A 49,212-nucleotide genomic window follows, 5' to 3' on the forward strand; every position below is an offset into this window, starting at 1 on the left:
TTTCCGGGCCTTCTCCTGATCGTCTCTCTCATCATCATGAATATACGCCAGAACGGCAAATCAGCCTCGACACTCAAGGAGAATCAATCGCTCGGCATCGACTATTATTGGCCAGTATGCCTAAACATGAGTATAATAGCCTACTCGGTCGGCGGGTTCTTCCTGGGAGGGATCAACTACCCGCATATCTACATACTCTCGGCCTTGACTCTCGGCACGAGCCATCTCATAAATGCGAGGCTGGCATCGATGGAGTCCCCTCGATCCGTTATCAAGCCAGGGCGAGCCGGAATAAGGCCTTTCAAGGGCAGACAACCACGCAGGGAACCATCTTATCGCCGTGCCTGAGCTGAAATTTCACCCTGTCCGTCTCATCACTTGACGCCGCGAACGACATGAGCCTGAAAACGAAGATAATGAAAAAGGAAAACCTGTTCTACGCTTTTTTGAACGGGTCATATTATTTTATGAAGGGAGCGCGCATCCCGCTGCCTCTTTTCCTTTATAGGGCCATGTATGTCGCTTTGAGGACGTGCTCTGCCGCGTTCTGGTGGCTTGCAAAGGCTTTCTGGCTTGAGCCGGTTTTCCGCTCGCAATGCACGGAATGCGGCAGGAATCTCCAGATGGGGCGCTTTCTGCCCTATCTTCTCGGCAGCGGCATCATCCGGCTCGGCGACAGTAACCGCCTGAACGGGAAGATTAACATTTATTTCTCAAACAAGTATTTTGAAAAGCCCGAACTCAAAATCGGCAGCAATTGCTCGCTGGGGCATCTGCTGAACCTGAACATAGCCCAAAGCGTCACCATAGGCGATAACGTCAGGATCGGCAGCCTTGTCTCAATTACCGATTCGGACGGACACCCCGTCGACAAGGTCGCCCGCCGCACTCAGCCTTTTCCAAAAGAGGCGATAAGGCCTGTCACCATCGGAGATGACGTGTGGATCGGACGCTCGGTTACCATACTGAAAGGCGTGCGGATAGGCGATGGGGCGATAATCGGCGCAGGTTCGGTCGTTACCAGGGATATCCCGCCGGATTGCATCGCGGGCGGCAACCCTGCCAGGGAGATCAGGAGGATCAATCAATAGGCAGGCTGCATCGGGAGCTCGAATGGATAAACTGAAGAAAGAAAAAGGCAAGAGCGTAAAGACCTTCCTGTCAGGCAGGGAGATCCATGACCAATGGAAAGAGCACTTCAGAAATCGCGAAAACGAGCGCTTCTACGAGCTCGTCTTTGACCGGATCGCGGAAATCTTCCCTGAAGGGAAAGAGGTCCTGGATGCCGGCTGCGGCTCGTGCGCTCACACCGTCCGCCTGGCCAGGCGCGGCTTTTCGGTATGCGCGGTTGATTTTTCCAACGCGGCCCTCAAGATGGCGAGGAGGCACCTTGAGGGCATCGATGCAGGCCGGAATATCAAGCTCCGCCAGGAGGACCTGCTTTCGATGTCGTTCGAAGACGGCAGATTCGACTCGGCATTATGCTGGGGTGTGCTGATGCACATACCCGAGGTAGAAAAGGCAATTGCCGAGCTTTCGCGTGTGGTTAAAAAAGGCGGGCTCATCGTAATAAGCGAGGGCAACATGCATTCCCTGCAATCATTAGCCCTCAGGGGGCTTAAAAAACTCGTCAAAAAAGAACGCTGCGAAATCAGCAGGCAGAAAAGCGGTGTGGAACACTGGAGTTCAGGAGAGAAGGGGCAGATGCTTACGAGGCATGCCGATACCGAATGGCTCGTTTCGGAATTTAAAAGGAACGGATGCGTTTTGGAGGGCCGCTTCGCAGGCCAGTTTACAGAGCTCTACAACAGGTTCAAATCTAGGCCCGCGAGGCGGCTTATCCACGGCTTCAACAACGTGTGGTTCCGCCGGATCAAGACCCCTGGCCCGGCCTTCGGGAACATCTTCGTCTTCAGAAAGGACAAATAGGCTTCTCTCGCGTGAGGGAAGCAATTCCGCCGAGACTGATCCCTGAATAAATCGGCGGCATGGCAGTAGCGTGCAAAATCCGAAGCGTAAAATAAATCTCCTTATAGTCAATTCGTCACTTCATTACGGCGGCTCCGAGACGGTAATCGCGAACCTTTGCAGGCACCTTGACAGGGGGCTCTTCAACGTTTCCGCAAGCTTCCTGAAATTCAAGGGGAAGGTCGGAGAGGAGCTCGAGGACGCCGGATACGAGGTCATAGGCCCGGCGACCCAGAAGAGGTCCATTTCAAGGTACATGACCTTCTTTGACCTCCTTAGGACCATCCGCAGGAAGAATATCGACATAGTCCACAGCCACTGCACTCATTCCCTGATGGATTCCTCGATATGCAGGTCTTTATGCCAGGGCATAAAGACCGCGCATACTTTTCATTTCGGAAATTATCCGTTCTATAATAAAAGGTATATGCTTTTTGAAAAGCTCTTCAGCCGCGCATCAGACTCCCTGGTTGCGGTCGCAGACTTCCAGAAGGAGCGGCTGAAAGAGGCATACGGCCTTTCGGATGCGCGCATCAGGACCATATGGAACGGAGTTGCGCCGGTCCACCCCGACCGGATAGAGCTCCCCTTCCCTCCAGGCAGCCTTATAATCGGAAGCATAGGGAACCTTATTGAGCAAAAGGGTTATATCGAGCTCCTTCATGTCGCGCTGAACCTTAAGAAAGCCGGGGCAAAGGCGAAATTCGTCGTGATTGGCGGCGGGCCGAAGCACGAATCCCTCATTGCCAGAAGAGACCAGCTCGAACTCGGGGACACAGTCCACTTTCAGGGCTATCTTGAGAACGCCGCCTCGCGGGCGCTCCCGGCGTTCGATATATTTTTTATGCCTTCCAGGTGGGAGGCGATGCCTGTAGCGCTCCTCGAGGCGATGTGCGCCGGGAAGCCAATCGTAGCTACAGATGTAAGCGATAACCCGAGGATCGTCGAGCACGGCCGCACGGGCTTGCTGGTGAAAAAAGGCGACCCCCTGGGAATGCAACGCGCGCTTGAGACGCTCATAGGAAATCCGGAACTCCGGCTGAAGATGGGCACGGAGGCCAAAAAGGATTACGAGCGCCGGTTCACCGTCTCCAGGATGATACGCTCTTACGAGGAGCTGTATCTCTCGCTGATGGATTCTCAAAACATGGCTCGCGCGAGGAGTTGAACATGCCAGAGCCAGTTCGCACCGCAATCAGCTTCATAATCCCGGCCTTGAACGAGGAGAAAAATATCGGGAGGACTATCGACTCTATCGAGGCCTGTCTCAGTGCCGGCGGGGCGCTCAATACCATATCGGGCTACGAAATAGTCGTGGTCGACAACGGATCTACTGACCGGACCCGCGAGATATGCGCTGCGAAAGGGGTCAAATTCCTTTCCCATCCCGGGCTCACGGTCGGAGCGCTCAGGAATATGGGCGCGGAGACGGCATCCGGCGGGGTGCTGGTCTTTATCGATGCCGACGTGTCCCTGACACCACGCTGGTCATCACGACTTCCGGCCCTGATCGCGCTTTTGGACGAAAAACCGCTTACCATCACCGGTTTGCGAGCCAAGTCGGACGATTCGGTCTCTTATTCTATAAAGCAGTGGTTTTCAATCGGGAAAAACGCGGCCCAGGAGAACTATATAAATAGCGGCCATATGGTCGTCAGAAAGGACGTATTCACGTCGCTGGGGGGGTTCAATCGGGCCCTCGTCTCTGGCGAGGATTCCGAGCTTTGCCAGAGGGCCTCGGATTCGGGAATTTCGATAACCCCTCTAGACGGCCTTGATGCAATCCATAACGAGGCGCCGGCAGGCCTGCTTGAGTTCTTCAAAAGGGAGCGCTGGCATGGGTACGGAGATTACCAGAGCTTCAGCAGTTTCAGAAGATCCAAGCCGGCGATGACGGCGGCCCTGAACGTGCTCGCGTTTTTTTTCCTCTCGACAATTTCCCTCTTCTACATGGAACCGGCTGCGGTCTTTTTCTATCTTTTCATACTAATCGGCCTCTCCGCAATATCAGGGCTTCACAGGAACAAATTCCGAGTGGACTATAAATTCCCGGTCTTCATATACATGTACATGATCTACATAACCGCGCGAAGCTTTTCGCTATTTGATTTCGTCCTCGGGCTGAACCCAAGGCGATGGAGATGACCGAGCGGACCGGAGATGGCTAAGCACATCCTGCATCTGATAGACACCAGCACGCTCTCCGGCCCGGGGAAGACCATTTACAACTCATGCCGGTTTGAGGACGGGTCCAGGTATGTCAAATCCGTCGCCGTTTTCAGGAACAGCGCGGAAAATGATTACGTCTCTTTTTTGAGGAAATCTGGGATAAATACGATAGAGCTGGCCGAAAACAGGGCGAACCTCCCGAAGGTCTTGACCTATGCACCCGTTGCGCTTGAGTTAAGGAGAATCATCAGGCGAAATAAAGTCGACCTCCTCCACGCCCACGGCTACAAGGCCGACATATTGGGTTTCATGGCAAGCCGTTTGAGCGGCGTAAAAGCAGTGACGACCCTCCACGGCTACATTGAGAACACCAGGAGCGCCGCCGTTTACAACCGTCTTTCCGTGAAGGCGGCGAAAAGAATGGACGCCGTTATAGCCGTATCCTGGGCCATGCGGGACCGGCTGCTTAAAAAAGGCGTGCCTGGCTCAAAGATAAGCGTGATCCATAACGCGATAGTCTCGGGAGATTATCCCAGGCTTCCCAAATCGGAAAAGATCATAGAGGAAAAGGGCATTGCGGGAACGTTCCCTGTCATAGGCTCCATAGGCCGCATAAGCCCGGAGAAAGGCCAGCGCGTCCTCTGCGAGGCGTTCAGGAAGATAATCACCGTTTTTCCGAACGCCCGCCTGCTCCTCATAGGCGACGGTCCTGATGCCGAGCGCCTGAGGAGCGAATTCACGGACCTGAACGGCAGGCTCGTTATCACCGGCCATGTCAGGAATATAAAGGAATACATTAGCGTACTGGACCTGCATGTGCTTGCAAGCTATACCGAGGGGCTCCCGAACGTGATACTTGAGACCTCGTGCATGGGCAAGGCGAATGTGGCCACCGACGTAGGCGGGACCTCCGAATGCCTCATCGACGGCGAAACTGGCATCCTTGTCAGGCCGGGAGACAGCAGCGCGCTCTCGGAGGCGGTCATCAGGGTACTCAAGGACCCTCACATGCGCTCGGAATTCGAAAAGAACGCCTTTGAGTTCATCCGAAAGGAATTTGATTTCACAAGGCGAGTGGAAAAGATGCATTCTCTTTACGACCGGGTCTTCTCGGCGGCGTCATGATTGAGCTTGCCGCGGCACGGCGGCCCGGAAACGGTTCAGTTGCCTGAGAGTATCAGTCGAAGGTTGACGGGGCTTGACGGGCGTTTTTCCCCGACATAGCTTGTGCTCATGACGATGTCGTCGTAATACATCGCCTGTTCCTGGGGGGCGCCTGAGTTGAGGTAATGCGAAAGCATTATGAAGTTTATCCCGAATGCCGCATTGGTGCCGAAATCCCCTTCCCTCGGAACCCTGTAGAGGACCTGGTCGTAATAGGATATTTTCTGGCCGTCTATCCACATCTCGAAGACTCCAGTGGACTGCGACCCGCCGTTCAAGCTGATATGAATTTCTATGGTGTACCACCTTCCGGCCTCTATCGTATAGCGGTTGTACGCGGAGTACCCCGAGATATTGGGGGAGAGGGGAAACCACTGCCCGGTTTCCGCCTTCTTATTATTGCCTTCTACGTTGAAATACCCGGAACTACCCGAGTTCCCTGCGTGCAGGGTGATATAATTGGCCACCCAGGGATTACAACAGACGTTCTCATGCCTCGTGTCGTCCTGAGTCCCTATTATGACTATCTTGTTGTTCCCCGCGCTGAAGTCGTACCCGGGGCTGTACCTGAGCTTGAATTGTATATAGATATCCTGATAGCTGCTGTTGTCGGAATCAAGGGACTCGGGGCTGTCGCCGAAGAGCATGGTCGCGTACGACCCGTTCTGCCCGGCCTCGAACCTGTGCATGAGCGCATAGCTGCCGCTTGCTTTCTCGACGCCCTGGATGGAGTAGCTCGGGTTCCCGTAGATGCTGCCGTAGCTGCTCCCTGAAAAGCCGGGCACGCTTTCTCCCGACTCGAAGCCCTCGAAATGAAATGCCGCGCCGTTAGCGTGCGTGCAGAAGGCAAGGATGATTAGACAGGTTAAAAGCGCGGACGTTTTCATTGCACTCTTCTGATGTTACTGGGCGGGGAAGGCACACCAATAGGGCCGATGTAGTGGTCTGCTATCACGATCTCGTCGAACTGCATGTACATGTCATTCTGGGCCGTTCCGTTCCTGTACCCGAATGTGATATAGCTTATCTCCGCGTTCCCCGCGTTGAACGGATTGAGGTCAAGCACCAGGGTTCCGTTATGCCAAACCTGCACCCTGCCGTTCGACGGAGACGAGAGGTTCCTGTAGCTCCTCAGCTCTATGCAGTGCCATCTATCGTCATTTCGTATATCCACGCCCGTGTCATGCCATTGGTCGAGAGTGTAGATGAGGGCTTTCATCCGGGCGACGCTCTCGCTCACTGAATTCAAATTGAGGAACATCCTCCCCCCGGCGTTGTAGTCCTCCGCATCAACCTCGAGTATCAGGGACTTGTAATAGGGATTATCCGACGGCGGCGCGAATTTCCAAGAGGGCTCGAATTTGACATAGTACCTGATGTAAATGTTATTTTGGGACGGCATCGTCGACAGGTCGACATTGAACCCGCAATACTGCTGTGACGAGCCCTGCGGTATCATGCACCGGAAGGCGTAATTACCGCCCCCCGAAAGATTCGAGTCTACAATGGAGTTCCTCGACGGATTATGCTCGTAGTCGACCTGCGAAGTGTCGCCGGTTTCGAAATCGATCACGTACTCGAATGCCGCCGTTTCATCCGGCCATGCCGATGCTAAAAATAGTAACAGTGCAGAGAAGATGAGGGCTTTGATCTTCAAACTCGTGCCTCCTTGGGCCGGTTCGGCTCTTCCGCCGAATGGATTTCAATACGCCCGGCGGCCTCTATTCGGCCGCGATGACCAATTCATCGGAAAAATTGCTCTCAAGTCCGTCCGTATCGTACACCGTAACTGCGACATATATATCGCAGTCCGAGGGGACATCCTCGATAGTCAGGCTGGTCGCCCCCCCTACGTCGATGATGGTATCGTAATTTCCGGATTCCGCGCCGTAATGGACCCTGTATCCGCCTATTTCCCCGCTGCTCAAGGCTGTCCCGTTTTGACGGGTATCCGGCGGGTCCCAGGCGACTTCAACGGACCTGAACGGCTCTTCTCCGCTGGCGGCCGACCCGCCGCTTCCGCCGCCCCCGCACCCCCAAATAAGGAGGAGCAGAAACAGGAGCGGACAGGCTTTTTTTATGAATTGAACGGTCCTCATGCAGTCACCTTTTACCCTCTTATAGCATTTTTGCGTTGCTTATTCAGTAATTTTTGTCACCTGGGATTATCCCTGAGGTTCGATTGAAAACATGACAACCCTGCCGTTCGCATTAAATGTCCTTAGCGCAGCCATGTGCGCCGGGCTGGGCCTCTTCACCCTTTTAAGGAACCCGCGCCACCTGGTCAACATAGGGTTCGCTTCGGGAATGGCCTGCCTGGCCGTCATAGAGGCCGGGAGCGCTCTCGCGCTCCTAGCCCCGGGGCGGGGCTGGCATACCGGCATGCGGCTTAACCTCACGGGGCAGGCCATGCTCCCGGCAGCCTGGATGCTTTTTTCATTGGTATTCGCCAGGGCCAACCACAGGGAAATCCTCTCGAAATGGATATCGGCTCTTATTCTGTTTACTTTAGTATCAGCAGCCTTTGCCTATCTTGCAGGCTCTCCAAGTTTCATAGAGTATATCCCGCCTGAGCCCGACCGCGCACCCGCCCTTTTCTCCGCTCCATTGTACGCGCTAGGGCCCGTCGGCAAGTACTTCTACATATTCGTGCTCCTCGGCCTTGTGCTTAATCTCGTGCACCTTGAGAACACCCTCAAGTCCTCGTCCGGACAGAAGAGATGGCAGATAAAATACATAATATTCGGCGTCGGAGGGGTGCTGGCCTATTACGTGTTCCTTTCTAGCCAGGCGCTCCTTTTTTCGGCCATAAACGCGGAAATGCTGGTCCTGGCCTCGGTCATCACCATCATAACCGTTTCCATGACCGCGGTCTTCATAGTGAGGCACAGGCTTCTCGAGGTCGACATATTCGTATCGAGGTACGTGGTATACGGCTCATTCACCGTCCTCCTCGCAGGCCTGTACCTCATAGGCATTGGGGTCGTAATAAGGGGTATACGCCACCTGGATATTCCGCTCGGCTTTTTCTTCACCGCGCTCTTCGTCTTCGTGTCACTCCTCTTCCTTGCGCTTCTCCTTTTCACTTCCTTTTTGAGGAGGAAGGTCCAGCTCTTCATAAACAGGCACTTCTACAGCCACAAGTACGAGTTCCGGGATAAGTGGATGGAGACGATAGAAAAAATGAGCTCTAAAAGGAGCATCGGCGAGATAACGTCCACTCTTATCGAACTCATATCGGAGACGACCGGCGCCCGGGGCGTGCGTATCTGGCTTCTCGACCCGGTCAGCGGAAGATATGTGAATACCGCGTCAGGCCAGGATAAGGGCCCGGGGCAGATCGGGAATGACCACCCCCTCTCAATGCGCATAAAAACCGATAAAGACCCCTTCTTTTTATCCGAAATACCTGATATGAGCGCGAGCCTCCCTGCCTGGCCCGACGCGGTCCTCTGCGCGCCGCTTGTGGCGGATGATGACCCCGTTGGATTCGCCCTCCTGGGGAGCGATATCTCCGGTGAAAAATACAGGCAGGACGATTTCGACATATTGAAGGCCATGACCACGCAGGCGGCCGTCCAGATAAAGAACATGCGGCTAGACCAGGACGTCATGAGCCTGAAGGCGATGGAGGGGTTCAGCAAGGCGTCGGCCTTCATAATGCATGACCTTAAAAACCTTACGAATACCCTTTCCCTGGTCAGCCAGAACGCCAGGCACAACATGAACGATCCTTCATTCCAGAAGGACGCGATAAACACCATAGACGCCACGGTCGGCAGGATGAAAACCGTCATAGAAAGGCTTTCAGCCTCCAACGAAGGACTGGTCATAAGGCCGAGGGATACGGATCTGCGGACGATCGTAAACGGCGCACTGGGGAAGCTCGCCTTCACGGAGAAGAAGGATGTCAGGGTGAGCATCAGCCTGGAGAAAGCGCCGATTGTGACGATTGACCCGGAAGTAATGGAAATGGTATTCCTGAACCTCCTTACGAACGCGTTTGACTCGATAGACGGCAGAGGCGAGGTCTCGGTGAATTCCGAGCCCGTAAAGGGCGGCGTCCTCGTAACGGTCTCTGATACAGGGAGCGGCATGCGGCCGGAGTTCGTAAGGGAATCGCTCTTCAGGCCGTTCATGACAACGAAAAGGAACGGGTTCGGAATAGGCCTGTACCAGTGCAAGAACATAATCGAGGCCCACGGCGGTACTGTCGACGTTGAGAGCTCGCCCGGAGCGGGTACCGCATTCAGGATACTCTTCCCGGGCGGAACTGAAGCGCGGACGCCGGCCTGAGGCTTTTTATTGAAATGGGAAATCCGAGATTACTGATAATTGACGACGACGAGCACATCCGGACCCAGATGAAATGGGCCCTTGTGCAGGACTACGATGTCTGCCTTGCAAGGGACGGCGAGCAGGCGATGGAGGCCCTCCAGGGAGGGGCATTCCCGCTCATACTGCTGGACCTGGGCCTTCCCCCGGACCCCGAAGGCACTTCCGAGGGGCTACGCCTTCTTGGAAGCATACTGGGCCATGACCCGGCTTCGAAGGTCATAGTGCTCACCGGCAACCCCGACCGTTCGGCCGCGCTCTCGGCAGTGTCCCTGGGCGCTCACGATTTCTTCACAAAGCCCATAGACCTCGAAGAGCTTAAGCACACTCTCAGGCGGGCCCATTACGTACACACCCTCGAGGCCGAGTACAAGGCACTCCAGATGCAGCCCGAGACCCATGTTTTCGGCGAGCTCACCGGAACGAGCGGCAGGATGCATGAGATTTTCTCGACCATAAGGAAGGTGGCCGGCAAGGACGTCCCCGTGCTCATAACCGGAGAGAGCGGCACTGGAAAGGAGCTCATAGCGCGCGCACTACATAGCCACAGCTCGCGTTCCGGCATGCCTCTGGTGGCAATAAACTGCGGCGCCATACCCGAGAACCTCATGGAAAGCGAGCTTTTCGGCCATGAAAAGGGCTCCTTTACCGGCGCGCACGCGAAAAAGGCCGGCAGGATAGAACTCGCCCAGGGCGGAACGCTCTTCCTGGACGAAATAGGAGAATTGCCGCTCCAGCTCCAGGTAAAGCTCCTCCGGTTCCTGCAGGACCACCGCATAGAGAAGGTCGGCGGCGGCGAACCCCTGCAAGTGGACTTGCGGGTCATAGCAGCCACTAACAGGGACCTTACCTCCCTTATAAAGGAGGGCCGGTACAGGGAAGACCTCTACTACAGGCTGGCGGTCGTGTCCATCGAGGTCCCGCCGCTCAGGGAACGCGGCGAGGACATAGTGCTCCTTGCCAGGACTTTCCTGAAGAAGTACTCGGAACCGTCCCAGGCTGAGCCGAAGCTTCTCAGCAGGGACGCCCTCGACGCCATCCTTGCGTATGACTGGCCCGGGAACGTGAGGGAGATGGAAAACAGGGTGCGGAGGGCCCTTGCGCTCTCCGAAGGTCCGGTCGTGACTTCATCGGACCTCGGGTTTGCGGCAAAGAAACAGCCGCAGACCCTCGACCTGAGGAAGGCCAGGGAAAACCTCGATGTAAGACTCATATGCACCGCCATATCCATGCACAACGGCAATATAAGCAAGGCCGCGGAGGAGCTGGGCTTGAGCAGACCCACCCTTCACCAGCTTGTAAAAAAATACAACATCACTACAAAGCTTGAAAGGAGCAATTGATGTCGCGAAATTTCACGAATCTCGCAGGCTTGATAAAGGAACGGAAGGCCCGCATAGGAATAATCGGGCTCGGCTATGTGGGGCTCCCCATAGTGCTCCGCTTCTGCGATGTGGGGTACAGGGTCACAGGGTTCGACGTCGACCCTGAAAAGGTCCGCCTCTTAAGAAAAGGCAAGTCTTATATAAAACACATCCCTTCGGGCCTCATATCGAGGCTGGTGAAGGGCAGAAATCCCGCCTTCGGGGCTACGTGCGACATGTCGGAGCTTGCCAGGATGGATGCGGTCATTATATGCGTGCCCACCCCGCTCTCGGACAAGCGCGAGCCCGACCTCTCTTATGTCGAGTCCACGGGCGCCGAGATAGCGAAATATCTCAGGCCGGGCCAGCTCGTCTCTCTCGAATCGACCACCTATCCGGGGACGACCAGCGAGCTCCTCCTTCCCATGCTCGAGGCGGGCGGGCTAAGAGCAGGCAAGGATTTTTTCCTCGTCTTCTCCCCCGAAAGGGAAGACCCCGGCCGGGTGGACTTCACCATAAAGACCACCCCGAAGATCGTCGGCGGGATAACCGCGAAATGCTCCGAGCTCGGCTCTGCCCTGTATTCCAGGATAGTCGATAGAGTTGTGCCCGTCTCCTCCACCCAGGTCGCGGAGATGACCAAGCTCCTCGAGAACATCTACAGGAGCGTCAATATAGCTATGGTGAACGAATTGAAGATGCTCTGTCACAGGATGGGCATCAATATCTGGGAGGTCATCGAGGCGTCCAAGACGAAGCCCTTCGGCTTCCAGGCTTTTTACCCCGGCCCGGGCCTGGGCGGGCACTGCATACCCATAGACCCGTTCTATCTCACCTGGAAGGCCAGGGAGTATGACTTCTCGACCCGGTTCATAGAGCTTGCCGGGGAGATTAACTCCAATATGCCCTATTATGTAGTCACCAGGGTCATGGAGGCGCTTAACGAGCGTGGCAAGAGCCTCAAGGGCGCGAAACTCCTGGTCCTCGGCATCGCATATAAAAAGGATGTGGACGATCTGAGGGAGTCGCCGTCTTTAGAGCTCATCAGGATATTAAAGGAGAAAGGGGCGGAGGTCGGCTATAACGACCCCTACCTCCCCTTGGCAGTCAGCCACCGAAGGCATTTTAAAATGCGTTCTACCCCGCTTACGGAGGCGAATATCGGCAAGTACGACTGCGTGCTCATCGCGACCGACCATTCGTGCTACGATTACAGGTGGATAGCGAAAAATAGCAGGCTCGTGGTAGACACCAGGAACGCTACAGCCGGCCTTAAGAGGCGGAATATCGTAAAGGCCTGAGGCCTGGAAAGGGACTGCGATGCTCAGGTTCATGGTAACTGGCGGTGCGGGCTTCATAGGCTCGAACCTATCGGAGATGCTCCTCGTGAAGGGCCACTCCGTAACCGTTTTCGACAATCTCGCGACCGGCAGGGAGGAAAACCTATCCGGCATAATCAGCCGGATAGATTTCATACGGGGGGACATACGCGACAAGGAGGCGCTTGAGGCCGCCATGAAGGGGATGGATTACGTAATCCATCTTGCGGCCCTCGGCTCAGTGCCCCGGTCGATAGAGGACCCGGCCACCACTCACGAGGTGAACGCCACGGGGACGCTCAACGTCCTTAACGCCGCGAGGTCGGCGGAGGTCAAACGGGTCGTATGCGCCTCTTCCTCCTCTGTTTACGGCGACACCGCCGTGCTCCCGAAAGAGGAACAGATGACCCCCTCGCCTCTTTCGCCATATGCCGTCTCGAAGATAACCGGGGAGTACTACTGCAAGGCCTTCCACAGGGTGTACGGGCTCGAGACCGTGTCCCTGAGGTATTTTAACGTGTACGGCAGGAGGCAGGACCCGAATTCGCAGTACGCCGCCGTTATACCGAGGTTTGTTGACGCAATGCTCCGCGGGAAGAGCCCGGTAATCTACGGCGACGGCGAGCAATCAAGGGACTTCACATTCGTGGACGACTGCAACCAGGCCAACATAAAAGCCTGCTTCGCCAGTGGCTGCGAGGGCATGCATTTCAACGTGGGTTACGGGAGCAAGGTGAGCATAAACGACCTCTTCGGGAAGATACGCGACTCTCTCGGCTCAAAGGTCGAGCCCGCTTACGCTCCGCCCAGGAAGGGAGACGTAAGGGACTCCCTTGCCGCTATTTCAAGAGCAAAAGAGCTTCTCGGATATGAGCCGGAAAACGGCATAGACGAAGGCATCAGGAAGACGGTCCGGTGGTACCTTGAGAGCTACGGAAAGCTTGCGGGTTGAGAAACGAATCTGCCCACGTCCTGCGTGCCGGAGTGGAAATCCCGGCGCAAGGCGATGGGGTCAGCTCTTTCTCCTCCTGAGGCGGCCGTGCAGATAGGCCCCGACAAGCCCGCTCCCGAGGAGTATAAGGGTGCCTGGCTCCGGGACCTTCCTGGATTCAGCGTCATAGGAGAATTTGGCGAACATGGTAATGTCCACGTCATCGCCGGTTTTTTTCACCTTGCTGTTATAAAAGTCGAAATGTATGACATACTCAGGGTCCAGGAGCCTTGTATCGATCGAGAACGCCGCGTAGTACATCTGGCCGTCCTGGTAAGTCTTGAACCCGTTCATTGCCCTGTACATCGTGTCGTATACCTGGGTCATGTCATTTTCATTGAAATAGAACCCGTACTCGTAGAAGTAGGTCGGAAAGACCTCATGCTGCTCCAGGTCTCCGATATCCCAATCGTTTGTCTCAGCCAGTTTCAGATACGTCTCGTCAACGGGCGGGGTCCCGTACGACATGTCCGAAGTGACATTGATGGGGGCTCCGTTTATCGTGAACGAGCCCAGGCTCGCGCCCTCATCGGAATACTCGAGTGACGGCAGGACAGCTATCGAAAGGTAAAACAAATCCGAGATATCATTATATCTGCTCGGATTGAGAAATGCATATAATGTGAAAACATCGTCGTTCGCTACGATAGTCTTTGTGCTGTAATCGTAGCTGCCTCCCTCTATATCGAGCTGAAGGGCCGGAAGCGCATGGCTTATTGAGGGAGCAAGGCCCAGGAAAGAGGCGGCAACGGCTGTGGACAGAACATATTTAAGCTTGCTTAGCATGATGCGGCTCCATTTCATGATGCTTTTATCTTTGAGGTTATAGATAGCAACAGCTGTGCCAAAGCATTTTTTGCTGAAAAAAGACAGCATTATCAAGCCATTACAATGACCAAGCCGTCCCGCTTAGGATAGTTTGTAAAGCAACCTGACAAATGGAAGCACTATCCGGAAATCCTTACAAAGACAAATTGCTTTTGAATTCAACTATTTATGCGTACCGCCCGAAAAGACTGTAAGGATTTTTTACAGTACTCACACAACCCAAAAGATCAATCCCCTAGGAGAGTCTGCATGCTATCCTCGATTAGATCCATGCTTCTGTTCCTTTTGGCATTTTTTGTGCTCTCCTGCGGGGCAAGCGCCGAGAAAAAATTCGAAAGCCATATGCGCAAGGGCAAAGCGCACATGGAGACGGCCAAATACAGGGAAGCCGTCCTTGAATTCAAGAACGCCACAAAGGCAGACCCTGAGAGCGCGGAGGCCCGCTATCTCCTCGGCACGGCCCTCATGTCCTCCGGCGGGGTCCCGAACATGCAGCTCGCGTACAGGGAGTTCAGCGCGGCAGTAGACCTGGATCCCGGGTTAATTGACGCGCAGTTAAAAGTTGGGGAGTTCATGCTGCTTTCGAGGGATTTCGAGGGCGCCAAGGAAAAGGCCAGGCTTGTGCTCGGAGCGGAACCTGAAAGGTTCGAGGCGAAGATGCTCCTTTCCGGCGCGCTGGCGGCAAGCGGCGACCATTCCTCGGCGCTTGCCATACTCGACGGACTGATAGCGGCAAGGCCGGATGATATGAAGCCCTACATGGCCGCGGCATCCATCCACCTGTCGAGGAAAGACTCGAGGAGGGCCGAGGCGGTACTCAGAAAAGCAGTCGAGGCCAAAGCCGGTTCCCTGGAGGCCCGCATCGCACTCGCAGACCTTTACCTCGGCCAGGGAAAGAATGACGAAGCCCGGGCCGAATTGGAAAAAAATATCGAGCTCAACAAGGAGAGCCAGGACGCGCTTCTGGCCCTCGGCTCATTTTACTTTGCCACGGGCATGACGGAGGAGGCTGAAAGCACCTTCATTTCCGCAATAGATCTCAAGCCCGGGAGCCCGAAAGGCTATATCGCGCTTTCGGATTTCCTGGCCGCTTCGGGAAGGGATACTGGAGAGGCGGCCAAGATCCTGGAAAGAGGCATACAAAAGAGCGGTGACATGGCCCTGAGAAAAAGGCTTTCGGCCCTGAGGATAGATACGGGCGACCTGAAAGAGGCAGAGGAGGAGATCGAAACCATCCTTAAAAAGAGCCCGAAGGACCCCGAAGGACTGTATCTCAGGGGCAAGCTCCTTCTTGCCAGGAGGGACTACCAGGGCGCAATAGGCGACCTCAAGGCCTCCTTGAAGGCAAACCCACTTTCCCCTCAGGCCCATTTCGCGCTGGGACTCGCGTATCAGGCGGATGGGAACGCGCAAATGGCGAAATCCGAGTTCCTCGAGGCATTAAGGATCTCACCCGGGTTTTCCGCCGCGAGGCTTGCGCTCGCCGCAGCCTATCTGAGCTCAGACGAACTTCGCCTTGCCGCCGAGGAGGCTAAAAAGGTCTTGTTAAAGAGCCCTGGCCATCCCGGGGCGAACCTTTTAATGGGAGACGTATCGCTCAAGGAGAATAAGTACAGGGAGGCAGTGGAGTTTTTCAGGAAAACCATTAAATCTGCCCCGACGGACGCGAGGGGTTATGTCCGCCTCGGCACAGCGCTTGAGCTCCTGGGCGAGCACAGGGCAGCACTTGACGCTTTCGAGCGCGCGTATGCAATCGACCCGAGGCTCCTCAATGTCCTGTCGATGATAGCCTCCATACATATCTCAAATAAGGATGCGGACGGGGCCATCGCAAGGGTGGGCTCGGAGATTGAAAAATCCAAGGACAACCCCCATTTGCACCATCTGCTTGGCCGTCTTTACATGTTAACGAAGGACTTCGGCAAGGCTGAAGCCCGATTCAAGAGAACGCTCCAGCTCAAAAACGACCTTACAGCCGTTTACCTGGATTTGGGGAGCCTCTACGCGCTCAGGGGCTCGCTGGATGAGGCTGTCAGACAGTACGAAGAGGCCGTAAGGCTCGACCCGGACCTCGTCTCCGGGCATATGGTGCTGGCTGTGCTCCATGAAAAGGAAGGGAGGAAAAAAGAGGCGGTCGAGAGCTATAAGCGCGCCCTCGAAATAAAACCTCAATTCGTCCCGGCAGCGAACAACCTTGCATGGCTTTACGCAGAGGGAGCGGGCAATATCGACGTCGCCCTTTCGCTCGCGGAAATGGCGAAATCGCTATCTCCGGAAGACCCGAACATATCAGACACGCTGGGCTGGATATATTACAAAAAAGGGGTATACCTCAAGGCCATTTCGCTTCTCAAGGAGAGCGTGGAAAAACAGCCGGATAATCCCGTAATCAGATATCACCTCGGCATGGCATACTACAATAAGGGGGACGCGGGGCTTGCCAAAACGGAATTGAAAAAAGCCCTGAGCCTTAAGGGCGACTTCCAGGGTTCGAAAGAGGCAAGAGAGGTGCTTGGAAAGCTCAAATGACGAATAAGTTTCCCCAAGGTTCCGGCCTGAGTTGAAGAGAGCTTTTAGAGTCAGGAGAGTGAAGATTTTTAGTTTAACTGTACTAGACCAATAAAAAAACCGGCCAGTCAGCGGCCGGTTTTTTTTATTTCAGCAGATTAGAACAAAGGAGAGCTTGGCTGGTCCAAAAGCAGCGCACCATCTTTATATAAATCTCAGCCCGGCCCTTGCAGGGCCTCCTCCGACACGGGTTTTCCAGACGATTATTGCGCTTGCCTCCAGATCAAAATCCTCGACCACGACCCTGAAGGTCTTTCCCTCCGGGATATCGCCGGTTGCGAGGACGCCTATCCCGCGTTCGCAGATATCAACGACCTTCGCCCTTATGCTTTCCCTATCCGCGGTGAGGACGCAGTCCTTGCCTACCCTTGCCCTTACATCCTTCCGCTTTTCCCGCCCTTCCGTTTTGCCTTCAAAGCCGCAGTAAGGACATCTTACGATAGTGGTCGTATATAAGGCCGTGTAGAAGGCGTTCCTGCACCTGGGACAATCGTGTAATTCCATTATTACCCAAGGCCGAATTTGAATTTGCCGCGTGGAGCCTTTAGCTCCTCTTCCTCCTCAGGCGGCTGTGGGCATAGAAGCCTACCATGCCGCTTCCGAGGAGTATTAACGTGCCGGGCTCAGGCACCTTCTTTGATTCCGCGTCATGCGAGAACGGCGCGAACATCGAGATATCGATGTCGCCTCCTCTTTTAACTTTCGTGTTGTAAAGGTCGAAATGGAGTACATAGTCGGCGGCAAGCTGGGTGGTGTCGATTGAGAACGAAATGTAATACATGAGGCCGTTCTCAGTTTCTACGGTCCCGGTGGTCGCCCGGTCCTGGGTATTGTACCTGGCGGTAGTAAGGTTCTCGTCGAATTGGAACTCGTGCTCGTAGAAGTAGGTCGGGTAGACGTCATGGGGCCCCAGGTCGTTTCCGTCGAGAGTATTATAGTACTCCTCGACAGGCGGGGTCCCGTAATACATATCCGAAGTGACATCATAGCTTACCCCGTTAAGGGTAAAAGACCCCAGGTCCAGGCCTTCCGAGTCATACCCGAGAGAGGGCAGGACAGCGACCGAGAGATAGAACGAATCGCTTAAGAGATTAGAGTCGTTCGTTCTCAGGAACGCGTAAAGCGTAAACGGGTCGGAGTTGGCCACTATCGTCTGGGTAGTGGAATCATAACTGCCCCCCTCTATATCGAGCTGCAGGGCAGGAACCGCATGGCTTGTGCTCGGCTTGAATCCCAGCACCAGAACGGCAGCCACGGCCAGCATGGAATATTTTATCTTGGCAAGCATGAATCTCCCCCTTTTAAACATGCCATTATTGCCTTGATATTAAGCAACAGCCGTGCCAAGCCGTTCTTTTTATCTAAAAACAAACTGATTTTGAGCAGTTACAAAAAACCCGGCGCTTTCACATGACAGGGCTGTAAAGTAAGCTGACAGAAAGCGCAGGGGCATGGAAGGTCCTTTGCAAAATATTCTTCACTAATTTCAAAGCGTTACGGCTCAAGCGCCGCCGCGGCTGTAAAGAAAACTTACACCGGCTCCCATGAGTTCGCTTGCCTATATATTACTCCGAATGGACTGACCGGTTATAAAACCTTTCTCAGCGAGATGCCTCAAAATCAAATCTACTCCCTCTTCGGTCGTCAACCGGTCCGTCCGAATATGGATTTCAGGGTTGTGGGGCGCCTCATACGGGTCGTCAATGCCCGTGAACTGCTTTATCTCGCCCTTGCGCGCTTTTGCGTACAGCCCCTTTACGTCCCTTCCCTCGCAGACTTCTACGGGGCAATCAACAAAGACCTCGATAAACGCGCCAGCCCCGCCGGCATGCTCTATCATCTTTCTGACCTCATTTCTTACTTCCCTGTAGGGCGAGATAGCCGAGACCAGGTTCGGGACCTTATGTTTCGTAAGCAGATGCGCTACCCATCCTATTCTCCTGATGTTCGTGTCTCTGTCTTCCTTGGTAAAGCCGAGCCCCTTTGAAAGGTGCGTCCTTACGACATCGCCGTCAAGTATCTCTATATTGGTAATGCCGAATTCCTGAAGCTTGCGGTGAAGGAGGTTCGAGAGCGTAGTCTTGCCTGCGCCAGAAAGCCCTGTGAACCATATTGTGTACCCCCGCTGCATAACCCCTCCTCGCTTCGATTTTATTAAGAACATGATAAGCTTTATTGCATAGCCAGTCCAGCTCTGTATTTCGCCTCCCTCGAGACGGTTAAACGCCCAACTTCTTTCTGACATGCGAAAGCTTCATATCGACGTCATAAAGGTCCGGGGCATCGAATCTCGTCTTCATCGAGAACTCCCTCGTTACGATAAGCGCGCCTCCCCTCTCGAGGTGGTGCAAAAGGTTCACCAGATGGTTCAGGTCCACCCTTTCGAGTTTGACCTCGACCCCAGTTTCGGTGTAGCCGAGTATTTCTTTCTCTCCGGCCTGCCTTATGGAGACTATCGAGGACCTCGCACCGACCGCTTCAGCGGCGCGCTCTATAACGGCTATGGCCGACTGGTCTCCTTTTGCATGCGCCTTTCTCAAGGCTTCCTCTATCCCGGCCTTCCTTTGGACATATGCGGCCTCGAGCGCCCGGAAGCTCGAAAGCTCCTCTTTTTTAAAGGCCGCCTGCCTCTTTACGGCCGAATACCTCTCGATGGAGGCAAGCGCGCCGGCCATTGCGGCCACGAGGACCAGTGCCGCTAGCGCGAGAGCAGGCCTTTGCCTGATTTTTTGGACAATGTTCGCTGGCCCGGTCACTCGGCACCCTCCTTCAGAGAGAGTGTGAAGACGGCCCCTCCGCCGGGCTTTGCCTTGAGGTCCGCAAGGAGCACCTCCCTGAATGCGCTGCTCCTTGAGAGCGCGTCCTTAAGCCCGTTCGCTGCCTCGAACGAGGCCGCCTCCCCCTTTGCGCTTATCCTCTCCTCCCCAATATAGAGCTCATTTATAACTATCCCTGCCTCCTTCGGCGTAAAGGTAGCGAGCTTCCTCATTACCTCGGCGGGCTTTATACCTCCGAGGACGCGGGCCTCTTCATCGAGGAGCTTCATCTTGACTTCCATCTGGTATAGCTCGTCAGCGGCGCCGCCCTCTCCGGGGAAAAGGCCCAGATAAGCCGACCTGAGGGCGCTCCTATAGGAAGCGCGCTCGCCAGATGCGGCAAGGTATCGCATATAGAGGTCCGATATCCCCAAAAGAGAAAGGAGCGCGCACAGAAAAAGGGTGAGCTTGAGCTTTTTCCTTGCGGCGCTCTTCTCCTTAGTGTATTCCAATTCCCCTCTCCTGAAATCCAAAAAAGACCCCGGAAGCCGCCTTCCCCTGAGAGTGAGCGAAAGGGCGTAGATCGCCGCCATCTCCTCCATGCCTTCGGGCAGTTTCCCTTCCAGTATTTCGATATCCGCCATGACAGGAGCGAGCGCGCCGGGGCTGAGCCCTATCGAATAGGCCCTGTCTATCGTAACCCCCCCGGAGCTCAATAGCTCGATATTGAGCCTCAGGGAATCAGCCCCGTTGTATGCGTTAAAGAAAACGAGCCTGCCACCTTCCGAGACCGAAAAGAGCTCAGGGGTCACAAGGGCGGCGTATCCTCCATTTTTCGAGAGCGTCTCAATGAGGGCCGGGGCAGCGAAGGCAGCGGGACCGGCCCAGCGCGGGTCCAGGCCAAGCCCATTAAGCTCGGAAAGGCAATCTCTCAGAAGTCTCTTTTCCATACCGACGGCAATGGCCCTGCCGCCTCCGAGCGGCAGGTTGTCGAATACGAAATCCTCCGCATCTGAAGGCAGGCAGCCCGCAAGCTCGAAAGGGAGTATCCCGTTTATCTTTTCGCGGTCCTCGAACGGGACCTCTACTACCCTTATGCTAAGAAGCGCCGGGGAAAAGCTCAGGAATAGCCCATCTTTCAAGGCTCCGCCCCCGGGGCCTCCCTGAAGTGTCGACACAAGGCGCGAGAGCGCATCCCTTCTGCCGCCCGCCTGTGTAAAATGTTCGGTAGCGCAGGCTGCTTTATCGCCAGGGGCATTGAAGACGCAGCCCCTTACGGCTCCGGGCGCGATTTCGATTATCGCTAACTGGTCTTTCATCTATGGCCCTCTCAGGATTTGAAAAAGTCCTTCCTAGACTTTTTCAACCACGGCTTGGCCGGAAGGAATCCGCCCAAGCCTCACAAGTTGCTCGACTTTTCAAGTCTTCGCAATTTGGCAATCCATCCGTGGATTGCTTAGCAGGGTGTTTTTCAACACCCTGCTAGAGCCTTCTCCAATAGAGGACACCCTTCCCTACCTCGAAAACCGCCTCTATCTCCCGCGAGACCTCGCCAGATGTAGCCCTCGAATGGACGCTGAATATCCGGCTCTCCACCCTTATACTATCCATGAGGCCGTAGCCTGCCGTCTCGAAACCCGGCACCTTCATTATCTCGGACCTGTCCTTAAAGGGCCTCTCCATCCTGCGCTTTATGAGATTAGAGGCGAGCTCTTCGGTCATTTCTTCCGAAAGGGCCAGGAGCACCTCTCTTGGGGCGGTATTCACGTTAACGAGCCCGTCCGTGTTATAGGGCGAGACAACGGGCTTTAGCATTGCAAGCACCTGGGGCGAAAAGCCCTTTATCAGCAGGAGCTCTCCTATTGAGCCAGGATACTCGTTCCTCGCCTCATAAGGCGCTTTGAGCCTCAAATAATGCTCCGGGCCCTCGGCCCCGTATGCCCTTGGCTGGTCGTCGCCGTCAATCCAGTCCGCCAGGGAGTCCTCAAGGCCCTCGCGGCCCTTTATACCCAACCCTTCAAGTAGTCTTGAGAAGACCGGGTGCGTCCTGCCGTTTTCTACTCCGTTAGCGTAAACTGTCCTCAACGATGCCTTGCCAAGCTCGTCATGGACCCTTATGACTACCGACGACTCCCCTTCTGATGACGTGAAAAGGAGCCCATCCTTATCAATCGCGATATTCGGCCCGGACTTGAGCATCTCTTTAAGGGCCTGCTCCGCGAGCTCGACCCCCTTGCCGGCCAGGAGCGCGGCTCTCTGTCCCTCCGCGAAATTGGAGGCCCTGGAGGCGGAGACGTGCACCCGGTAGACGAACTCGGTCACGATAGCCACAAGGACCGCCAGGATAACGAGCGTGGCTATAAGGACAAAGCCGCTCTCCCCCGGTCTCGATCGTACGCTCAAGGCGGCGTTCCTCTCCTTCGAGGGCGGCCTCATCTTATCATGGTCCTGGAAAGCGCTGTAAATTCCCTTCCGTCCCTCAAGACCACCCTGGCCCTTACGGCAAGGGGGAGCTTTTTTTCAAGGGTCGCCTCCCATGCGTTTGCCCACGTAGCGCCGTTATTGTAGCTCAGCTCGAACGCCTCTATGCCGGAGAGCGCCTCCGAACTGAACCTTTCACCGATTAGTGGGTTCCATGTCTCTCTGTAAAGGGTAAGCCCCCCGTCTTCATGCTTCGCGAAGTAACCTATCCCCATGAGGTCTGTGGAAGGAGCACCCTCCCTTTGGGGCACCGCTGAATACGATGTAAACTCCAGGGCCGGAGCCCCGCCCCTTATCTTTCCGGAGAATACCGTATTGGGCTCTTCCGGGCTGAAGTACGCGGAGTTGACCTCGCCCGAAAGCCTCTCAAGGAATATCCCCGCCTCCAAATCCCTCTCGATCGAGGCGCCGGTCCTTTCGCCCGCGCCAAGTACGCTCATGAGGACGCCGTAAAGGGAGAGGAGCGCAACAGAGCCGATCGTAAGCGCAACGAGCACCTCTATGAACGTAAACCCGCTATTCCTGATAAAAGGTATGGAGCGTAAGGCTTTTGGACGCATCCCAGCTTATCCTTACATCCAGCCGCTTAAGTCCCGGCAGCTCGGTGTCCGACGGCTGCATCTCCCAGCTGAAAGTCTTGAAGTCGCCTTCAAATGATCCGCTCATGGTACCCGGCGGCCCATAGAGCGAGACCTCCTCTGCCTTGAACCTGCCGAGTACGGAAGCGGCTACAAGGTCGCTTGTCTCGGAAGATACCTTAAGGTGGTAATTGAAGGCGGCAACGAGCGTCACAACCGCCCCTGCCAGGATGGCAAGGCTTATCATGACCTCAAGGAGGGTAAACCCTTTTTCCCTCTTTTCAGGCATATCCCTCGACCACCTCGGCCTTTCCTGAGTATGGGTTGAACTTCACGGTGAACCAGTCCTTCCCGGCCTCCAGGTGTACGGAAAACTCTTCTGCCGCCCCGAGCGGCGTAAAGACGACCGACACGGTCCCGCTTTCTATTTTTCCGAGCCCTTGCACGACGATATCGCGGAGCATTACCCCGCCACTCATCTTGAGGCCTCTTATATCCATGTCCCCTGAAAATTCCTTGCCGTCAGGGGAGCGCTCGACCATCACCGAGCCGTTTTCGATATTGAATGAGACCTTGTAATAAAGGCGCTTTGTAGCGGCAGATTCATTCGCATACCTCAAAAAGGTCGAGAGCTTGCCTGCCTGGGACTTGAGGGCCGCGCGCTCAAACCCCGTAAGCCTGGGTAGCGTTATCACGAGCGCCAGCCCGATTACGGCAATGAGGACGACCAGCTCCATTATGGTGAAGCCGCCGGAGCCTTGCATGCGGCCCGGCGGTCGGGACCCTGTACTCAAAAGAGAAAACCGCGCCTTTACGAGTAAACTTCGGCTTTCCTGCGGGTATCTTTGGGTGGGCATTGGTAACGGGGCCTCCCGGCCTTGCAAACCGGAGTACAAGGACTTACATGGACCTGGACCGGACCGGCCCGAACGCAGCTTGCATATCGACCCTGAATAACAGAAAATTCCCGGTTTTTCAAGTAAAAATCTGATATTTGCCTTGAAAACCGGCTCTCCTTTCGATAATATCCCTGAAGGGTCCCGCCTTCCTCGTCTTGCCCCGGCGGACGGCCCCTTTTCGCGGCAGTCTTTTTCTCTTTCCATAAAACGAAAAATTACTTAAATATCAGCTGAGACCGGGCCGAAATGAAATTTATGGACTTAAAGACTGTGAACCTGGTCAACGCGGCGCTGGCATTGGCCATAATACCGGTCGCCGCCCTTGTCGCAAGGGATTGGGTCGTGCTCCGAAGCACGGCCCCCGTTACGCCGAATGATGGCGCAAGGCCTGTCCCTGCCAGGACCGTAACGGACATCATGGCCTATGCCCCGGTCGTCGAAAGCGCTATCTTCCCTTCGAGGGACAAAAGGTTCAGGGCCGTTCCAATCGAGGAAGAAAGCGCCTCCGCGAACGGCGGCTCTGCCGAGTTCGCGGGCATGGTCCTTGGCGGCACCTTTACAGGAGAGGACAGTTTCGCGGTCTTCAGAAAAAGCGGTTCGGCCCAGGAAGAGGTCGTAAGGCCGGGAGAAAAGGTATTCGGGACAGCCACGCTGCTTAAGGTGCTCCGGGACTCGGCCATTGTCTCTACAGGCTCCGGCGATGTCACATTACGGATAGAGGAGGGAAGGCCCGGCGTTGCATCGAATCCGGCGCCGGCCCAGGCAGCCACCCCGGGTTCGCAAGGGGGTTATCTCGCGGCTTCGAGAAAGGTCGGGGAGGGGCAGTGGGTAGTAGACCAGAAGGCGGTTATGAGCGCCCTTGACAACATAGGCCAGGTGCTTTCGGATGCGAGACTAACGCCGGTCGTAAAGGAAGGCAAGGTCCAGGGCTTTCGGGTAACCGAGATAAAGCCGAAAGGCGTATTCAAGGCGCTCGGACTCAGTAACGGCGACATACTCGGCAGGGTCAACGGGCAGGAGGTCACGACCCCCGAGAAGGCGGTCCAGGTGCTTACGGCCCTCAAGGGTGAGTCCAATATCGAGCTCGATATCGTGCGCGGCGGAAGACCCATGAGCCTGCGTTATGAAATAAGATAGCGGATAAAGATGCTCAAGCCGTTCAAAAACGCTCTCCTCATATCCTCTCTTCTCCTTTTCACGCTTGTCCCGGCCGGGTCAACGGCGCTGGCGGCCGCCCCGAAGGGAGCGGCCGCCGAGAAGATAACCATAAACTTCGTCGACGTCGAGGTCTCGTCGCTCATAAGGATAATGAGCGAGATAACCCGGAAAAACTTCATCTACGACGCCGAGGGCGGGGCAAAGGGCAGGGTCACGATAGTGGCCCCGGCGAAACTCACGAGCGACGAGGCCATGGACCTATTCGTCTCGGCGCTGGAGCTGAAGGGGCTTGCAGTGATTCCCTCCGGAGACTCGTACAAGATAGTCCCATCCTCCCTTGCAAAGCAGAGCGGAATGAGGGTATCGGACGGGGCGGGCCCTGCCAGGGGCGACCAGTATATCGTCCGGCTCATAACGCTCGAATACGTCTCCATTCAGGAAGCCCTTTCGGCGGTCCAGCCGCTTATCTCAAGATACGGACAGGTATCGAGCTTCGGCTCGAAAAACGCGCTCCTGGTGGTGGACACGGCCGCGAACGTCGATAAGATACTGAACATCCTCAAGTCGGTGGACAGGCCCGCAGGCCCCCCGGAACCGGAGCTAGTATACTTGAGGCACGCGCAGGCCGAAGTCCTCGTCCAGATACTCAGACAGGAGGAGCTCCGGAGGACCGGCCTTAAGAGGGGGCCGGACGGGCAGAGTGACAGCGGCATTTCTCTCGATGCAAGGCTTAACGCCATAATACTCTCCAACTCTCTCAACGAGCGGGAGTATTACAGGGGTTTCATATCCCTCCTGGACGTGGCCCCTCCGGAGGCCTCGAGCCGCCTGCACGTCTACTATCTCGAAAACGCGAATGCTACCGACCTCGGCAAGGTGCTCTCCTCGCTACTCGACCCGGGCCGCAGCCCGGCGGCTGAGAAGGGGGCGCCGCCGACGCAGATGCCTTTCGGCATAACCGGAAGGATATCCATAACCCCGTTTGACGGGACGAACTCGCTCATAATCATGGCCTCGCCATCCGACTACCAGAACCTCGTGCAGGTCATAGAGAAGCTCGACAGGAGGCCCAAGCAGGTCTTTGTCGAGGCCATGATAACAGAGGTTAGCATCGACAAGGCCGTGGAACTCGGGAACAGGTGGCGGGCGACCGGGAAGCATAACGGCGACCCGGTCGTGATAGGCGGCTTCGGGACCGTCGACCAGTCCTCGATCCAGTCGGTCGTGAGCGGGCTTGCCGGTCTTTCGGTGGGAGGGCTCGGGAACTTCATAACCGTCCCGGTCACAAGGCCCGACGGGACAAGCTTCAATCTCACGGCCCCGGGGTTCGCGGCCCTTTTCTCTCTGTCCTCCTTCAGGGATGTCGTTAACGTCCTATCGACGCCTCATCTTTTGACGAGCGACAATTCCGAGGCCGAGATCATGGTCGGCGAAAACGTGCCGTTCCTGAGTAAGCTCGAGCGTGAGACAGGCACGACCGGGCAGCCCCTTATTCAATCAATCGAGCGGAAGGACGTCGGCATAAAGCTACGGATAAAGCCCAAGATAAGCGAGGGGAACTTCGTAAAGCTCGACATATACCAGGAGATATCCGCCATTTCACCCACGACCGTCGCGGGCGCTTCCGACCTCATCACCACGAAACGCTCGGCCCAGACAAGCGTAGTCGCGAAGAACAACCAGACCGTCGTCATAGGCGGGCTTATACAATCGAGAAAGACCAACAGCACCGTTAAGGTGCCGCTCCTCGGCGACATACCGCTCCTCGGATGGCTATTCAAGTTCAAGAGGGACCAGGACCAGAAGACCAACCTCCTCGTATTCATAACCCCGTATATCGTGAACGACTTTCAGGGGCTCGAAGAGCTGCGGATGAGGAAGGAATCGGAATTCGACCAGAACAGCCGCCCGGCCAAGCCTCAGGGCGGCGCTGCACCCTGAGGCCTTATGGCTGAGATGACCGGAAAGAATCTGCCCCGGATAGACCGCATTACCGACGAGGACATGGACGCTTCCATCCTCAGTCGCTTCTCCCTCCCCTTCCTTAAAAAAAACCTTATCCTGCCTCTGAGGAGAAAGGACGGGCTTGTGCCCGTGGCGGTCTCGAGCCTTGAGGCGGCATTCGCACTTAACGAGATAGAAAGGACCGCCGGGGGGCCGGTTACGCCGGTTATCGCGGATAAACAGGAGATACTCGACGCGATAAACAGGTCCTTTGACAGGCTCTCAGGCTCGGCAAAGGACGTCATCGACGGGCTGGGCTCCGAGAGTCTCGACAACCTCTCCAGCAACTGGGAAGAGCCGAAGGACCTCATCGACCTGGGGGATGAGGCGCCTGTAATAAAGCTCTTGAACTCCCTCCTCTTCGAGGCGGTACGGGACAGGGCGAGCGACATCCACATCGAGCCGTATGAAAAGGAGGTCGAGGTCCGCTTCAGGGTCGATGGTGTCCTTCATCCGGTCCTCTCCCCGCCCAAGGCCCTCCAGGAGGCGCTCGTAAGCCGCGTTAAGATAATGGCCGGGCTCGACATCGCGGAGAAGCGGCTTCCGCAGGACGGCAAGATCCGTCTCCTCGTAGCAGGCAAGGACATCTATGTAAGGGTCTCGATTATACCCACCTCGCACGGCGAAAGGGCTGTATTGAGGCTCCTCGACAGCAAGGCGGAGGTCATCGCATTCCCGAGGCTCGGCCTTGACGAAAGCCAGGCCCGCACGCTCGAATCCCTTCTTTCCAAAAATAGCGGCATAATACTCGTAACCGGCCCGACCGGGTCCGGCAAGACCACTACGCTCTACTCGGCCCTCTCGCGCATAAACTCGACCGAAAGGAACATAATAACCATCGAGGACCCGGTCGAGTACCAGTTGAAGGGCGTGGGGCAGATGCACGTGAACCCTAAAATAGGACTCACCTTCGCGAGCGGGCTCCGCTCCATCCTCAGGCAGGACCCGGACGTCATAATGGTAGGCGAGATACGTGACAGGGAGACCGCGGAGATCGCCATACAGGCCTCCCTTACCGGGCACCTCGTACTCTCGACCCTCCACACCAACGATACCGCAAGCTCGATAACGAGGCTCGTGGACATGGGGATAGAGCCTTACCTTGTGTCCTCGTCCATAACCGGGATACTTGCGCAGAGGCTCGTGCGGGTGCTGTGCCCGGACTGCAGGAAAGAGGCCCCGCCGGGCGGCGAAGCCTCCCTTTTCAAGGAGCCGCCCGGAAGGCTCTGGACGGCCGCGGGCTGCGGTAAGTGCCTTGGCACCGGTTTCAGGGGCAGGGTCGGCATATTCGAGTTCCTCGTGCCCGGCCCGGAACTACGCCCGCTGATACTCAAAAATCAGGACGCTGGCACCATAAAAAAAGCGGCCCTCGCCGGCGGCATGAGGACCATGCTCGAGGACGGACTGGAAAAGGCCCGCAAGGGTATTACTAGCGTTAAAGAGGTCTTGCGAGTCATACAGGACGAAAACTGAATGCTTTTCGGGGAGCCTGATTGGCCACATACAGGTACAGGGCATATGACAATAGAGGGAAGCTTGCATCTGGGAAAATGGAGGCTTCCGGCAGGAACGATGCTCTCCAGCGCCTGAAAGGGTTGGGGCTCCACCCTGTCGAGGTAAAGGAGGCAGAGGCCGCCGGGAAGGGCCGGAAGGTACCTACAGGGGACCTGGCCCTCGCCACGCGACAGCTGTCGACCCTTTTAGCCTCAGGCACGAGCTTAACGGAGGCGCTCTCGGTACTTACGGGAAATATGGATAACGAGCGCCTCAAAACGGTCTTCGGGGATATCAGGGAAGCCGTTACCGGAGGCAGCTCCCTTTCAGGCGCACTCCTAAGGCATCCCCATATCTTCAGCCCGTTTTACAGGGGCCTGGTGGCTTCGGGCGAGGCGAGCGGCTCACTAGAGAGGGTGCTCCCCAGGCTTGCCGCGGAGCTCGAATCAAGGGCAAGGCTCATAACCGAAATGCGGGCCGCCCTCGCCTACCCTCTTCTTATGCTCCTCGTGGGCGCGGGCGTGCTCGCGTTCCTGTTTGTCTTTGTCATACCCAAGATAACCCGCATATTCGAGGACACCGGCGGAAGCCTCCCGTTCATCACGGTCCTTCTTATCCGTACCGCGGAACTCATTTCAGGCTACTGGCCTGTATTCATTGCGTTCGGAGTAGCGGCTTACTTTGGGGTCCGTAGAACCTCAAAATCCGGGCGGGGAAGGGAGCGTATCGAGAACCTGGCGCTCGACCTGCCCTTTGCAGGGAAGCTCATCGCGCTTTTCTACCTCTCAGCTTTTACGAGGACTCTCGGGAGCCTTCTCGCGGGCGGCATACAGCTCCTTAAGGCCCTTGAGATAACGAAAGAGGTCGTGGGCCATACCGCTTTCAGGAAGGCTATCGACGAGGCGGCTTCCGACTGCGCAGGAGGCATGGCGCTCTCAACGAGCCTGGCCAAATGCGGTCGCATCCCTCCGCTTGTGATCCATATGATAAAGGTGGGGGAAAAGAGCGGAAGCCTCGATGATATGCTCCTGCGTGCCGCCGAGGGCTACGAAGCCGAGCTGCAGGCCGGGATAAAAAAGACAATGAGCCTCATCGAGCCGGCGCTCATCCTGGCGATGGGGGCCGTGGTGGGGTTCATAGTCCTCACTATACTTCTCCCCATATTCGAGCTCAACCAGGTAATAAGGTAGGGGCGTTCCGGCATTTCAGCCGCAGTACTTAATCCCGCGCTTCATGAGATACTTCTGGTGATATTCCTCCGCGGGATAAAAGGCCTTTGCCGGGGTAATCTCCGTGGCTATGGGCCTCCTGTAGAGCCCGGACCTTTCAAGCTCTTCCTTTGATGCCCTGGCGAGCCTTTCCTGCTCGTTGTCTGCATAGAAGATAGCTGACCTGTACTGGCTCCCGATATCCGGCCCCTGCCTGTTCCTTGTCGTAGGGTCGTGTATGTCCCAGAAAACCTTGAGAAGCTCCTTGTAGCTCACTATCCCTGGATCGAATGTGACCTCCACGGCCTCTGCGTGGCCCGTTGTATCCGTGCAGACCTCTTTATAAGTGGGGTCTTCAGTTTTTCCGCCGGTATAGCCGACCCTGGTTGAGACAACGCCTTTTACGCTCCTGAAGGTCTCCTCGACACCCCAGAAGCAACCGGCTGCGAAAATCGCCATTTCAGTACCCTTTCTTTCCTTTTCCATAAAGCCTCCTTGCTTTCTCCATTATATCATAAACGTACTATCCAAAAGGCCGTTGCCAGAGGTCGACGGAACGGGGGCAGTCGCCGCATTGAAGCCAAAGCTCTCCCAAACCCCGACAATAAATGCCTGGAAATGTTCTGGTCCTTGTTTTTCTGCTTCCTTGCAGGGATTGAATCGTGATGGGCAAAAACTGGCGGAGAGGGGGGGATTCGGCCTTCGCTCGTCGGCTTCCTGCCTCCTTACTCAGGCCCCGCGCGCTCACTTCCGGGCGCATCCTTGCGCCCTTTTCCTCGCTCCGCTCGGCGCTCGCGCGCCTTCGAATCCTGTCAACGAAAGGGCACAAAACTGGCGGAGAGGGGGGGATTCGAACCCCCGGTAGGGTTTTATCCCTACAACTGCTTAGCAGGCAGCTGCCTTCAGCCTCTCGGCCACCTCTCCTTTTGCGGGGAAAACCTTTTCTAGCGGATTAAAACGGGATTTATTTGTATCACGGCTTCGTGCTATAATCAAGACGCTTTTGCCCGGGCCTCAGGCCCATCAAGATATTATAGGGGAAATCGATATGGACGAACAGGTAAAAATTTGCCCTGAATGCGGGGCGGAATTTTTCGCGTACGTGACCGAATGCAACAGGTGCGAATCCGAGCTGATAAGCCCTGAAGAACTGCGGGGGGCCGCCCCCCAAAAGTCGCCTGCCATCGGCGAGGGCCTCGCCTGCGTGGAAGAGGGCACTTACGAGCGGGCCAACGAGGTCGCCTGGCTGCTTCGAAGCGCGGGTTTCGACGTGCAGGTCCTCCGGACCCCGGGCGGCTCGTCCTGCAAGGGTAGCTTCGGCGTATTCGTGGACAGGGGGGCGGCTCCCGAGGCCGTAAGAAAGATACAGGAGCTCTGGAAAAAGGCGCACCCCGAGGTCGCGGCAGCCGAAGAACGGATAAAAAAAGGGATGTGCCCGGCCTGCGGCGCTCTTCTCATGGGCTCTTCCGAGGAATGCCCCGACTGCGGCCTTTTCCTCGGGGAGCGCGAGGACGAGTGCGACGACCACGGCGGGTGCGGGAGCTGTAAATAGGGAGGCCGATAGAAGGGCCGCTGAAATTGTAATTTCCAGCCAGGCCCGGCCGTGCTATAGTCGTTTCCGTAATTTCCTTGATTTACCTGGAGTCATTTTGAGAGGGCATTTCGTTGGGTCTGTTGAATTAGATCGCACCAGCAACCCGCCTGAGCACCGACACTCCGGCAAATTTCGTCTCAATGCTTGTCAACTCCCTCCCGCATGACGCGGGTCGGAACCGGTTTCGGCACTCCATTAACAAGGGGGGCAAAATGGATATAAAGCCGCCTTCAAGCCATCCTCCGGCCCGGGTCGAGGCCGGAGCCGAGCCGCGCTCTCCGAGGCTCAGCCTCGGAGAGGCCCTGATAGTCGAAATATCGAAGCTCGAGATACGACTTAAAAGCGTCCTTGTCGGCTTCGAGGTCGGCAGTTTCCTACTGATAAAACTCTCCCCGAACGACCTCATGGGCATGTTCAGGAGCGAGACCGTGGTAAGAAACCCGGTGACGGTCAAGTTCCAGGTCAAGGACACCGTATACAGCTTCAATACGGAGATCCTGAATATCGTCTCAAACCCCTCCAAGCTAATGTTCCTCGCCTTCCCGAGCAAGATAGAGGAGCTCAAGGTCCGCCCCGAGCTCAGGCGCCAGTGCGCCCTGCCGGCGATGATAATGCTCAATAACGAGATAATAGACATGCTGATAGTAGACCTGAGCGCCAAGGGGTGCCAGTGCTCCATAAGCACATCAGGCAGGAACGGGGAAACGCTCCGGAAACTTATGCACATCAACGCGGTAATCGAGATACTCGTGAACTTCCCTGAGACGAGCGAGAGGCTTATGCTTTCCGGTCGGGTCAGGAATATAGGGAGCGACAGGGACAAGCTCAATATCGGGGTAATGTTCGAAGGCCTTATTCCGGAGGCAGGCGCCAGGATAGAGAGTTTCCTCACGAAGTCGGCGAGCCCGGTTTGAATAACGCACATTGAAAGTGTTTTTGGCGGTAAAAATAAAAAGCCGTACCTTCCGGTACGGCTTTTTGCGTTTTCGGGGAAAAGGTTATCTTTCGGGCGGCACGACAAGGACCGGGCAGGGCGACTTCCTCATGACCCGCTCCGTGGTGCTCCCAATGAGAAAACGGTCCACGCTGCCCTTTCCGTACGATCCCATGACCACGACGTCTATGCCCTTTTCGTTTATGTAGCTTAATATTGCCCTGTAAGGCACGCCCTTGAGGGTATCGAGCTCTACCTCGCCTATGCCCTTGAACCTGCTCTCGGCGTATTTGGCGAGGTCTTCCTTGGATTTCTTATGGAGCTTCTGCTCCAGCTCCAGGCCTGAGACGAACGGGATGACGTCGTCGCTCAGGTCTATGACATGGATGACATAGAGCTTCGCGCCATGCCTCTTCGCGAGCATGGAAGCGTACTCGGCGGCCTTCTCGGAGCCGTCGGCGAGGTCTACGGGCACCAGTATCTTCTCGAACCTGTCTTTACTCATGGGGCTGCAGCTCTCCTTTCAGCGTTCTCGGAAAAACATGTTAACCGAGGGCCGCGCCTTTTTCAACAGAAACCGGAAAATCCGCGCCGATTTCCACCCTGCGGGTTGATACGGCAGCAGGCCCGGGGTGTGGGAATGAAAGTATCAGTAAAGGGATGGGCCTGAGGGCAGGTACTGGTCCATGCGGCCGAAGGCCCCTGTTGTAAGGAAGTGCGCAAAGCCGGTCAGGCGGAGCCCTGCGTCAAAGGCGAACCTCAAGGCCGCATGATTTATCCCCGGAATCGCCAGCCGGACCGTGGGGGATTTTTCAGCGGCCTCAAGAAAGGCAAGCGCCAGAATAGGCCCGGCCGCTTCCGGCTCATTCCATGCGGCTGGGCCTATGGTGCCGCGGCTTATGTAGTAATAGCCGGCGCATTCTCCTTTTCGGCGCACCTGCCTGCCCTGAAAAACCGGACTGCCTGACCAGAGGTCGTGGTCCACCTCCCGGCGCGTGCCGCGGACGATATGGTCCAGCTCCATGGCGATGGATTTCTCGAGCGGCTCGTTTTCGTAGCCCCGTGGGGGCGAAAAAAGCCTTGGCACGCCTTCAAAAAGGAGCACCTGGTAACCGGGCAGCATCCCGAGTTTCATATAGGACGCCATGGCCGTGTGGTCGACCGAGGACCATGTGCAAAAGACCTCTGCCCCCGCCTTTACGCCGGCTTCCCATGTTAACCTCAGAAGCGGCATCCCTATCTTCCGCTTCTGCAGTTCAGGGAGGGCCCAGAAAGAGGATAGATACCAGATGCGGTCCCTTATGACCGCGCCGGATATGGCGGTTATACGCCCTCCGGATTCCGCCGCATTGAAAACGCCTGTTGAGAGTATGTGCTCGTATGCATTGATTACGGCCGGGCGGGGAGGCACCGGGGCAGCGATACCGTTCCGGGAATACATGTCCGCTACGGCCGTGAGAAAGAGGTCGGCCATTTCAGGCACGTCCTCAGGGCGCGCGGCGCGGTAGGTGACCTTCCCTTCGCCCTCGTCTAACGATCCTTTTCGAACCATAAACGCTTCCAAGTGAGGTCATCGGTTTTGGAGGCATGGGGATTCGTGCAGATTATATCCCCGTGGGCGATTAAAGTCCAGCACTGGATGGGAAATGCGTACGCGGGAGGCGCCGAGAATAGCCCTTGACAAAATCTGTACTGTACGATACAGTACACATAAACATAACCAAGCGGAAACAGGCGCTAACATTCGCATACGGGCAGCTTCTCTTTACGCATCGGCCCGACAACTCAAGAGCTGAAAAGGAGGCGGATTATGGAAAAGTTGGCTGGGTATTTCATGAAGGCTGGCGTCCTTTACGCGCTGGCCGGGTTCACGGTCGGGCTGATCATGGGGGCGACACATAATTTCGGGATGACTTCCGTGCACGTGCATCTCAGCGTAATCGGGTGGTTGACCATGGCGGTTTTCGCGATGTATTATCATCTTGTCCCGGTTGCGGCAAGGAACGGCGCCGCCAAGGCCCACTTCTGGATAGCGAACGCGGGAGTGCTCATACTGACCGCAAGCCTCGCGCTCCTTGTAAGCGGGGTTGGCGCAGCGGAGGCCGGGGCCGCGATCGGCTCCATCATCACCGTACTTTCTCTCCTCATATTCGTTTATATAGTGTTTAAAACGGCTTAACCCGGGAACTGCCTCATGACGAAGACAAAGACAAACGCGCCGGGCATAAAGAGGCGCGAGGCCATGATCGAGGCGGCGTGGACCCTTTTCATGCAAAAGGGCTACACCGCCGTGACCGTGGACGAGATAATAAGTAGGTCCGGCGGGTCGAAGTCCTCGTTCTATGTATTTTTCGGGAGCAAGGAGGGTCTCTTCATGGAGATAGTCACCTCGGTCACGAACCAGCTCCTGGAGGAATTCATGGTCCCCGTGACCTCGGGGCTGACTACAAGGGAGGCCCTCACGAGGATAGGCCACACCATTGGCAACAAGATCCTCACTGAAAAGGGCACGGGACTGTACCGGCTTTCAGCCTCTATATCATGGCAGTTTCCCGAGATATCCAGGATGTTCTACGAGTCCGGCCCCAGGCGCGGCTGGAAGGGGCTTGCGGAATATCTCAAAAAAGAGGTTTCAGCGGGGAGGCTTAAGATAAAGGACCCGTTGATGGCGGCCGAGTTCTTCTTCGGCATGATAATCTCAAAGGATCATATCTCCATGCCGCTCGGCTGCTCGGGCCCCCCGTCGAAACAAAGGGTCGAGAAATTAGTGGCCGAGGCGGTCGAGGTCTTCATGGCAGCCTACGGCACCAAAGGCTGACTATATATGGAATCACTAAATACCGTAGCCTCGCGGCGACTTGAACCGTTATGGCCGAGATCGGGATCGAACAGCATTAAGGTTTTCCCAAATCATGCCATACCGTGTCCGATTTTTGGCGTTAGAGGCAGTAGGGTTTGCAACAAACTCGACGTCTTTGGTTCTGCAAAAAGTCAAACCAGCACTGATTTTTCCTAGAAAGACTCGGGTGTGCTCGTCTTCGAGAACGATTTCCTGGTGTTTATCACCTTAACTATGTAGTTTCGCGTTTCCTCGTAGGGCAGGTCTTTTTTAAGCCGCTCATATACCTCGCCCGGCGGGAGGGAGTTGATTATACCCACCGCCTCGGTCATGTTTCTTGAAAACGTCCTCAGGACGTTTCCGGCACCTGTATTATAGGCCGCCACAACGCAGTACTCGCGCGACAGCGGGTCCTCTATCTTATTCAGGTACTCGTACATGAGCATGTTGAGGTATGCCGTGCCCAGCTCTATGTTGTTTTCGGGGACGAAAAGGAATTCCTTATCCGGCTCCCTTGACACGCCCTTCACCTTCCTGTAGGCGTCCTTACCGCCGCTCGACGGCACAAGCTGCATGAGCCCATATGCCGGGACCGGGCTTATGGCATACGGATTGAACGCGCTCTCTGTTTTCATGATGGCCAAAACGAGGCTCTTGCTAACATTGGCGGAGGCCGCATACTTCTCAACCATGGGCTCGTATTTCAAGGCCCTCTTGTCGATGTGGCCGTTTACCATCCCGAACTTCACGTACTTAAGCTCCTTCTGCCCCGAATCCGTTTCTATCATTCTTGTAAGCAGCTGGTTATTGACCAGGTGGTCCGCGTACTGCTCCGCGTCCTCCGGGCTCTCGATAAGCTTGTTCCTGTGGTCTGAGACAAGGCCGTACATGTACGGGGTGCCGGACAGCTCGACTTGCTTATCCGAGAAGAGGTCCACTGAACGCGGGTCGCTTGGGGTCAGAAGAGTCGTTACGACCGCGTTCTTCAAGTGCTCTTCGGTTTTCTCGGTGTCGTTTATCGTCTCGATGACGACCTGGCCCGAATCGAAATCCACGATGGCCCTGCTCTTGTAGTTCTGTGTATATTTCACGTAGCGCGTTTTTGTGGGGAGTTCCACCTCCTTTTTTCCCCATTTCTCGCCGCTAGCCTTACTGAGCCTGCTCATCATCTTGTTGAACTCTGCCCTGGCCTTCTTAAAATCGTCCACCGCGGCAAAAGGGTCTCCCTTGTACCGCTCGATTTTCGAGTCAGCCAGGGCCTCAAGCGCCTTCTGCGGGTCCTTGCTCACAGCGATATTGACCGCCTGCCTCAAGGTGCATGAATCAAGTAGAAATAAAGCTGCCAGCGCAAAGAGAGCCTTTTTTTTCATGCCTTTGCTACCTCCGTCAAGTCACTCAGTTCCCGATAATACACGCAGCGCCGCTATTCAATTAGCACGCCAGACCCACGCCTGCAAGTTTTTATTTTTTCGATATTCCCTCGGATTCCGGACATCTTTTTGCAAGGCTGTCCTGAAATGACTGGGCGGCCAGCCTGACCGGCTCCAGCTCTGCGATATAAACGTCTATTGTTTTTTCGAGACGTTTAAGCTCCGCCTCCCTCTTCCCTTCAGGCAGGCCTTTGGCCTGTTCGATTTCAATTTGAGCGCTCTCCAGCTTTTTCAAAGTCTCCTCGCTTTTTTCAAGCTCAGCGGCAAAGCGGTCGGCCTCGGATTTAAGCGATTGGAGCTCGGAGGCGCCCGTCTTGTAATCCTTGAAGCTCGCGCAGCCGCCGAGTTTCCAGGGCCCGCTTCCCAGCGTCGGACGTTCCATTTGCATTCCGTTCTTAGGGCTCACTGGCTTCGACTGCTTTTTGGTCGAGCTCTTAGGGGGTTTCTTCGTTCCCGCGCTCCTGGCATCAGCGGCATGCGCGTTGTCTATCGCCAAAAGATTAAAAAGGACCAGTACAGCCAATATTCTTACGACCATTTCCAATCCCCGTGGACGGCTTCGGCCCTCACGGCGCCTCATTTCTTCCTCGTGCATATCTCCTCCAGCTTTTTAAACTCCTCGCTTACCTTCTTGAGGTCCTCATAGTATTTATCAATCCACTTCCGGGCATTCGCCACATTTTCCGCGGTGCCAATCAGCGTCCCCAGTTCCTCGCCAAACTTGAACGCCGCGTCGTAAGCTTCGTTCCAGGTCTTGACATAGGAGGCTGCTTTCGAGGCTGCGCCTACCAAGTCGCCAGCCGCATCCCCGGCGATCAGGACGGCGCCAACGGCGCCATCGCCGATTTTCCCGGTCTCCAGGTCGGTTATCGTGTTCACGACGTCGACCGTCGTGTTAAGTTCATTCACACCTTTACCGGCCCCTGGCATGAGCGCCGCAGTGGCAACAACGACCTCGCTCGTCTTTTTTGCAAGGGTCTGGATGCGTCGGTCTATCTTGAGGTCAGCGAAATCGGGATCATTCATATACTCCTGTACAGCCTTCAAGTTTAAATTGATCGCCTCCTGCAGCGCCTTTATTTCATTCCTGAGCTCGTCCCTCCTGGCAGCGGTCTTTCCGTCGCATGCGGAAACCTCGATAGCCAGCGCGGGGCCGACGGGCTCTCCGCATGAGGTCTTTGCCTGCAGGGTGGCGCGCCCCGGGTACGCAGGCTGTATAACGATGCTCTTGCTCCCTGGCATGATGCTGACGACAGGCTTGTCAGTGTCAAAACTCAATAACGAGATGCCTCCAGCCGGCTTGACCTCCACCGGGAACTCATAGGGTTTGGTCTTTTTGCCGTTATCGTCGTAGAGCGAGAGAGGGGGTATGGGGTTGCCGCCGTTCATCGACACAAGCTCGACGGCGCTTCCGGGCTTCGAGTCCGTTGCGCTCTTGCCGTTGACCGTGTACTCAACCTTCACCGTGCTCCGCCCCGGCGTATTGCCAGTAAGCACGGCCGTGCCTCCACTGGGCTGAATCGAGAGCGTCGATGGCGGCTCGATCCAGAAACGGAATTTGCCGCCTGCAGGCTCTGCTACGGCAGTGATGGTCTCTTTTTTCCCGAGCGCGAGGTCCGTGCAGCCCTCAAGGGTGACCTTCGGCTCTGGATTTGCCTTATAACTGAGCACAAGTTCTCCGCTCTCTAAAGGGCCGCCATAGCAACTTCCGGTCACTCCCTCGTACTCCTCTTTTTCCTCAACCTTGTATTTTTTAACGAAGCCTTTTTCCATCTCCTCGATTGTCAAAACAGGCTCTGGAGAAATAATGTGCCTAGCCGCGATATCCAGACCTTCGGCCTGACCCTTGACCCAGGCATCTTCCGAAATGACTGTGAAGGCGTTCGGCTCTTTTTGAGCGGGAAATCCTTTACTATAAACAATGCAGGAGTCAATATCATCATTGGCAGAGAAGATAAAAGTGCCATAATAAATACGACTGCTGCCCCATTTGCCGTCAGGGCCAAGCACCTCGTCTCCTCTCATGAATTTCAGATCCACATCAACGGTTAGATTGCTGAAGCTGGAGGATGTCCTGAAAACGATTTCGCCTTCCTTGTCCTTGCAGGTTATCGGTGTGTATCTGACCGCAGGGCGCGGATCGCTCAAATCTTCTTCCCAGAAGCTGTTTGCCAATTCATCGCCGTCACCATGCCGGCTCCTTACGTACCCCGCCCAGGAAAACTCCCAATCTCCGCCCTTGCAACTCAGGTCCTGTCTATTCACCTCCTTACCCTTGGCCCTGAACCCTATATGGATTTTGTCATCTTCATACATTTCGGGGCCGGCAGGCGGAGCGGCAGTCTTACCCGCGTCCGCAGGTGCGGTAATAGCCATAATAGCCACAGAACAGAGCGCAGGAACGCTGATACTTTTCTTGTATTGCTTCATTTAGAGGAGCCTCCAATGTGAATTACAGTTCCTCATAAAGAACCTGTCTAACGTTTTTTTGATGTGAAGATTGCTTTAATAATGGAAACGGGAATTCAGCAGTATTCCGGGGCGGCCCTACAGACCCAGCTCCCTCTCTAGGTCATCCTGCTCTTGCTGGAACTGCTTGCGCTGCCTGGAATCCTTGAGCATCCTCTTCTGCATCTCCTCCGCCGACCTCTGCATCTCCTTGGCTTTTTCAGGATCGCCGTAAAATCTCTTAAGCTCCTCGATCTGACTGGCTCCCGCTCCCGCAGCCTTTGCGGCCTGTCTTTCCTCCGCCTCCTTTATCCCGGCGTCAGCCTTTGCCTCTCCTGCAGAGTCTTCGGCGAGCTTGTAATAGTCTTTCGCGTCGAGAAAATGCCCCTTCTGCATTGCCTGGTCTCCGAGGACCTTTGCCTTGGTCCTGACCTCTTTTATCCTTTTTTCGTCACCGGCAGCCCTGAAATACTGCGCTGCTTTCTCAAGCAGGCCCGGAGCACCGTGATAGCGCTCAGTGATAAGCTCGCCGCGCATTATGCGCCGCTTTCCGAGCTCTGAAATGGCTTCTTTACGGGCATCAGGCGGCGCAACGACAAACCAGGAGTGGGCTTCTGAAAGGAGCTTCAAGGATTCCTCAATCCGGTCCGTCTTCCATTTGCGCCTGAATGCCTTCTCGGAAGCCTGGCCCTCTTTCAGAACATCTTCATCCAGTGTCGGAACCTTAGGCCTTGCGTTTAAAACCGCCTGATATTCCCCAAGGTAATCCTCGTCCAATGCCTTTGATTCGGCTTCAAGAGCTTTTTTGCCGTTTGCGGCCGGGAGGTTCATGACCTCATCATACATACTCGTGTCGAGTTCGTATTCACCGGCGGCCGCCAGGGCAGGCTTGCGTTCGATTTTGAAATCCCCGCTCCTCCGCCCATCAAAATGGCTCATGGCGCGCTCGACCTTATCCCTTTCGTTAACCCCGGCGGCGCGGGCAATAGCGAGCATCATGTGGTCGGCGGCCGCGAAATGGCCCCCGGCCTCGTAAAACTCGAAAGCCCTCTTAATTTCACCGTTCTTCTCAGCCGCTTTCCCGAGCTTCAAAGCAATGGGGGCCAGTCGTGCCGCGGCTTCATTCTCTACCGGGTTTTTCGCGCTGCATACAGGCGTTCTGGCCCTGTTATATGACTTGAAAGCCTCTTCCATATTTCCTTTTTTCTCAAAGCCCTCGCCCTCGTTGAAGCTTGCTTTTGCTTCTTTGGCGGTCAATCCGTCGGCGCAATCGGCATAGGTTTTTTGCGCGCCGAAGGACAACACTAAACAAATGGCAATTCCGAAGGCTAAAATCCGCATACGTTTTCTCCTGTAATTTAAAAGGATACAACCTCTTTTAACTGATACTGCCGACGCTCAAGCAGCGGCCGCCATGATTTTTTTTGCTGCACCTAATTCCAATTTGGGTCTGCTTCATGTTTCAAGGCTTTCCCAACCCTTGCAAATTCGATTACCATCCTCGTAAACCAGAACCCTTCTTGTAACCCGGAGGCACCTCAAAAAGCGCCCGGTCAATCTTGCCTATCTTGATATCATTCAGTTCCATTCTCATTCGTTCTTTTTTATTTGCGCCTACCGAGAGGACGTCTGTTTTGACTGTTATGCCGCTATCGGTTGTCCACATAAATCCAGCGTACTTGCCCTTTTTCCCGGAGATCACAACCTTGGTCTTGGTGGTCTCGAGCCCGTTTACAATCTCTTTGCCAACCACGGTCTGCTCGGTGATGCTATACTCTTTCGGTCGGCTGTCATCCGGGGTCGGATTAAACCTCGTCTCATCATATTCTTTCGGTAGGAACGGCATGACTTCCCAGTTCCATGTAATTCCTTTGTCGAAGCGTATGACCGAGACCGATTTCATGCCGCTCATCTCCATTTCCTCCCGCTCCATCTGGTCTGCGCGATAGACCTTCGTAACAACGGAGCCTTCTCCGGTCTCAATGGTCATAACGGCCGAAAATTCCACCTTGGGCTTCATTAACGAAAAATCGAGCGCATGCGCCGCCGCTGCAAATAGCAGCATTGTTAAAACCACCCCAATTTTTAATTTGAATATCATGATTCAGCTCCTTTTTTTAAATTGATGGCAATAATGCACGTTAACAACTGCCCTATATTCAATGCATTCTGCAAAAATCGCTATTTCCTTCGGCTCTGCTGATTGACTCCCGGACTTCGTAGGAATTCTTTTCCTCAAAGCCTTTTTCCTCACGACTCCCTTCATGACGTCCTTCCTCCAGTTGAATTGAATTCATAATGGCGTGTCCGGATAGCTTTTTAAGCGCACGAAATCCCTGCCCTTCCCACCCGTTTCGCGAAAATGCCTTCCGCTTCAGAGCCGAAATTTTACGAGTACGCCCGGTATTCCCCAATGGTGAGCGTAAATTATATGTAAAAGCAGGTAACAGAAATGTTACAGATCAGAATTGGCAGGCGATTTCAGCGGCTTGGAAATGAAAGTAACTTCCAGAGCGAGTCTTTTTTTCTGTGTTCCGGGGCGGCCAGCTATGATTAGACCGGCCGAATTCATCTTCGGCCTTCCCAATGCCCTGTTTGGGGCATTTCTGTCCACTCCGTGGACTTTCTACAAGCAGTCGAATCGCATCTATTCGCCCTCAACAGGGTTTTTCAGGACCCTGAGTACCACGTGGCATGCCGATACAGGCAAAGATATAGGTCTCCGGAAGAGTCTCCGTGAGACTCCGCAGAAGAATTTAGCTATTGAGGATTATAAGAGAGCAGGTTTCAAAACCGTTACGTATCAAAGAGGGATGGCGTATTGGAAGCCGGGGGACGCAGATTAACGGGAGGCAGTATCCGACAGGATTTCTCTTCTGAGCTCTTCCGTACGCGGCGACGGATTTATGCCGAAGGTCGATGAGAGGTTTTTTTTGAGCCTTTCATAAACGGCCAGCCCTTCTGCCCTCATGCCGAGCTTCTTATATGACATTATCAGGGCCTGATAAAACGCCTCGGCAACCGGGTCTATCTCTATCCCCTTCTCAAGGAGAGGTATCGTCTTTTCAAATTCACCCGCGGTGTGGAGCGATTTCGCTGCCTCGCCTATATGGCGCAGCAGTTTCCCCCTCAGCCGTTCCCTGGCGGAAATCGCCCAGGACTTGTCCATGTCTTCTGACAAAAATGGGCCCCGGTACATCGATATCGCCTTTTCAAGGAACGAGAACGAACTGCTTGAGCAGGCGCCGTTATTAAATGCACCTTCGGCCTGGCCCAAAATGCGCTCAAATGCCCACACGTCCACCCAGCAAGTATTGGGGTCCAGCGTTATAGCACCGTTAGATACCTGTATGGACTTACGGAAACCCGGAAGCTTGCGGAGCCTGTGTACGGTCGTGCGGAGCGCCCTGTACGCTGAATCGCCTTCGGAGTCGGGCCAGAGGTGGTCCATGACGCTGGTCTCCTTCATGCTGCGGCCACCGGAGGCGACGAGGAGCTTTAGAAGCTCCAGAGGCTTTTTCTGTACCTTTCCGGAGAACTGGACAGGCTTGCCGTCGGCTTCAAGACCGAACCTTCCGAAAGTGTATATCCTCACGGGCCAGGGCCAGTTCTCAATGTCAATAGGCGGGACGTTCTGGGCGATATTCCTCTTTTTTATAAGGCTCCGTACATATTCCACTTCTATCCCGGCTTCAATGGCCCTGCGGCAAAGTCCGGCCATAACCGATGGAAACCACATAAAAGTATTGGTATAATCGCATTCCTTCCCATAGGCAAGGGCTTTTCTGAGGGCTTCTAGTCCGTCCTCATGCTTCCCGCTTTCGAATGCAAAATGGGCATCGGTCAAAAAGCAAAGGAACTTCTTGTCATTCGAATTAAACAACTCCGCTATATTACGGCCTTCTTCAAGATGATTATATGCAGTTCGATGCTCACCCATCGTATGGATTATGTGGGCCGTCTCTACTCGGCAGAAAAATTCAGCCACAGGCAATCCGATTTCCCTCGTTATATCTAGAGCCTGTTCGATATTGTATCTGGCCATGGTTATAGCTCCGTGGTGCAATTCATTGTGGGCCTGCACGAAATTATAAAAAGCACGGTCAAGCGGTCTGGCCATTGCCATGCGCATCCGTAAATCATTTAAGAATTTTTCAGCCGACCTGCGGTCTCCGGTATTGAGGCAGCTTAGAGCGCCAGTGCCAAGGATCATAAAATCCATCATATGGACGCCCGAGGCATCAGCGAGAGAAAGCCCCTTCGAAACAGCTTCGAGGCACTTTTCATGCTGGGCTATCATTGTAAAATAGGTCGCCTCAAGCCATTTGACAGTAAGAGCCGTTAATGGCGAAGCGTCTACGGACCGGACGAGTCCTCCAAATTTATCAAGGGCCATTACAGTCTTAGCGAACTCACCAGCTACAATTCCATACCATACGCAATCCGCAAGGACTTGCGTTTTGAGATTTATGTCCGAGCACTCTTCGATTAACTCGAAAGCACGTTTTTCCCAAAAGACGAAATCCGGATGACGAGGTTGTCTCGTTACCAAAGCCATATGCATACTCGTAGCGACCGCTGCCCCAACCTCGCCTTCCGGGGTCTCAAACTCCCTCGTAAGTTCGGAAAGAACTGGTATCCAGGTATCGAACTGGGCGTAATCCTTTGTTTCGAAATAGATTGAATTGATGATGCCTGACCAAGCAAGAAAGGAACCGGAACCGTCTTTTTGCTCTTTAAAGGATCGGAAAGCCAGCTTAAACTCTTTCAGGCTGCGTGACGGGTCGAATGGCAAGCCGCATGCTCCGAGCCAGTAAAGGAGCCACGGGTTGCTTTCGCTGACTTCCTCAGGTATGGCTCTGATCCATCTCTCAAGCAGCTTATGCCTCGACTGGGCAAGGAGGGGCCGGGCGTTATCCATCACCATCCCGAACATGCCGTTTATATCTTTTGCTTCCGCATAGAGGTCGAAGGCGTCCTCGATCATGCCCGAGTTTTTAAGCAGGCCCGCGGCATGTCTCTTGAGTTCCGTCAGCTCATATGAATCGTTTAGTTTAGAAAGCAGAAACTCCCTGAAGAGTGGATGATATTGGTATATGGGGTTCGCGTGATTCCTTTTCTCAGTGAAGCAGTTGTTGTTATTGAGTTTTGACAATATCTGCCTGGCCTCGTCGTTGCCCGTGAGCTTTACGGCTATTTCCGCGTCCATGCTCGGAAGAAGAGCGGTCTTCGTCATAAAAGCCCTTGTCTCTTGGTCGAGCCTCCTTAATATTTCGGAATCGAAATAGGTAAAGATGGTTTCGGAGGTAACCTCCCTGATGCCGTCCTGCCGCCCTTTAGCCGTGCTTTTCATGAGAAGGGTGAAACCTGCCATCCAGCCGTTCGTAGTTCGATAGACGGCATCAAGGACTTCGGGAGAGGTGCTTCCTTTAAGTCTTGTCAGATCATGAGCCTCTTGCCTGCTGAGGAGGAGGTCTGAGGATTCGAGCACCTCGATGCTGTGGTTGACCACAAGCCTTGCAAAGGCGGACGGCGGGCCCACCCTGCTGAGGATGAAGATATTGACGCCTTCCGGCATTGCTTCTATTCCGTTGCTGAGTATCTCATGCAATACTGAGCCTTCAGGGGCTTCCTGGTAATTGTCGAATACGATGCAGGAAGGGCTTTTAAGCCTTTGAAATAGCGACTCGAAAAACCTGCGGGTGAATGTATGCAGCCCTGGGATGTATTCGGGCGAGAGCAGTGGAAGAGGCTTTCTGCCCGGTGCGGCTTTATTTGCCGCAAGGCTCATATAATAGAAAAAGGTGGCCGGATCGTCGTCCCCGCCGTCTATCTGATACCATATGTTCCTGAGTTTGCGCGATTTGATATAGCTGCTGAGGAGAGTCGTCTTCCCCGAGCCCGGGGCGGCGGATATCCATATGACCGGGTGCTTGCGCAATTTATCGAGGACGCCAAAGAGCCTTTTCCGCTCGTAAATGCCTGAGTAGTTGGGTCTGGCTATCTTACTCGATATTGTATGGAGGGTTTTCATGACAATCTCATGTGCTCTCGACTGTAGTGCCTCGCGTATAGCATCTGTCCCGGCCAAGGGTGCCGTTCTTGGGCAGAAATGCTCAATCGAGCCTATAATCTTTTCCAATCTTCTGCATTCTGCAGCTGAAGCCCGGATTTATTCTGTCTTGGCCTTCAAACTTTTGGCAGGCTAAGCATAAAAGATAATCAATGTTGCTGACAGTTACAAGAAAATAAATCGTTGCAAAATAAAGGTAACGGTCCGACCAGAAATCAGACCTGGACTTAAAGACGAATTAAATAATTGCAAGTCTTTCAATTTAAAAAAAGAGTATTAGAGGAGTGCCTTCCGAAAGCCGGATGATGTTTGGATGAGTTGGGGGCTTAGAGGTTTGGTAACAAAACGGTTACTATCCAGATATACAATTCCAAAGTTTATCTCCAGGCTATTCATTACTGGCTTTCTTTTCCTTGCCGTATAGCTTCTCTTCGCATTCGGGGCATATACTATGGGTAAATTCTGCTTCAGAATGTTTTTCGATATATTTTTCCATACTGGACCAGTTGCCCTTTTCATCGCGTATCCTTTTACAGCTGGCGCATATGGGAAGAAGACCGCTTAATGTCTTTATCTTGCCGAGAGCTTCCTGCAACTCGCGAATCAGCCTTTTCTGCTCGTTTTCCAGCTCTTTTTTTTCGGTTATGTCCTGTACCGTGCCCGTTACGGCCACTGTCTTGCCGTCCCTGATATCCGGCTCACCTATTCCATGCAGATATTTCATGCGCCCCAGCCCGGAGATTATCCTGAATTCCACTTCGTAACGGACTCCCTTGAGCGCCTCTTCAAGGCAGGCCCTCACTAGTGGCCTGTCCTCCGGGTATATCATGTCCATCAATTTCGAATAGCTTACCGGAGTACCCCGAGGCAGTTCAAAAATATTATAACTCTCTTGCGATCCCGAAAAATTATCCGAAGCGATATCCCAGGCCCAGTCTCCGAAATGCGCCGTCTTTTGCGCATATTCAAGCTCTCTGATGAGCTTTTTCTGCTCATTTTCCAGCTCTTTTTTTTCGGTTATATCCTGTATCGTGCCGATTAACGTTTTCCTGCCGTTCTGGACCTTCAGCTCGCCTATGGCCTGAATGTGCTTTATCTTCCCCTTCCCGGAAATTATCCTGAATTCCTCCCTGTTTAAGGCCCCCCTGAGGGCCTGCTCCATGGATTTCCTAAGTAGTTGCCTGTCCTCCGGATAGACCATCTCCATTAATTTCGCATAATTTACAGGCGTTCCTACCGGCAGGTCAAAAATATAGTAGCTCTCCTGAGAACCGAAAAAATTATCCGATTCGATATCCCATACCCAGTTGCCGAGATGCGCTCTCCTTTGCGCGTACTGAAGCTCGCCTATAAGCATCCGCTGTTCGTTTTCCAGCTCTTTTCTCTGCGTCAGGTCCTGTATGGTGCCGTTCAAGGCTATCGGTTTTCCGTTACGGCTTTCCAATTCGCCCATGACCTGGACGTGCTTTGTCGACCCGTTCCGGGTCTTTATCCTGAATTCAAATTTGTAAACGGCTCCCCTCAGGCCGTCCTCTAATGCGGCCCTGACCATGCCCCTGTCCTCGGGATGCACAAATTCCATCATTCCGCTTAAAGGCATTGGCGTGCCTGGAGGCATCTCGAAAATCCTGTATGCCTCTCGCGATCCGTAAAAATTGTCCCGTTCAATATCCCATGTCCAGTTTGCGACGTGCGCTGTCCTTTGGGCATACTCGAGCAGGCGCTGGCTCTCCTTGAGCTTTTTCTCCACGCCCTCAAGCTCGCCTATGCGCCTGGTCAGCTCATCTCTTGATTTGTCATCGGTCTGGGCCATATCTCACTTTTTTTACTTTTATTAATCGATTATAGAGCAATTAATACCATCCGCTACTCGAACCAGGCCCCCTGCAGTTGTTGACTGCTGAATAAGAGTCCGAATATGGCAGTCGCCGGATTTCCGAGTATACTCGTCTTAATAGGACAAATCGGTTTCATTCGGGACCAGTTTGAAAGGCCGGATAAAGTGTTTAACACCATGCCTGTCTCCAAAAATATGCTTTTCTACGTTTTTTTACTGGCTTTAGTCCTCCCCGGCACAGCTTACACCTCCGGATTTAAGGTCGACCAACAAGGGGCGAAAGCGCTGGGAATGGCAAACGCCTATGCCGTGACTGCCGACGACCCCTCGGCAGTCTACTTTAATCCTGCAGGATTGGCAGGGCAGCGGGATCCCGCCATTTATCTCGGCGCATTCGCGCTGGCTCCTTCGACTGAATTCAGAGACCCCTTTGGCGCCGACGAGGAAATAGACGAGCTATTCCTGGCGCCGCATTTTTATTTGGCGTATCCGTACCGGAATATCAGTTTCGGCATCGGTATTTACGCGCCTTTCGGACTCGGTATGAACTGGAGCGAAACAGGCTTGACCAGATACCAGGCGACTGAGGGCGAGATTGATACTTTGAATGTAAATCCTACGATAGCCATGCGCATCCGGCACTGGTTTTTAGTGGGCGCCGGAGTCGATTACATGAGGTCGACCGCGACCCTTGAAAAGATGGTCGATCAGTCGCTCGTAGGCGGCACCGACGCGAGATCCAGCCTTGAAGGCGATGGCTACGGTTGGGGTTACAACGCCGGGGTGATCATCATCCCAGACGAACGCTTCAGGTTCGGCGTATCCTACCGCAGCGCGATAGATATAGACTTTAACGGCTCGGCATCCCTCGACAATATCGCGCCAGCCGTTCAGCCGCTCTTCGGAGGGGCCTCATTCAGAACGAATGCCCGAACCAGCATAGAATTCCCGGCTACTCTGATGTTAGGAGTCGCGTATAAAGCGTCGGAAAAGACCGCTCTTGAGCTCAATTTCGAAAAAACATACTGGTCGAGCTATAAAAGCCTCGATATCGACCTGGAAAACGAGGTTGCGCCGGCTGGCTTTACCGATACGAGTGAACCAAAAGATTGGAGGGACATCTGGGCCGTAAGGGCAGGAGTTGAATACAGGGCCGCGGAGCGCATATCCTTGAGGGGCGGGTATGTATTCCAGAATAACCCGGTACCGGACCACACGCTTGAGCCCAGGCTTCCGGATTCTGACCAGCATAATATCAGCCTTGGAATCGGCTACAATGCCGCAAATCTCGTAATAGATGCCGCTTATATGTTTGCATATTTCGAGGACAGGAAAGTTGAGAACAGTATCTTAAGCGGCGAATATAGCACTTCCGGGCATTCAGCGGGATTGAGTATCGGCTACAAATTCTAAAAATCCAGCCTTCATTCTCTTGCGAGGAGGATCATTATGTCCCCGAATAAAAAAGCGGAGCCATCTGCCGAAAAGATAAAACGCCTTGAAGATGAGAGCAAGACGCTCAAGGATAACCTTAATCAGCTGCAAAAAAGCGAAGACCGCTTCAGAAAACTGGTCGAAGACACCAGCGACCTTATCTGGGAAGTGGATAAAAATGGCGTAAATACCTATATGAGCCCGAAGATAAGAGAGGTGCTCGGCTATGAGCCGGAAGACCTCATCGGCAAAAGGCCATTTGATTTCATGATCCCTGATGAGGCGAATTTCATGGCAGGTGTTTTCAAAACAATCGCCTCGGAGCGAAAGAGGTTCAGTTTCAGCTGTCTTGATAATATAAACCTGCATAAAGACGGGCATCGGGTAGTCCTGGAGACGAGCGCGGTCCCGATTTTCGATCCCGACGGGACATTCAGAGGCTATCGCGGCATAGATAGGGTTGTAACCAGGCGCAGGCAAGCGGAAGATGAGCTGAAAAAGGATATCGAGCTTGAGGATTCTCTCAACAAGGCAAAATTAAAAAGCGGGCTTGTGCCTATATGCGTCTCGTGCAAGAGGGTGCTGACTGAAAAAGGCTGGGAAAATGTGCATCAATACATTGCAGAGCATTCGGAAGCTGAATTCAGCAATAGCCACTGCCATGATTGCGCCGAAAGGCTTCTTAAGGGAAAGACGGCATGATCTTTGTCCTAGTTCAATCATTGCGCTTACAGTTTAACAGGTTGGGTGTGCCTATTTTTTGAGTAGTGGTGCCCGAGGCCGGGGTCGAACCGGCACGGTGTTGCCACCTCGGGATTTTAAGAACAAACCATGCCTTACTCTCTTTTACCTTTAACCCCTCAGTTTTTCAATAAAATTCCCACCCTTAGATACCCTTGCCCTAATGTAGCAAAGTCAGGTAGAATCAGGTGGAGTCAGGCTATTGATAAGGCCCAGAGGCACATTTTGGGCACATTTCATCATGATATTTAAGGGGGGAATATGAATACTTATAAAACAACTTTTCTTTCATTAGCTTTTGGAATAATGGTGTCAGTTTTTTTTATGCCTACTCTTGAAGCCAGAAGCGAGGAGCAGGCATATGACAAATTGCTTACTGATTATAAGTCCACCCGCCTGGAAATTATTACTGGCTTAGAACATGCGAAAAAAAATGTTGATGAAATATTTAGATTAGATCGGACCTGCCCCCCGTAAACTGTGCCACTTGTAATTAGAATGGGGTCGTAATAAAACATTCTAAACAAGGAGGCTGGGTATGAAGAAGAGCCGGTACACGGAGGAGCAGATTGTAGGGATTTTGAAGGAGGGGGAGGCC

At 54.4% G+C, this 49,212-nt stretch carries 45 protein-coding genes and 1 tRNA gene (1 of these 46 running past the window's edge); 21 read left to right on the forward strand and 25 right to left on the reverse strand.

Translation table 11 applies throughout. The annotated features are described in order from the left end of the window. The 6 genes from K8I01_08540 to K8I01_08565 form a co-directional block, all read left to right on the forward strand. Positions 1–348, forward strand: the final stretch of a protein-coding gene (locus tag K8I01_08540; GenBank protein MBZ0220461.1) for an O-antigen ligase family protein. The gene continues 945 nt to the left of window position 1, outside the view; the window shows 348 of its 1,293 coding nt (coding positions 946–1,293); its start codon lies beyond the left edge, outside the window; it ends in the stop codon at positions 346–348. 68 nt (positions 349–416) lie between these two features. Then, positions 417–1,091 carry an acyltransferase gene (locus tag K8I01_08545; protein MBZ0220462.1) on the forward strand — a complete coding sequence of 225 codons (675 nt, stop codon included), beginning with the start codon at positions 417–419 and terminating at the stop codon, positions 1,089–1,091. Between the two features lie 22 nt (positions 1,092–1,113). Beyond that, entirely contained in the window at positions 1,114–1,929 is an 816-nt protein-coding gene (locus tag K8I01_08550) for a methyltransferase domain-containing protein (GenBank protein ID MBZ0220463.1), read from the forward strand. Positions 1,930–1,999: 70 nt separating this feature from the next. Next, positions 2,000–3,136: a glycosyltransferase gene (locus tag K8I01_08555; GenBank protein MBZ0220464.1), complete on the forward strand. Its 1,137-nt coding sequence runs from the start codon at positions 2,000–2,002 to the stop codon at positions 3,134–3,136. A gap of 2 nt (positions 3,137–3,138) precedes the next feature. Beyond that, the gene (locus K8I01_08560) at positions 3,139–4,113 is read left to right on the forward strand and encodes a glycosyltransferase (protein ID MBZ0220465.1); all 975 of its coding nucleotides are present in this window, start codon (positions 3,139–3,141) and stop codon (positions 4,111–4,113) included. 15 nt (positions 4,114–4,128) lie between these two features. After that, positions 4,129–5,262, forward strand: a complete 1,134-nt coding sequence (locus K8I01_08565) for a glycosyltransferase (protein MBZ0220466.1) — start codon at positions 4,129–4,131, stop codon at positions 5,260–5,262. Positions 5,263–5,297: 35 nt separating this feature from the next. Here K8I01_08565 and K8I01_08570 read toward each other — a convergent pair whose 3' ends face one another. The 3 genes from K8I01_08570 to K8I01_08580 form a co-directional block, all read right to left on the reverse strand. Continuing rightward, positions 5,298–6,188 carry a polysaccharide lyase gene (locus tag K8I01_08570; GenBank protein MBZ0220467.1) on the reverse strand — a complete coding sequence of 297 codons (891 nt, stop codon included), beginning with the start codon at positions 6,186–6,188 and terminating at the stop codon, positions 5,298–5,300. Further along, on the reverse strand, positions 6,185–6,958 hold the full coding sequence (locus K8I01_08575; GenBank protein ID MBZ0220468.1) for a polysaccharide lyase: 774 nt from the start codon (positions 6,956–6,958) through the stop codon (positions 6,185–6,187). Before K8I01_08575 ends, K8I01_08570 begins: the two co-directional genes overlap by 4 nt. A 64-nt stretch (positions 6,959–7,022) precedes the next feature. After that, positions 7,023–7,400, reverse strand: a complete 378-nt coding sequence (locus tag K8I01_08580) for a fibronectin type III domain-containing protein (protein MBZ0220469.1) — start codon at positions 7,398–7,400, stop codon at positions 7,023–7,025. A gap of 91 nt (positions 7,401–7,491) precedes the next feature. On the opposite strand from K8I01_08580, the gene prsK reads away from it, so the two are divergent. Genes prsK through K8I01_08600 form a run of 4 tightly spaced genes read left to right on the forward strand, consistent with a single transcriptional unit; the run spans position 7,492 to position 13,271 of the window. Continuing rightward, positions 7,492–9,597: a PEP-CTERM system histidine kinase PrsK gene (prsK, locus tag K8I01_08585; protein MBZ0220470.1), complete on the forward strand. Its 2,106-nt coding sequence runs from the start codon at positions 7,492–7,494 to the stop codon at positions 9,595–9,597. Positions 9,598–9,611: 14 nt separating this feature from the next. Continuing rightward, positions 9,612–10,979: a PEP-CTERM-box response regulator transcription factor gene (gene prsR, locus K8I01_08590; protein MBZ0220471.1), complete on the forward strand. Its 1,368-nt coding sequence runs from the start codon at positions 9,612–9,614 to the stop codon at positions 10,977–10,979. Beyond that, positions 10,979–12,301, forward strand: a complete 1,323-nt coding sequence (locus tag K8I01_08595) for a nucleotide sugar dehydrogenase (GenBank protein ID MBZ0220472.1) — start codon at positions 10,979–10,981, stop codon at positions 12,299–12,301. The genes prsR and K8I01_08595 overlap by 1 nt, the downstream gene beginning before the upstream one ends. A 19-nt stretch (positions 12,302–12,320) precedes the next feature. After that, positions 12,321–13,271 (forward strand): SDR family oxidoreductase, encoded by a 951-nt coding sequence (locus tag K8I01_08600; GenBank protein MBZ0220473.1) that lies wholly within the window; start codon positions 12,321–12,323, stop codon positions 13,269–13,271. A gap of 60 nt (positions 13,272–13,331) precedes the next feature. Here the strand turns inward: K8I01_08600 and K8I01_08605 are convergent, their stop codons facing one another. After that, positions 13,332–14,096, reverse strand: coding sequence for a choice-of-anchor N protein (locus K8I01_08605; GenBank protein ID MBZ0220474.1), 765 nt, complete (start codon positions 14,094–14,096; stop codon positions 13,332–13,334). A 384-nt stretch (positions 14,097–14,480) separates the two neighbouring features. Here K8I01_08605 and K8I01_08610 point away from each other — a divergent pair, with 384 nt between their 5' ends. After that, positions 14,481–16,667 (forward strand): tetratricopeptide repeat protein, encoded by a 2,187-nt coding sequence (locus K8I01_08610; protein ID MBZ0220475.1) that lies wholly within the window; start codon positions 14,481–14,483, stop codon positions 16,665–16,667. Between the two features lie 183 nt (positions 16,668–16,850). Here K8I01_08610 and K8I01_08615 read toward each other — a convergent pair whose 3' ends face one another. The 9 genes from K8I01_08615 to K8I01_08655 form a co-directional block, all read right to left on the reverse strand. Next, positions 16,851–17,210 carry a PilZ domain-containing protein gene (locus K8I01_08615; protein MBZ0220476.1) on the reverse strand — a complete coding sequence of 120 codons (360 nt, stop codon included), beginning with the start codon at positions 17,208–17,210 and terminating at the stop codon, positions 16,851–16,853. 40 nt (positions 17,211–17,250) lie between these two features. Next, a complete protein-coding gene (locus tag K8I01_08620; protein ID MBZ0220477.1) occupies positions 17,251–17,994 on the reverse strand; it encodes a choice-of-anchor N protein in 744 nt (247 codons plus the stop codon). Between the two features lie 270 nt (positions 17,995–18,264). Next, entirely contained in the window at positions 18,265–18,870 is a 606-nt protein-coding gene (gene cysC, locus K8I01_08625) for an adenylyl-sulfate kinase (protein MBZ0220478.1), read from the reverse strand. Positions 18,871–18,925: 55 nt separating this feature from the next. Beyond that, on the reverse strand, positions 18,926–19,462 hold the full coding sequence (locus K8I01_08630) for a hypothetical protein (protein ID MBZ0220479.1): 537 nt from the start codon (positions 19,460–19,462) through the stop codon (positions 18,926–18,928). Then, positions 19,459–20,781, reverse strand: a complete 1,323-nt coding sequence (locus tag K8I01_08635) for a hypothetical protein (protein ID MBZ0220480.1) — start codon at positions 20,779–20,781, stop codon at positions 19,459–19,461. Before K8I01_08635 ends, K8I01_08630 begins: the two co-directional genes overlap by 4 nt. A gap of 163 nt (positions 20,782–20,944) precedes the next feature. Next, on the reverse strand, positions 20,945–21,898 hold the full coding sequence (gspK, locus tag K8I01_08640) for a type II secretion system minor pseudopilin GspK (GenBank protein ID MBZ0220481.1): 954 nt from the start codon (positions 21,896–21,898) through the stop codon (positions 20,945–20,947). Continuing rightward, positions 21,895–22,503, reverse strand: coding sequence for a prepilin-type N-terminal cleavage/methylation domain-containing protein (locus tag K8I01_08645; protein MBZ0220482.1), 609 nt, complete (start codon positions 22,501–22,503; stop codon positions 21,895–21,897). The genes gspK and K8I01_08645 overlap by 4 nt, the downstream gene beginning before the upstream one ends. Next, positions 22,460–22,810: a prepilin-type N-terminal cleavage/methylation domain-containing protein gene (locus K8I01_08650; GenBank protein MBZ0220483.1), complete on the reverse strand. Its 351-nt coding sequence runs from the start codon at positions 22,808–22,810 to the stop codon at positions 22,460–22,462. Before K8I01_08650 ends, K8I01_08645 begins: the two co-directional genes overlap by 44 nt. Then, positions 22,803–23,285, reverse strand: coding sequence for a hypothetical protein (locus tag K8I01_08655; protein MBZ0220484.1), 483 nt, complete (start codon positions 23,283–23,285; stop codon positions 22,803–22,805). Before K8I01_08655 ends, K8I01_08650 begins: the two co-directional genes overlap by 8 nt. Positions 23,286–23,675: 390 nt before the next feature. Here K8I01_08655 and K8I01_08660 point away from each other — a divergent pair, with 390 nt between their 5' ends. From K8I01_08660 to K8I01_08675, 4 genes are read left to right on the forward strand one after another with little or no spacing between them, the layout of a single operon-like run. Further along, positions 23,676–24,557: a hypothetical protein gene (locus K8I01_08660; protein ID MBZ0220485.1), complete on the forward strand. Its 882-nt coding sequence runs from the start codon at positions 23,676–23,678 to the stop codon at positions 24,555–24,557. Between the two features lie 9 nt (positions 24,558–24,566). Beyond that, the gene (gspD, locus tag K8I01_08665; protein ID MBZ0220486.1) at positions 24,567–26,519 is read left to right on the forward strand and encodes a type II secretion system secretin GspD; all 1,953 of its coding nucleotides are present in this window, start codon (positions 24,567–24,569) and stop codon (positions 26,517–26,519) included. A gap of 6 nt (positions 26,520–26,525) precedes the next feature. After that, positions 26,526–28,055, forward strand: a complete 1,530-nt coding sequence (gspE, locus tag K8I01_08670; protein MBZ0220487.1) for a type II secretion system ATPase GspE — start codon at positions 26,526–26,528, stop codon at positions 28,053–28,055. 20 nt (positions 28,056–28,075) lie between these two features. Then, a complete protein-coding gene (locus K8I01_08675) occupies positions 28,076–29,266 on the forward strand; it encodes a type II secretion system F family protein (GenBank protein MBZ0220488.1) in 1,191 nt (396 codons plus the stop codon). A 15-nt stretch (positions 29,267–29,281) separates the two neighbouring features. Here K8I01_08675 and msrA read toward each other — a convergent pair whose 3' ends face one another. Both msrA and K8I01_08685 read right to left on the reverse strand, forming a co-directional pair. Continuing rightward, positions 29,282–29,770 carry a peptide-methionine (S)-S-oxide reductase MsrA gene (gene msrA / locus K8I01_08680; protein MBZ0220489.1) on the reverse strand — a complete coding sequence of 163 codons (489 nt, stop codon included), beginning with the start codon at positions 29,768–29,770 and terminating at the stop codon, positions 29,282–29,284. 346 nt (positions 29,771–30,116) lie between these two features. Next, a tRNA-Ser gene (locus K8I01_08685) sits at positions 30,117–30,208 on the reverse strand. A 124-nt stretch (positions 30,209–30,332) separates the two neighbouring features. On the opposite strand from K8I01_08685, the gene K8I01_08690 reads away from it, so the two are divergent. After that, a complete protein-coding gene (locus tag K8I01_08690; GenBank protein ID MBZ0220490.1) occupies positions 30,333–30,836 on the forward strand; it encodes a hypothetical protein in 504 nt (167 codons plus the stop codon). A gap of 254 nt (positions 30,837–31,090) precedes the next feature. Further along, on the forward strand, positions 31,091–31,792 hold the full coding sequence (locus tag K8I01_08695) for a flagellar brake protein (protein ID MBZ0220491.1): 702 nt from the start codon (positions 31,091–31,093) through the stop codon (positions 31,790–31,792). 84 nt (positions 31,793–31,876) lie between these two features. Here K8I01_08695 and K8I01_08700 read toward each other — a convergent pair whose 3' ends face one another. After that, entirely contained in the window at positions 31,877–32,317 is a 441-nt protein-coding gene (locus K8I01_08700) for a universal stress protein (GenBank protein ID MBZ0220492.1), read from the reverse strand. Between the two features lie 144 nt (positions 32,318–32,461). Then, the gene (locus tag K8I01_08705; protein MBZ0220493.1) at positions 32,462–33,364 is read right to left on the reverse strand and encodes a GNAT family N-acetyltransferase; all 903 of its coding nucleotides are present in this window, start codon (positions 33,362–33,364) and stop codon (positions 32,462–32,464) included. Positions 33,365–33,622: 258 nt separating this feature from the next. On the opposite strand from K8I01_08705, the gene K8I01_08710 reads away from it, so the two are divergent. Both K8I01_08710 and K8I01_08715 read left to right on the forward strand, forming a co-directional pair. Next, positions 33,623–33,991, forward strand: coding sequence for a cytochrome-c oxidase (locus K8I01_08710; GenBank protein ID MBZ0220494.1), 369 nt, complete (start codon positions 33,623–33,625; stop codon positions 33,989–33,991). Between the two features lie 15 nt (positions 33,992–34,006). After that, the gene (locus K8I01_08715) at positions 34,007–34,630 is read left to right on the forward strand and encodes a TetR/AcrR family transcriptional regulator (protein MBZ0220495.1); all 624 of its coding nucleotides are present in this window, start codon (positions 34,007–34,009) and stop codon (positions 34,628–34,630) included. Positions 34,631–34,824: 194 nt separating this feature from the next. On the opposite strand, the gene K8I01_08720 is transcribed toward K8I01_08715, so the two are convergent. From K8I01_08720 to K8I01_08755, 8 genes are all read right to left on the reverse strand, one after another. Then, positions 34,825–36,021 (reverse strand): murein transglycosylase domain-containing protein, encoded by a 1,197-nt coding sequence (locus K8I01_08720; GenBank protein MBZ0220496.1) that lies wholly within the window; start codon positions 36,019–36,021, stop codon positions 34,825–34,827. A 91-nt stretch (positions 36,022–36,112) separates the two neighbouring features. Next, the gene (locus K8I01_08725; protein MBZ0220497.1) at positions 36,113–36,619 is read right to left on the reverse strand and encodes a hypothetical protein; all 507 of its coding nucleotides are present in this window, start codon (positions 36,617–36,619) and stop codon (positions 36,113–36,115) included. 38 nt (positions 36,620–36,657) lie between these two features. Next, positions 36,658–38,511, reverse strand: a complete 1,854-nt coding sequence (locus K8I01_08730) for a putative manganese transporter (protein ID MBZ0220498.1) — start codon at positions 38,509–38,511, stop codon at positions 36,658–36,660. Between the two features lie 117 nt (positions 38,512–38,628). Next, entirely contained in the window at positions 38,629–39,723 is a 1,095-nt protein-coding gene (locus tag K8I01_08735) for a hypothetical protein (protein ID MBZ0220499.1), read from the reverse strand. 298 nt (positions 39,724–40,021) lie between these two features. Beyond that, the gene (locus tag K8I01_08740; GenBank protein MBZ0220500.1) at positions 40,022–40,630 is read right to left on the reverse strand and encodes a hypothetical protein; all 609 of its coding nucleotides are present in this window, start codon (positions 40,628–40,630) and stop codon (positions 40,022–40,024) included. A gap of 3 nt (positions 40,631–40,633) precedes the next feature. Next, positions 40,634–40,795, reverse strand: a complete 162-nt coding sequence (locus K8I01_08745) for a hypothetical protein (GenBank protein ID MBZ0220501.1) — start codon at positions 40,793–40,795, stop codon at positions 40,634–40,636. A gap of 576 nt (positions 40,796–41,371) precedes the next feature. Then, a complete protein-coding gene (locus tag K8I01_08750) occupies positions 41,372–44,671 on the reverse strand; it encodes a hypothetical protein (GenBank protein MBZ0220502.1) in 3,300 nt (1,099 codons plus the stop codon). A 319-nt stretch (positions 44,672–44,990) separates the two neighbouring features. After that, positions 44,991–46,415 carry a PAS domain-containing protein gene (locus K8I01_08755; protein MBZ0220503.1) on the reverse strand — a complete coding sequence of 475 codons (1,425 nt, stop codon included), beginning with the start codon at positions 46,413–46,415 and terminating at the stop codon, positions 44,991–44,993. 105 nt (positions 46,416–46,520) lie between these two features. Here K8I01_08755 and K8I01_08760 point away from each other — a divergent pair, with 105 nt between their 5' ends. Both K8I01_08760 and K8I01_08765 read left to right on the forward strand, forming a co-directional pair. Further along, positions 46,521–47,852, forward strand: coding sequence for an outer membrane protein transport protein (locus tag K8I01_08760; GenBank protein ID MBZ0220504.1), 1,332 nt, complete (start codon positions 46,521–46,523; stop codon positions 47,850–47,852). A 36-nt stretch (positions 47,853–47,888) separates the two neighbouring features. Beyond that, positions 47,889–48,575, forward strand: coding sequence for a PAS domain S-box protein (locus tag K8I01_08765; protein MBZ0220505.1), 687 nt, complete (start codon positions 47,889–47,891; stop codon positions 48,573–48,575). The last annotated feature ends 637 nt before the right edge of the window (positions 48,576–49,212 follow it).

It is taken from the genome of Deltaproteobacteria bacterium (assembly GCA_019912665.1).
Lineage (GTDB): Bacteria > Desulfobacterota > GWC2-55-46 > GWC2-55-46 > GWC2-55-46 > UBA5799.

Excerpts from the sequence above, each read along its gene's own strand:
- K8I01_08545 (MBZ0220462.1), top strand. The coding sequence starts at position 417 with ATGAAAAAGGAAAACCTGTTCTACGCTTTTTTGAACGGGTCATATTAT.
- K8I01_08550 (MBZ0220463.1), top strand. The coding sequence starts at position 1,114 with ATGGATAAACTGAAGAAAGAAAAAGGCAAGAGCGTAAAGACCTTCCTG.
- K8I01_08560 (MBZ0220465.1), top strand. The coding sequence starts at position 3,139 with ATGCCAGAGCCAGTTCGCACCGCAATCAGCTTCATAATCCCGGCCTTG.
- K8I01_08565 (MBZ0220466.1), top strand. The coding sequence starts at position 4,129 with ATGGCTAAGCACATCCTGCATCTGATAGACACCAGCACGCTCTCCGGC.
- K8I01_08570 (MBZ0220467.1), bottom strand. The coding sequence starts at position 6,188 with ATGAAAACGTCCGCGCTTTTAACCTGTCTAATCATCCTTGCCTTCTGC.
- K8I01_08580 (MBZ0220469.1), bottom strand. The coding sequence starts at position 7,400 with ATGAGGACCGTTCAATTCATAAAAAAAGCCTGTCCGCTCCTGTTTCTG.
- prsK (MBZ0220470.1), top strand. The coding sequence starts at position 7,492 with ATGACAACCCTGCCGTTCGCATTAAATGTCCTTAGCGCAGCCATGTGC.
- prsR (MBZ0220471.1), top strand. The coding sequence starts at position 9,612 with ATGGGAAATCCGAGATTACTGATAATTGACGACGACGAGCACATCCGG.
- K8I01_08595 (MBZ0220472.1), top strand. The coding sequence starts at position 10,979 with ATGTCGCGAAATTTCACGAATCTCGCAGGCTTGATAAAGGAACGGAAG.
- K8I01_08600 (MBZ0220473.1), top strand. The coding sequence starts at position 12,321 with ATGCTCAGGTTCATGGTAACTGGCGGTGCGGGCTTCATAGGCTCGAAC.
- K8I01_08605 (MBZ0220474.1), bottom strand. The coding sequence starts at position 14,096 with ATGCTAAGCAAGCTTAAATATGTTCTGTCCACAGCCGTTGCCGCCTCT.
- K8I01_08610 (MBZ0220475.1), top strand. The coding sequence starts at position 14,481 with ATGCGCAAGGGCAAAGCGCACATGGAGACGGCCAAATACAGGGAAGCC.
- K8I01_08615 (MBZ0220476.1), bottom strand. The coding sequence starts at position 17,210 with ATGGAATTACACGATTGTCCCAGGTGCAGGAACGCCTTCTACACGGCC.
- K8I01_08620 (MBZ0220477.1), bottom strand. The coding sequence starts at position 17,994 with ATGCTTGCCAAGATAAAATATTCCATGCTGGCCGTGGCTGCCGTTCTG.
- cysC (MBZ0220478.1), bottom strand. The coding sequence starts at position 18,870 with ATGTTCTTAATAAAATCGAAGCGAGGAGGGGTTATGCAGCGGGGGTAC.
- K8I01_08635 (MBZ0220480.1), bottom strand. The coding sequence starts at position 20,781 with ATGAAAGACCAGTTAGCGATAATCGAAATCGCGCCCGGAGCCGTAAGG.
- gspK (MBZ0220481.1), bottom strand. The coding sequence starts at position 21,898 with ATGAGGCCGCCCTCGAAGGAGAGGAACGCCGCCTTGAGCGTACGATCG.
- K8I01_08645 (MBZ0220482.1), bottom strand. The coding sequence starts at position 22,503 with ATGCGTCCAAAAGCCTTACGCTCCATACCTTTTATCAGGAATAGCGGG.
- K8I01_08650 (MBZ0220483.1), bottom strand. The coding sequence starts at position 22,810 with ATGCCTGAAAAGAGGGAAAAAGGGTTTACCCTCCTTGAGGTCATGATA.
- K8I01_08655 (MBZ0220484.1), bottom strand. The coding sequence starts at position 23,285 with ATGCAAGGCTCCGGCGGCTTCACCATAATGGAGCTGGTCGTCCTCATT.
- K8I01_08660 (MBZ0220485.1), top strand. The coding sequence starts at position 23,676 with ATGGACTTAAAGACTGTGAACCTGGTCAACGCGGCGCTGGCATTGGCC.
- gspD (MBZ0220486.1), top strand. The coding sequence starts at position 24,567 with ATGCTCAAGCCGTTCAAAAACGCTCTCCTCATATCCTCTCTTCTCCTT.
- gspE (MBZ0220487.1), top strand. The coding sequence starts at position 26,526 with ATGGCTGAGATGACCGGAAAGAATCTGCCCCGGATAGACCGCATTACC.
- msrA (MBZ0220489.1), bottom strand. The coding sequence starts at position 29,770 with ATGGAAAAGGAAAGAAAGGGTACTGAAATGGCGATTTTCGCAGCCGGT.
- K8I01_08690 (MBZ0220490.1), top strand. The coding sequence starts at position 30,333 with ATGGACGAACAGGTAAAAATTTGCCCTGAATGCGGGGCGGAATTTTTC.
- K8I01_08695 (MBZ0220491.1), top strand. The coding sequence starts at position 31,091 with ATGGATATAAAGCCGCCTTCAAGCCATCCTCCGGCCCGGGTCGAGGCC.
- K8I01_08700 (MBZ0220492.1), bottom strand. The coding sequence starts at position 32,317 with ATGAGTAAAGACAGGTTCGAGAAGATACTGGTGCCCGTAGACCTCGCC.
- K8I01_08705 (MBZ0220493.1), bottom strand. The coding sequence starts at position 33,364 with ATGGTTCGAAAAGGATCGTTAGACGAGGGCGAAGGGAAGGTCACCTAC.
- K8I01_08710 (MBZ0220494.1), top strand. The coding sequence starts at position 33,623 with ATGGAAAAGTTGGCTGGGTATTTCATGAAGGCTGGCGTCCTTTACGCG.
- K8I01_08715 (MBZ0220495.1), top strand. The coding sequence starts at position 34,007 with ATGACGAAGACAAAGACAAACGCGCCGGGCATAAAGAGGCGCGAGGCC.
- K8I01_08720 (MBZ0220496.1), bottom strand. The coding sequence starts at position 36,021 with ATGAAAAAAAAGGCTCTCTTTGCGCTGGCAGCTTTATTTCTACTTGAT.
- K8I01_08725 (MBZ0220497.1), bottom strand. The coding sequence starts at position 36,619 with ATGGTCGTAAGAATATTGGCTGTACTGGTCCTTTTTAATCTTTTGGCG.
- K8I01_08730 (MBZ0220498.1), bottom strand. The coding sequence starts at position 38,511 with ATGAAGCAATACAAGAAAAGTATCAGCGTTCCTGCGCTCTGTTCTGTG.
- K8I01_08735 (MBZ0220499.1), bottom strand. The coding sequence starts at position 39,723 with ATGGAAGAGGCTTTCAAGTCATATAACAGGGCCAGAACGCCTGTATGC.
- K8I01_08740 (MBZ0220500.1), bottom strand. The coding sequence starts at position 40,630 with ATGATATTCAAATTAAAAATTGGGGTGGTTTTAACAATGCTGCTATTT.
- K8I01_08745 (MBZ0220501.1), bottom strand. The coding sequence starts at position 40,795 with ATGAAGGGAGTCGTGAGGAAAAAGGCTTTGAGGAAAAGAATTCCTACG.
- K8I01_08755 (MBZ0220503.1), bottom strand. The coding sequence starts at position 46,415 with ATGGCCCAGACCGATGACAAATCAAGAGATGAGCTGACCAGGCGCATA.
- K8I01_08760 (MBZ0220504.1), top strand. The coding sequence starts at position 46,521 with ATGGCAGTCGCCGGATTTCCGAGTATACTCGTCTTAATAGGACAAATC.
- K8I01_08765 (MBZ0220505.1), top strand. The coding sequence starts at position 47,889 with ATGTCCCCGAATAAAAAAGCGGAGCCATCTGCCGAAAAGATAAAACGC.